Source organism: Bacillus pumilus (assembly GCF_900186955.1).
In the GTDB taxonomy this organism is placed as follows: Bacteria; Bacillota; Bacilli; order Bacillales; family Bacillaceae; genus Bacillus; species Bacillus pumilus.
On the sequence record NZ_LT906438.1, the window covers coordinates 3093739 to 3151409 of the forward strand.

Annotated in this window: 53 protein-coding genes, 1 pseudogene and 1 riboswitch (1 of these 55 running past the window's edge); of the genes and pseudogenes, 17 read left to right on the forward strand and 37 right to left on the reverse strand. The window is 42.2% G+C overall.

Translation table 11 applies throughout. From position 1 onward, the window contains the following. Positions 1–110: 110 nt before the first annotated feature. Genes CKW02_RS16305 through CKW02_RS16320 form a run of 4 tightly spaced genes read left to right on the forward strand, consistent with a single transcriptional unit; the run spans position 111 to position 4140 of the window. The gene (locus CKW02_RS16305; protein ID WP_034620118.1) at positions 111–1535 is read left to right on the forward strand and encodes a spore germination protein; all 1425 of its coding nucleotides are present in this window, start codon (positions 111–113) and stop codon (positions 1533–1535) included. Beyond that, positions 1522–2616, forward strand: coding sequence for a GerAB/ArcD/ProY family transporter (locus tag CKW02_RS16310; protein ID WP_095117877.1), 1095 nt, complete (start codon positions 1522–1524; stop codon positions 2614–2616). The genes CKW02_RS16305 and CKW02_RS16310 overlap by 14 nt, the downstream gene beginning before the upstream one ends. After that, on the forward strand, positions 2613–3734 hold the full coding sequence (locus CKW02_RS16315; protein WP_095117879.1) for a Ger(x)C family spore germination protein: 1122 nt from the start codon (positions 2613–2615) through the stop codon (positions 3732–3734). The genes CKW02_RS16310 and CKW02_RS16315 overlap by 4 nt, the downstream gene beginning before the upstream one ends. A 37-nt stretch (positions 3735–3771) precedes the next feature. Next, positions 3772–4140 carry a hypothetical protein gene (locus tag CKW02_RS16320; RefSeq protein ID WP_003212877.1) on the forward strand — a complete coding sequence of 123 codons (369 nt, stop codon included), beginning with the start codon at positions 3772–3774 and terminating at the stop codon, positions 4138–4140. A 47-nt stretch (positions 4141–4187) separates the two neighbouring features. Here CKW02_RS16320 and CKW02_RS16325 read toward each other — a convergent pair whose 3' ends face one another. The 6 genes and pseudogenes from CKW02_RS16325 to CKW02_RS16350 form a co-directional block, all read right to left on the reverse strand. Then, complete coding sequence (locus tag CKW02_RS16325; RefSeq protein ID WP_003213157.1) at positions 4188–4823, reverse strand: two-component system response regulator LiaR; 636 nt, start codon at positions 4821–4823, stop codon at positions 4188–4190. After that, positions 4820–5885, reverse strand: a pseudogene (gene liaS, locus CKW02_RS16330) (two-component system sensor histidine kinase LiaS). The gene CKW02_RS16325 and the pseudogene liaS overlap by 4 nt, the downstream one beginning before the upstream one ends. Then, positions 5882–6646 (reverse strand): cell wall-active antibiotics response protein LiaF, encoded by a 765-nt coding sequence (gene liaF / locus CKW02_RS16335; protein ID WP_034620120.1) that lies wholly within the window; start codon positions 6644–6646, stop codon positions 5882–5884. The pseudogene liaS and the gene liaF overlap by 4 nt, the downstream one beginning before the upstream one ends. A gap of 30 nt (positions 6647–6676) precedes the next feature. Continuing rightward, entirely contained in the window at positions 6677–7546 is an 870-nt protein-coding gene (gene liaG, locus CKW02_RS16340; RefSeq protein WP_003213634.1) for a LiaG family protein, read from the reverse strand. Positions 7547–7657: 111 nt separating this feature from the next. Further along, positions 7658–8323, reverse strand: a complete 666-nt coding sequence (gene liaH, locus CKW02_RS16345) for a stress responsive protein LiaH (protein ID WP_003213665.1) — start codon at positions 8321–8323, stop codon at positions 7658–7660. A gap of 15 nt (positions 8324–8338) precedes the next feature. Next, positions 8339–8731, reverse strand: coding sequence for a hypothetical protein (locus CKW02_RS16350; protein WP_003213314.1), 393 nt, complete (start codon positions 8729–8731; stop codon positions 8339–8341). Between the two features lie 220 nt (positions 8732–8951). On the opposite strand from CKW02_RS16350, the gene CKW02_RS16355 reads away from it, so the two are divergent. From CKW02_RS16355 to CKW02_RS16370, 4 genes are all read left to right on the forward strand, one after another. Continuing rightward, complete coding sequence (locus CKW02_RS16355) at positions 8952–9803, forward strand: AraC family transcriptional regulator (RefSeq protein ID WP_308218251.1); 852 nt, start codon at positions 8952–8954, stop codon at positions 9801–9803. Between the two features lie 271 nt (positions 9804–10074). Then, complete coding sequence (locus CKW02_RS16360; RefSeq protein WP_003213381.1) at positions 10075–11379, forward strand: NtaA/DmoA family FMN-dependent monooxygenase; 1305 nt, start codon at positions 10075–10077, stop codon at positions 11377–11379. A gap of 41 nt (positions 11380–11420) precedes the next feature. Beyond that, the gene (locus tag CKW02_RS16365; RefSeq protein ID WP_003213289.1) at positions 11421–12407 is read left to right on the forward strand and encodes an ABC transporter substrate-binding protein; all 987 of its coding nucleotides are present in this window, start codon (positions 11421–11423) and stop codon (positions 12405–12407) included. A 90-nt stretch (positions 12408–12497) separates the two neighbouring features. Beyond that, complete coding sequence (locus tag CKW02_RS16370; protein ID WP_003213117.1) at positions 12498–13547, forward strand: NAD(P)/FAD-dependent oxidoreductase; 1050 nt, start codon at positions 12498–12500, stop codon at positions 13545–13547. Positions 13548–13638: 91 nt separating this feature from the next. On the opposite strand, the gene CKW02_RS16375 is transcribed toward CKW02_RS16370, so the two are convergent. From CKW02_RS16375 to CKW02_RS16440, 14 genes are all read right to left on the reverse strand, one after another. Next, a complete protein-coding gene (locus CKW02_RS16375; protein WP_003212969.1) occupies positions 13639–14208 on the reverse strand; it encodes a cob(I)yrinic acid a,c-diamide adenosyltransferase in 570 nt (189 codons plus the stop codon). A gap of 122 nt (positions 14209–14330) precedes the next feature. Then, positions 14331–15611 (reverse strand): heme ABC transporter ATP-binding protein, encoded by a 1281-nt coding sequence (locus CKW02_RS16380; protein ID WP_003212661.1) that lies wholly within the window; start codon positions 15609–15611, stop codon positions 14331–14333. After that, positions 15608–16666: a FecCD family ABC transporter permease gene (locus CKW02_RS16385; RefSeq protein WP_003212738.1), complete on the reverse strand. Its 1059-nt coding sequence runs from the start codon at positions 16664–16666 to the stop codon at positions 15608–15610. Before CKW02_RS16385 ends, CKW02_RS16380 begins: the two co-directional genes overlap by 4 nt. Next, positions 16632–17582 (reverse strand): ABC transporter substrate-binding protein, encoded by a 951-nt coding sequence (locus CKW02_RS16390; protein WP_003213757.1) that lies wholly within the window; start codon positions 17580–17582, stop codon positions 16632–16634. Before CKW02_RS16390 ends, CKW02_RS16385 begins: the two co-directional genes overlap by 35 nt. A 172-nt stretch (positions 17583–17754) precedes the next feature. After that, positions 17755–19146 carry a glycoside hydrolase family 28 protein gene (locus CKW02_RS16395; protein WP_003213338.1) on the reverse strand — a complete coding sequence of 464 codons (1392 nt, stop codon included), beginning with the start codon at positions 19144–19146 and terminating at the stop codon, positions 17755–17757. A gap of 20 nt (positions 19147–19166) precedes the next feature. Then, positions 19167–20660 (reverse strand): UxaA family hydrolase, encoded by a 1494-nt coding sequence (locus CKW02_RS16400; RefSeq protein ID WP_003213206.1) that lies wholly within the window; start codon positions 20658–20660, stop codon positions 19167–19169. Then, positions 20657–22114: a tagaturonate reductase gene (locus tag CKW02_RS16405; RefSeq protein WP_003213644.1), complete on the reverse strand. Its 1458-nt coding sequence runs from the start codon at positions 22112–22114 to the stop codon at positions 20657–20659. Before CKW02_RS16405 ends, CKW02_RS16400 begins: the two co-directional genes overlap by 4 nt. A 59-nt stretch (positions 22115–22173) precedes the next feature. Beyond that, positions 22174–23184 carry a LacI family DNA-binding transcriptional regulator gene (locus CKW02_RS16410; RefSeq protein WP_003212963.1) on the reverse strand — a complete coding sequence of 337 codons (1011 nt, stop codon included), beginning with the start codon at positions 23182–23184 and terminating at the stop codon, positions 22174–22176. 68 nt (positions 23185–23252) lie between these two features. After that, the gene (gene uxaC / locus CKW02_RS16415; protein WP_034620121.1) at positions 23253–24689 is read right to left on the reverse strand and encodes a glucuronate isomerase; all 1437 of its coding nucleotides are present in this window, start codon (positions 24687–24689) and stop codon (positions 23253–23255) included. Between the two features lie 136 nt (positions 24690–24825). Next, a complete protein-coding gene (locus CKW02_RS16420) occupies positions 24826–26580 on the reverse strand; it encodes a HAMP domain-containing sensor histidine kinase (protein WP_034620122.1) in 1755 nt (584 codons plus the stop codon). 3 nt (positions 26581–26583) lie between these two features. Continuing rightward, positions 26584–27306 carry a response regulator transcription factor gene (locus CKW02_RS16425; protein WP_003212816.1) on the reverse strand — a complete coding sequence of 241 codons (723 nt, stop codon included), beginning with the start codon at positions 27304–27306 and terminating at the stop codon, positions 26584–26586. A gap of 176 nt (positions 27307–27482) precedes the next feature. Further along, positions 27483–28298, reverse strand: coding sequence for an ABC transporter ATP-binding protein (locus CKW02_RS16430; RefSeq protein ID WP_003213716.1), 816 nt, complete (start codon positions 28296–28298; stop codon positions 27483–27485). Between the two features lie 21 nt (positions 28299–28319). Further along, on the reverse strand, positions 28320–29342 hold the full coding sequence (locus CKW02_RS16435; protein WP_003213130.1) for a FecCD family ABC transporter permease: 1023 nt from the start codon (positions 29340–29342) through the stop codon (positions 28320–28322). Continuing rightward, positions 29343–30395, reverse strand: coding sequence for a FecCD family ABC transporter permease (locus CKW02_RS16440; protein WP_003212873.1), 1053 nt, complete (start codon positions 30393–30395; stop codon positions 29343–29345). Positions 30396–30654: 259 nt separating this feature from the next. Here CKW02_RS16440 and CKW02_RS16445 point away from each other — a divergent pair, with 259 nt between their 5' ends. Continuing rightward, positions 30655–31593, forward strand: a complete 939-nt coding sequence (locus CKW02_RS16445) for an iron-hydroxamate ABC transporter substrate-binding protein (RefSeq protein WP_003213125.1) — start codon at positions 30655–30657, stop codon at positions 31591–31593. 35 nt (positions 31594–31628) lie between these two features. On the opposite strand, the gene CKW02_RS16450 is transcribed toward CKW02_RS16445, so the two are convergent. From CKW02_RS16450 to CKW02_RS16465, 3 genes are all read right to left on the reverse strand, one after another. After that, a complete protein-coding gene (locus CKW02_RS16450) occupies positions 31629–33035 on the reverse strand; it encodes an amino acid permease (protein WP_003212967.1) in 1407 nt (468 codons plus the stop codon). A 192-nt stretch (positions 33036–33227) separates the two neighbouring features. Then, a riboswitch (Lysine riboswitch) is annotated at positions 33228–33406 on the reverse strand. Between the two features lie 121 nt (positions 33407–33527). Further along, complete coding sequence (gene sspJ, locus CKW02_RS16460; protein ID WP_003213383.1) at positions 33528–33671, reverse strand: small acid-soluble spore protein SspJ; 144 nt, start codon at positions 33669–33671, stop codon at positions 33528–33530. Between the two features lie 82 nt (positions 33672–33753). Continuing rightward, a complete protein-coding gene (locus CKW02_RS16465) occupies positions 33754–34182 on the reverse strand; it encodes a MarR family winged helix-turn-helix transcriptional regulator (RefSeq protein WP_003213061.1) in 429 nt (142 codons plus the stop codon). Positions 34183–34353: 171 nt separating this feature from the next. Here CKW02_RS16465 and CKW02_RS16470 point away from each other — a divergent pair, with 171 nt between their 5' ends. The 4 genes from CKW02_RS16470 (at position 34354) to modB (ending at position 38413) form a co-directional block, all read left to right on the forward strand. Next, positions 34354–34845: a metal-dependent hydrolase gene (locus CKW02_RS16470; RefSeq protein WP_003213230.1), complete on the forward strand. Its 492-nt coding sequence runs from the start codon at positions 34354–34356 to the stop codon at positions 34843–34845. A gap of 124 nt (positions 34846–34969) precedes the next feature. Next, entirely contained in the window at positions 34970–36820 is a 1851-nt protein-coding gene (locus CKW02_RS16475; protein WP_003213307.1) for an LTA synthase family protein, read from the forward strand. A 151-nt stretch (positions 36821–36971) separates the two neighbouring features. After that, positions 36972–37748, forward strand: coding sequence for a molybdate ABC transporter substrate-binding protein (gene modA, locus CKW02_RS16480; protein ID WP_034620123.1), 777 nt, complete (start codon positions 36972–36974; stop codon positions 37746–37748). After that, a complete protein-coding gene (gene modB / locus CKW02_RS16485; protein WP_095117881.1) occupies positions 37748–38413 on the forward strand; it encodes a molybdate ABC transporter permease subunit in 666 nt (221 codons plus the stop codon). Before modA ends, modB begins: the two co-directional genes overlap by 1 nt. A 40-nt stretch (positions 38414–38453) precedes the next feature. Here the strand turns inward: modB and CKW02_RS16490 are convergent, their stop codons facing one another. The 7 genes from CKW02_RS16490 to CKW02_RS16520 form a co-directional block, all read right to left on the reverse strand. After that, on the reverse strand, positions 38454–39299 hold the full coding sequence (locus CKW02_RS16490) for an aldo/keto reductase (RefSeq protein ID WP_012011253.1): 846 nt from the start codon (positions 39297–39299) through the stop codon (positions 38454–38456). A gap of 69 nt (positions 39300–39368) precedes the next feature. Next, a complete protein-coding gene (locus CKW02_RS16495; protein WP_003213732.1) occupies positions 39369–40238 on the reverse strand; it encodes an ROK family protein in 870 nt (289 codons plus the stop codon). A 63-nt stretch (positions 40239–40301) separates the two neighbouring features. Beyond that, a complete protein-coding gene (locus tag CKW02_RS16500) occupies positions 40302–42317 on the reverse strand; it encodes a Na+/H+ antiporter (protein WP_003212699.1) in 2016 nt (671 codons plus the stop codon). A 322-nt stretch (positions 42318–42639) separates the two neighbouring features. Further along, complete coding sequence (locus tag CKW02_RS16505; protein ID WP_003212961.1) at positions 42640–43251, reverse strand: trimeric intracellular cation channel family protein; 612 nt, start codon at positions 43249–43251, stop codon at positions 42640–42642. A 146-nt stretch (positions 43252–43397) separates the two neighbouring features. Continuing rightward, the gene (locus tag CKW02_RS16510) at positions 43398–43811 is read right to left on the reverse strand and encodes a disulfide oxidoreductase (protein ID WP_003212957.1); all 414 of its coding nucleotides are present in this window, start codon (positions 43809–43811) and stop codon (positions 43398–43400) included. Further along, complete coding sequence (locus tag CKW02_RS16515) at positions 43808–44494, reverse strand: DsbA family protein (RefSeq protein WP_003213514.1); 687 nt, start codon at positions 44492–44494, stop codon at positions 43808–43810. The genes CKW02_RS16510 and CKW02_RS16515 overlap by 4 nt, the downstream gene beginning before the upstream one ends. Positions 44495–44638: 144 nt before the next feature. Continuing rightward, positions 44639–46738 (reverse strand): heavy metal translocating P-type ATPase, encoded by a 2100-nt coding sequence (locus CKW02_RS16520; protein ID WP_003213268.1) that lies wholly within the window; start codon positions 46736–46738, stop codon positions 44639–44641. A 431-nt stretch (positions 46739–47169) separates the two neighbouring features. On the opposite strand from CKW02_RS16520, the gene CKW02_RS16525 reads away from it, so the two are divergent. From CKW02_RS16525 to CKW02_RS16535, 3 genes are read left to right on the forward strand one after another with little or no spacing between them, the layout of a single operon-like run. Next, positions 47170–47913: a metal ABC transporter ATP-binding protein gene (locus CKW02_RS16525; RefSeq protein WP_095117883.1), complete on the forward strand. Its 744-nt coding sequence runs from the start codon at positions 47170–47172 to the stop codon at positions 47911–47913. Continuing rightward, positions 47913–48785 carry a metal ABC transporter permease gene (locus CKW02_RS16530; RefSeq protein WP_003212785.1) on the forward strand — a complete coding sequence of 291 codons (873 nt, stop codon included), beginning with the start codon at positions 47913–47915 and terminating at the stop codon, positions 48783–48785. Before CKW02_RS16525 ends, CKW02_RS16530 begins: the two co-directional genes overlap by 1 nt. Before the next feature lie 13 nt (positions 48786–48798). Further along, on the forward strand, positions 48799–49737 hold the full coding sequence (locus CKW02_RS16535) for a metal ABC transporter substrate-binding protein (protein ID WP_003212983.1): 939 nt from the start codon (positions 48799–48801) through the stop codon (positions 49735–49737). A gap of 37 nt (positions 49738–49774) precedes the next feature. Here CKW02_RS16535 and CKW02_RS16540 read toward each other — a convergent pair whose 3' ends face one another. Continuing rightward, on the reverse strand, positions 49775–50323 hold the full coding sequence (locus CKW02_RS16540) for a hypothetical protein (protein ID WP_003213116.1): 549 nt from the start codon (positions 50321–50323) through the stop codon (positions 49775–49777). Between the two features lie 89 nt (positions 50324–50412). On the opposite strand from CKW02_RS16540, the gene CKW02_RS16545 reads away from it, so the two are divergent. Next, entirely contained in the window at positions 50413–51021 is a 609-nt protein-coding gene (locus CKW02_RS16545) for a TetR/AcrR family transcriptional regulator (protein ID WP_003212981.1), read from the forward strand. Between the two features lie 16 nt (positions 51022–51037). Here the strand turns inward: CKW02_RS16545 and CKW02_RS16550 are convergent, their stop codons facing one another. From CKW02_RS16550 to CKW02_RS16570, 6 genes are all read right to left on the reverse strand, one after another. Next, on the reverse strand, positions 51038–51970 hold the full coding sequence (locus tag CKW02_RS16550; protein ID WP_003212842.1) for a response regulator: 933 nt from the start codon (positions 51968–51970) through the stop codon (positions 51038–51040). Further along, complete coding sequence (locus CKW02_RS16555) at positions 51967–53283, reverse strand: sensor histidine kinase (RefSeq protein WP_003213283.1); 1317 nt, start codon at positions 53281–53283, stop codon at positions 51967–51969. The genes CKW02_RS16550 and CKW02_RS16555 overlap by 4 nt, the downstream gene beginning before the upstream one ends. Positions 53284–53399: 116 nt before the next feature. Next, complete coding sequence (aspA, locus tag CKW02_RS16560) at positions 53400–54845, reverse strand: aspartate ammonia-lyase (protein WP_003213704.1); 1446 nt, start codon at positions 54843–54845, stop codon at positions 53400–53402. A gap of 16 nt (positions 54846–54861) precedes the next feature. Continuing rightward, positions 54862–56139, reverse strand: a complete 1278-nt coding sequence (locus tag CKW02_RS16565; RefSeq protein ID WP_003213370.1) for a cation:dicarboxylate symporter family transporter — start codon at positions 56137–56139, stop codon at positions 54862–54864. A gap of 176 nt (positions 56140–56315) precedes the next feature. Then, positions 56316–56450 carry a hypothetical protein gene (locus tag CKW02_RS20635; protein WP_003213264.1) on the reverse strand — a complete coding sequence of 45 codons (135 nt, stop codon included), beginning with the start codon at positions 56448–56450 and terminating at the stop codon, positions 56316–56318. Then, on the reverse strand, positions 56447–57671 hold the 3' portion of the coding sequence (locus CKW02_RS16570) for a heavy metal translocating P-type ATPase (protein ID WP_003213105.1). 1211 nt of this gene lie beyond the right edge of the window; only the last 1225 of its 2436 coding nucleotides appear in the window; its start codon lies off the right edge, out of view; it ends in the stop codon at positions 56447–56449. Before CKW02_RS16570 ends, CKW02_RS20635 begins: the two co-directional genes overlap by 4 nt.

The following is a 57671-nucleotide window of genomic DNA, read 5'->3' on the forward strand; positions in this document are numbered from 1 at the left end:
TTTCCTCCAAAACCCTCATTCTTTCTTTTACCACAAAATAATGTAACACAGAATATTGTTTTTTCAAGCAGGTAATGCTAAGAAAAAGTTATTTGAGGCGGGTGATCATTTTGAATCAGACTCCATTGAAAGAGCACTTATACGATAATCTCTCCGTCATTCTCCCGCAATTAAAGGAAATGGATGATTTAGTCCATGAGAAAAAAACGCTGCCTCACGGGCAGGTTGTTTACTATTTATACATAAAAGAAATGAACGAAAAGATGGAGATTCAAACCTTTTTAAAGCTGCTTCTCCAAGATCATACGTCTCTTACAAAAGAAAAGTTGGAATCTAATTTATCCATGATGACGACACGTTCGGTGAAGACCTCTGAAGAATTGGTCGATGCGATTTTTGAAGGGCATTGCGTGGTGCTGATTAATGGATTTCAGCATGCGTATATTTTAGAAACGCATGGAACGAAGAAACGCAGTTTAGGGGATTCTACATCTGAAACAGTCGTAAGAGGGCCGAAAGTTGGCTTCATTGAAGATTTAAACACGAACTTAGCTCTCGTGCGACAGCGCTTGAAAAACCCTGACCTCAAAACAGTTAACATGAAGATCGGGGAAAAGAAATACACCCAAGTGACCATCATGTACATTGACGGTATCGTTGAAACCTCTGTTCTAAAAGAGGTAAAAAAACGGCTCAAGCAAGTCACCATTGATGATATACAAGACTCTGGTGTTCTTGAGGAGCTCATTGAAGACAATGTGTATTCTCCTTTTCCGCAAATTCAAAACACAGAACGGCCTGATAAAGTCGCCTCTGCTTTGAACAATGGGCGAGTCGCCATCTTTGTCGATCATTCGCCTTTTGTGTTAATTGTACCTGCTTCGCTCGCGACGATTATGCAATCACCGGATGATTATTATGAAAGATGGATCGCCGCCTCTCTCATTCGTATGCTGCGGTTTACCTCGATCTTTCTGACATTATTTTTATCAGCCATTTATATTGCGCTTGTGTCGTTCCATCAGGGACTTTTACCAACAACTCTGGCTATTTCGATCTCAAGTACAAGAGAAAATGTCCCCTTTCCGCCTATTGTGGAGGCACTCATCATGGAGATGACGATTGAGCTTCTACGGGAAGCCGGCTTAAGGCTGCCAAACCCGCTCGGTCAAACGATCGGACTTGTTGGCGGGGTTGTCATTGGGCAGGCAGCCGTTCAGGCTCATATTGTGAGCTCAATCATGGTGATTATCGTCAGTGTGATGGCCCTTGCGTCCTTTACTGTTCCTCAATACGGGATGGGCATGTCCTTTCGTGTGCTCCGCTTTGTGTCCATGTTTGCTGCGGCTACCTTTGGTTTATACGGGATTGTGCTGTTTATGCTCGTACTCCTTACTCATCTCACACGGCAAAAAAGTTTTGGCACACCGTATTTCTCACCAGATTTTGTGTTCAGCTATAAAAACGAGGACAATTCCATTATTCGATTGCCCTTAAAAAATCAACAGAAAGGAGAACGAGATGGTCAATCATAAAGAGTCGATATCAAGCTATCAGGCAAGTGCCATTATTGCAAATACAACACTAGGCGCAAGTATGATGATTCTGCCACGTTCAATGGCTCAGGCTGCGGCTACACCTGATGGCTGGATTGCACTCTTACTTACGAGTGTCATTTACATTGTGTTTATTTTTGCAAATGTCCTGATGATGAAAAAAGTCCCCTTCTCCTCATATTATGATTATACGAATGAGGGACTTGGAAAATGGATTGGCGCGCTTGCCAATCTTTTGATTATTATTTATTTTCTTGGCGTTGCCAGCTATGAAGTACGGGCTATGTCAGAAATGGTCAAATTCTTTCTGCTTCAAAACACGCCAGTAGCCGTGACAATGATCAGCTTTATTGTAGTTGGGTTTTATTTGGTGATTGGCGGAATTGGTGATTTAGCCCGGCTTTTCCCTTTTATACTGATTGTGACGCTCATCATCTTATTTGTCGCTTATGGGCTTAGTCTCCAAGAATTTAAGTTAGATAACCTCCGTCCCGTTTTAGGAGAGGGGTTCTCCCCTGTCTTCAATTCCTTGAATGCATCTGCCATATCGTTTGTCGGCATTGAAATGATACTGTTTATGCCTGCTTATCTGAACACACAAAAACACACCTTTGCTTATGGGACAGTCGGCTTTTTGATTCCTGCGATTATTTATATTTTCACTTATATGATGGTGATTGGTGCGCTGACTGTTAAAGAAACGGCGACTTTGACTTGGCCGACCATTGCCTTATTTCAATCATTTGATATTCAGGGGATTTTTATTGAACGAATTGACTCCTTTTTGCTTATCGTTTGGCTGATTCAGCTTTATACAAGCTTTGTCGGATATACATTTTTTGCTGCAATCGGGGTGTCTAAACTGACCAAGTTTCCTAAAAAAGTGGTCCTTGTTTTAATGGGAATTGTGATTTACTTTGCAGCGATTTTTCCAAAGGATGTCGATACAGTGCGAAATTATTTAACCTATGTGAACAACCTCTTTTTCCTGCTGTTCGGCATTCTCCCGTTTCTCTTATTTATCATCGTATTTTTCAAAAGGAGGCGGAACACAACATGAAAAAGAAAGCAGCTGTTGCTCTTTTGACGCTAGTTCTATTAAGTGGTTGCTGGGATAGCACAAATATTGAGGAGCTTAACATGGCGATTGGATTTGCAGTAGACAAAGGGGACCAAGGGAATAAATTAAAGGTATCTATGCAAGTCCTCGTTCCTCAAAAGATCTCTCAGGAATCAAACATCAAAGACCCTACGAAAATCATTGAAACAAACGGGGATTCTGTGCATCAAATATTCCGCACAACGGCGCTGAAAAGCCATCGCATTTTCGCACAGCAGCTACGGGTGTTTTTGTTTTCTGAGGAACTCATCAATGAGAATGATTTCGACCTCGTCATTAATCAATTCATTCGAGACAATGAAACGAGGAGAGGAGGCCTCGTCTTTATGACCTCTAAGAATCCTGGAGACATGCTGAAAATCAATGACGACGGACAGCCAGCCTCTACGATCTTATACGATCTTTCTGAGAATAGAAAATCGACCATTCGCATGTTTAAGACTAGCTCATTAGGAGATATTTCTTCTGCCATGCAAAACAATGTATCTTTCGCTATTCCGAAAGTCAGCGTCGATCAAGGAAAATTAATGATCGATGGAGCCTCTATTATTAAGAATAAGCGATTTCTCACCAATATCTCTCCGTTAGCAGTACAGTCATATAATCTGTTAACTGGAGACGGACTGGGTGGAGTCATTGAATTTGAATATGAACACAGCATCTACTCTTTTGAGATTTTCAAACTCAAGCACCATATTAAAACCAATAAATCAGCCAGCGGAAAATATCAATTTGATGTGTCAGTGGAACTTGATGGACGATTGTCTGAGGATTGGAATGAACGTGAAAACGCTTTTAATGAAAAGTATCTCAGAGAAATCGAAGGCGTTGTCAAGCGTCGAATAGAGACAAGCGTTAAAGATTTCATCGGTGAATTACAGCACGAGATCAAAGCAGATATTTGCGGATTCTATCAAAAGGCGAGTATTGCCTACCCGAAAGATTTTCGAAAAGAGGCAAAACATTGGGATGAAATTTTTAGTGAATCAGATATTCGTTACAAAGCAAATGTGAAAATCCGTGACTTCGGGACTAAGGGCGCAACACAATCCTTATAGAGTATGTTAAAATGGTAAGAAAAAAAGGGTGTCAATCATGAAACGAGCTTTACTTTCGGCCGGCATTCTATTTTTGATTCTAGGAATACTCCTGTTAGTCGTTGTATTCATGCAATCAAAAGAAGATTTCTTCATTGAAGCCGACAGCTTTTCGAGCACATTTTTGATCGTGATTTATTATGGACAAACCCCTGCGCTCCTTCTTGTTGGAGGCGGTATATTCGTCGGACTTTCACAGATCATTGGTTTGCAAGAGAAAAAGGCAGCATTGGCAAAGGAGAGCGTAAAGCTATTATCCGAGATGAAGAAAGCCCTAGAAGACAAATCGGCCGAGGAGCAGGAGGCTTTTCCAGTTCCTGAGCTCCATCAACTATCCGAACGTCCGATCACAGGACAGAAGGACTAAATTTACGCATGTTCTAGCAGCTTTCTTTTGAAAGCTGTTTTTTTATTTTATTGAATCAGCTTATGACGATGCGCATACACAGCCGCTTGCGTCCGGTCTTCTACATCGAGTTTGGAAAGAATGTTTGTAATATGTGTCTTCACTGTTTTAATTGTAATAAATAGTTCCTCAGCAATGACCTTATTCGATTTCCCATCGGCAATCAGCTTCAAGATTTCCATTTCCCTTGCTGTTAATGCATCATGAAGGATCGATCCATTTGAGGAATGACGAAGTTTATTCATCACCTTTCCAGCTACTTTTGATTCTAGTCTTGGTTCGCCGATACTTGCAGACCGAATGGCATCTGCAATTTCTCCTGCCTTGGATGTTTTTAATAAATAACTTAAAGCACCTGCTTCAATCACTGGATAAACTTTATCATCGTCAATAAAGCTCGTCAGAACGATAATTCGAGCATCTTCAATTTCCTGACAAATTCTTTTCGTTGCTTCGATGCCATCCATGCCTTCCATGACAAGATCCATTAAAATGACATCTGGCCTTAATTCAACTGCGAGCTCTACACCTTTTTGTCCATCTGACGCTTCACCAATGACTTCAATATCAGCCTGTGCCTCTAAAAAAGCAGCAAGCCCCATTCTCACCATTTCGTGATCGTCGATTAAAAGCACTCGAATCATCGAACGTTCTCTCCTTTTCCTTCATCAAAAATGGGAACCTTCACATCAATTTGTGTTCCTTTTCCCTCAAATGACATAATCTCTGCGACACCGCCTACTTCACTTGTTCTTTCACGAATTGATTCCAGTCCGTAGGAGGCCGTCTTCACATGATCGGTTTGAAAGCCGATCCCATTGTCGATAATCTTCAGCTGCACCTGCCGATTTCGAATGAGCAGACGAACCGTCACCTTTGTCGCCTTTGCATGCCTGAATACATTTGACAGGGCTTCCTGTACAATTCGGAAGAGGTGATCCTCTACTCCTTTTGAGAGCGGAACATCATCTTCTATTTCCCAATCAATATCAATCGGCTGTTTTGCTTGAAATTCATTTAGGAGCTCAATCAAGCCCTTTTTCAAGTCTTTTCCTTCAAGGGTGATCGGTCTGAGATGAAGCAAAAGCGCACGCATTTCATTTTGTGCATCGCCAGCCATTCGTTCGACTAGGCGCATTTGCTTTAAAATCTTTTCATCCTTTTCCTTCATGACTTCAAGAATCGCAGAGGTCATCATCGAGATCGCAAATAACTGCTGGCTAACCGCATCATGCAGTTCTCGTGCTAAACGCTGACGTTCTTCTGAGACGACCGACTTTTTCATTTGCACCTGCCATTCTGCCCGCTCATTCGAGAGCTTTTGCAAAGAGGCTACTTGACCTTCCACTCGTTTCGCCATTTCATTTAATTGATCAGCCGCTAAGCCAATTTCATCGTCGCCAAGAGACGGCAGTCTGTATGCAAAGTTCCCATTTTCAAACTTTAAAATCGACTCTACAAGCTGATCAAGACGCTTTTTATGCTGATAGCCAAATACATGTGAGGCAGAAAACCCAATGGCAAGACTAATGATCAGTAAAATACAAAAAAAACGGGATGCCAAACCAGCGGGTAGAGAGGAGAATCATCGGATCAAGCTGATAATAAAAAAACATGGGCAGCATCGTCATGATGACAACACCAAGCGAGATCCCTACTCCAAGACGAATAGATTGCCACTGGATACCTAGATGGAGTTTCCTCATAAGTATCTCACATCCACATCTCCGATCAGTAAAGAGATGGAGATTTTCACTTTTCGTTTGCTCTCATCGTAATTGTCTGTCATCACATACACTTTACTGCCGAATCCGCTTCTTTTTTCATCAATAATTTTCATATCACCAATGGCAGCTGAAGCACTCACACATACTTCAATATCCTGCGGTACGAAAATATCCACATCTCCGATGAGCCCGCTTATCACGATCGTGCTCTCTTCTTCTGCGATGATGGCCTTTGATAAGTCGATTTTGACATCCCCGATAAACCCTGAAATCGTCAAATCACTTAATTGAAACGGCTTTTTCATCAGCCTGACTTCACCGATAAAAAAGTCATGCTCCTTGCGCGGCTTTGTCTGGCTCTTTGTTTTCTTTTGCTCGCCCTCTTTTTCAAGATTGACTTTCAATGAAGGCTTATCGCTCTCCGGTGCTTCCTTTTTATCGACATCAAAAACAGGTTTGTTTTTCAATAAGCGATAGCCGGCATATATCAAAAAGGCCGCAAATAAATATCCTGTGAGACTAAATGTAATATTGAGCAGGAATTTTAAAAAGAGAAAGCCGGCAAAAATATAGGAAACTGAACCGAGCCAACGTTTGGATCTTGAGTGCAGCCAATAGCCCGCAAGCGCAAAAAACACAGGCCAAAACAAATCGGCTCCGATCCCAATAATTTTGAGAAATAGATTAATACCAAAAATCACGACAATGATGCCTAAAATTTGATTCCTTGAAAAACGCAGTTGACTCGCCTCCTTCCTTTGTTTCGTTCATTACCGCAGCTTTAAGTTTCCGCTTGTCATTTCAATATCGACTAAGTGTGTCCCTTTTCCCCGCGTGCCTGTAAAGCCTCGACCTTCACTATCTGCTTGATCAAAGTGATAGGTGTGATCGACACTTCCACTTGTTTTTTTCACTTGGACATTAAAATCTCCTTCATCCGGCAGGTTAAATTTTGCGCTGCCTGATGTCATGTGAAAAGAGACAGGTGATTCAATGGTATCAAAACTTGCCGTCAATCTACCACTTGTCATTTCTAGCTGCATTTCGCCTTTGACATCTTTAATATCGGCACGCCCTGAGGTTGCTCCAATATCGCTATTTTTCGCATCGATGTGAGACACAGAGAGTCTGCCAGATGTCGCTTTGATTTCGACATTGTTTGCTGAGAAATTCTCGGCATTGAGGTTTCCGCTTGTTGATTTGAGGATCACATCTTCAAGTGCCAGCTTCCCTTCGCCGTCCATCTCACTGACCCCGCTTCCACCCGTAATCTTCACATTTTTATGATAATCTGTTGGCATTTTGACTAAGAGTTCTCCTTTTTCAAATGAAGTGAAAAACAAGAATCCTTTATTTTCAGCACGGATTTTAAATGTACTGCCTGTTTGTTCCGCATACATTTTCCCTTTTCCACCTACGACCATCACGGAAATATCGGAACGATTTTCAGGTTTTACCTTCACGCGAAATCCAGAAAGAGAAATATCTAATTGATCAATTTCATCTTTTTTCGCTGAAGCTGTTGTGACTGCTTTTTCACGGGAGAAACTCAAATGAAAGAGATTTTCGTTTTTGAAAAGCATCCCAATCATTAAAAAGACACCTACAAGTATACAAATTAGACCGATTAACCGCTTCATTCATACCATCCCTTTATCTTCTGACCTTTTCATTATAAGGAAAAGCGAAACAGAAAGAAATCAAATATCGGAAGAAAAATCCTGCTTTTCTTCCGATCTGCCATTGATTTCTTAGTTTGCTTGCTGCTGCTCAGGCTTCTTCTCCAGCTTGAGCTTCTGCCATTCTTTTTCAACCTCATCAGCATAGTCTAGATGAGCATATGCTCCTTGATCCTCAAATTGTGTATAGCTGCCCGCTTTTGTCTCCATTTCTTCGATACGGTTCTCCATTCGAAGAAATTCTTTATATGCACTTTCACTATCTACTTTATTCATAGATTCGTTCATATGCTGCTTTGCCTGTGCGGCATTTGCTCTTGCTATGAGTGCCTGCTTCTTGTCTTTAATATCACGCAGCTTCGTTTCTAACTGTTGCAATTGCTCTTTTAGCTCTTTTAATTGTTTCACAGATTGCTGATAAGCTTCCTGATATTCCTGATGCTTTTCTTCAAAATACTTCATTTCTGTGAGCGCTTTTCGTGCTAATTCTTCTTCTCCTGCATGAAATGCCAGCTCAGCCTGCTTCTTTCTTTTATCAGCAAATGCTTCCGTCTCTTCTGCTTTGCGCAGGAAGCCTTGTTGAATCGTTTGCTGTTTGATGATCGCATGTTTCGCTTTGGCAATATCGTCCTCCATATCACGAACGTACTGATTCAGCATGACACGTGGATTCTCCATTTTATCTAAGCCCTCATTGACCGTTGCAACAAACATATCTCTCATTCTTCTAAATACCATTTGAATTTCCTCCTCTTATTTTTTCTTTAAAAAATCTTCCCATTCTTGATCAAATGACGTATGCATAGGTTCTTCCATTTTCGGTGACGTGTTTGGCTCCATATATGATCTACTTGATGATTCTTTTGCCTGTTTACCATTGATCATCGTCCAGCCGAAGTAGAGAAGCCCCCCAGATAGTGCGATTCCAAGGATAAATGGCAGAGCTTGCACAACGAACATGACACCAATGACTGCTAGAATGACGCCGAAGGTTTTACTGCCTTTTTCATATTTCTTTACACCTACATAGATGAGCCACGCCCCAATCAGAATTGGGATCAGCCCTCCTAGTGAGCCACCGAAGAAGATGGATAGACCGACAAACATTAAAATCGAACCGATGATGGTTTTACTTGTTATTTTCATCTTCATGCCTCCTTTCTTACTCCTTGCTTTTACTATAGTCAAAAAAGAAAGCTGGCAAAACGTGTCGCAGATTGATCTTTCATTGCGACCAGAGTCGTAACTTCGCTCAGACTGAGCGGTAGAATCAAACAAAAAACACTCTTCGAAAAGAAGAGTGTCCAGATTGTGGACAAAGCCGCTAACTTATTTGCTATTTTTAGCTCTTGTGGGTGCTAAACGTATGGTAGAATCACAGAATAAGTGGTATTTAGATCAAGTCAAAGGCAGGTGTCGTACATTGATAAATAGAGATCAACTAGCTGATCTATTTGCTAGTCATTCTTTTCACATACAAGAAATCTATCGTTTAGTTATCCAGCCCCATAGTACATTAAGTGAGTTTAAGACAGAAAGTGCTGGCTTTCTTTTAAGCATTCGCGGGGAAGCTAGACTGAATATCAATGGGAAGAGCTACGATTTGCAGCCAGGGTCCGTCATGCATGTAACACCAGGATGCCAGCTGGCCCTGCAGGTGATCAGTCAATCAGAATACGAGTACCATTCACTTTTCTATCATTTGAATTGTGATAAGGAATCTGACTGTGACACTGCTTTCAAGCTGGAAACGGGAGCAAATCCGAGAATCATTGAATTACTCACCATGCTCCACCAAAATGTTCATGCACCTGGCGGGATGGGAAAACTTCGAGTCAAGGAATTATTTTTGCGCATCCTATATCAAATGCTAATGGGCTGTAAGCAGAAAGAGAGCTCTCCTAATGAAAGGATCATCGAGGAAGCCGTCGCTTATATTAGAGGGCAATATATGAATCCATTAACACTCCAGGATCTCGCTGAACTGTGCGATATGAATCCTAAAAGCTTCTCATACTTTTTCCATAAATATACCGGACTTCACCCAATTGACTATGTCATCCAGTATCGTATGGAAAGAGCGCGTGAAATACTAAAAGCAGGTAATATTCCCATCCGTGATGTTTCTATGACTGTCGGCTATCCCAATCCGCTATATTTTAGCAGACTATTTAAAAAGAAATTCGGAGTGCCGCCTAGCGCATATACCGCTAAATAAATCTGTAGTATTTCTCCTCAAAACAATGGATGCTAGCCTCATTCCTTAAAGAGTTTCTTCAGCTCTCTATGAAACAATCAGCCTAACTCCTCAGAAATAGATCATCCCTCTTTTGTCAGCCCTGATTAGATAATAATGCATATGATATTCGTTATTTGTGTATTCGCATTTCACGAGGTCCTTGCTATACTAGTCGATGATAATGATTATCAATATCAATTATTGCTGAGGATATACAAAGTGACTCAGCAACGACAGGGAGGCAGATGATATGAACAAAAAAAGGCAGCTTTGTATTGGGTTGTCCTTGTCAGCGACCTGGCTGAAGGGAAAAGGATGGCGGCATCCGAGCAGCATGGTAGAACACTTATTCTCAACCAACTTCTACGTCGAGCTGGCAAAGATTGCAGAGATGGCCAAGCTTGACTTTCTTTTTAAGCCGGATGCACTCGTGCTCAACATAGAGTCATTGGATCACTCCCCTGGCTTTGGCGGTCTTGACCCAACGGTTCTGCTTGCTTCGATTGCTCATGAGACGGATCGAATCGGACTTGTTTCAACCGCCTCGACTACGTTCAACCCTCCCTATGTAGTGGCGAGACAGCTTCAGTCCTTGCATTGGATCAGCAATGGGCGTGCCGGCTGGAATATTGTCACTTCGATCGACGGAGCCGAAAATTTTAGCCATTCACCCATGCCAACCTCAGAAGAACGATATAAGAAGGCGATGGAATTTACGGATGTTGTACGCAAGCTTTGGGAGAGCTATCCAAATGAGGCGCTGCTCATCAATCGGACGACAGGACAGTTTACTGACAGGGAGAGAATTTCTTCTATTCAACATGAGGGGCATTTCTTTCATATTAAGGGTCCGCTCAATGTGCCGGCCCATCCGTCAGGAACCATTCCTTTGTTTCAGGCAGGTGCTTCGGAAATGGGGCGGGATTTTGCCGCTTCAACCGCAGATGCGATGTTTGCAGCAACCCCAGATATTGCCTCAGGCATTGAATTACGGAAAGACATGAGGAGAAGAGCATGCAAGCATGGCCGCCAGGCGGATGATATCCGTGTACTGCCTGGCTTGTACTTTTTTTTAGGAAAAACACGTGACGAGGCACATGAAATGTATCGAGAGGCGCATTCCCATCTAAGCACTGCACAAGGTTATGCAGCGATTCAATCGATTCTAGGTCTCGATATTCGTCACCTCCCCTTAGATCAACCCGTTCCTACCGATATGCTGCAAGGAATTGATGAGCAGGTACGCAGTCAAACCCATGCTGATTTGCTGCGCAGGTTGATTGTACAAACGCAGCCTACCGTAAGAGAACTACTCTCTAGGCCTGAGGTCATTGAGTCTGCACACTGGGTGATCGTGGGAACAGCTCATGATGCACAGGGAGAAATAACCAGATGGTTTGAAACGGGTGCTTTAGACGGATTCATTGCTCTTCCGGGCTCAGTACAATCACTAGAATTATTTTTTGACGAATTGGTCCCCTTACTCGTCCAACATGGCTTGTTTAGGAGTGAATATACAGGGTCCACCTTGCGTGAGCATCTGGGGATGAAATAAAGCACGACCACAATAGACAGTTTGAGAGGAGTTTTAGAAAGATGAATAAAAAATTAATGATCATCGGCTTCATTTCCTTATTGATGCTGATCATGGTGGCATGCGGAGGAGGAGACAAGCCTAAGCAATCAACTACAGTCTCCGGAAGCAAAAATGCCGGAATTGAAGATTCAGGAGATACTGCTACGAAAACAATAGAGTATCTTGGGAAAAAGTATACCCTCCCGAAAAAAACCGAAAAAATCGTCATTACTGGGGCGATGGAAGCAATGGAAGATGCCGTTGTACTTGATGTTCATCCAGCAGGGGCAATATCAGTAGGAGGGAAATTCCCGAAAATATTTGCTTCAATCACAAGCGATTCCGAATCAATCGGTGAAAAACAGCAGCCGAATTTTGAGAAAATATTAAAATTGAAACCTGACGTTATTTTAGGCTCCTCTAAATTTCAACAAGTCGTATTAAACAAGTTAGAGAAAATTGCTCCGACCATTCCAATATCCCATATCGCGACAAATTGGGAGGCTAATTTAGAGCTAATGGCCGATTTAACAGGGAAACAGAAGAAAGCAAACAAAATCCTCACTCAATACAAAACAGATGTCAAAGACGCAAAAGCATCGTTAAAGGAGAAGCTCAAGGATAAAAAAGTAGCCATCATTCGAATTCGGGGAGCACAAGCCTTCGTATATCCAGAAGATGTGTATTTTAATCCTGTCTTGTATAAAGAATTGGATCTCACAGTTCCTCAACCGGTTAGCTTAGCAAAAACGCAAGAAGCAATCTCTGTCGAGCAGCTAGGGGAAATGAATCCGGATTATTTATTTGTACAATTTTCTACGGATGAAAATCAAGAGGCACAACAAGCATTTGATGACATGAAAAAGAATCCTGTTATTCAAAACATGACGGCCTTTAAAAAGGATCAGGTTTATATCAATGTGGTTCACCCACTCCTTGAAGGAGGACCTGCTTATAGCCGCATCCAATTTTTAGAAGCCTTGCAGCAGCAATTAGAAAATAAATGAGACTGCTGAAATCATGTGGCTGTTCCAAAACGATGCCCCATCGTCATTTTAAAAAATAAATGAAGCAAAAGAAGCGAGGCGAAGTGTACGATGCAGGACATGGAAGTATATGATGTAACGATTATTGGCGGAGGACCTGCTGGATTGTTTTCCGCTTTTTATAGCGGATTGCGTGAAATGAAAACGAAGCTGATTGAATTCCAGCCATTCCTTGGAGGGAAGGTTCATGTTTATCCGGAAAAGATGATCTGGGATATAGGAGGACTAACACCTGTTCCAGGCTCGCAGCTAATTGATCAAATTGTTGCTCAAGGACTGACGTTTGAACCAAAGGTCGTACTCGGAGAAAAGGTTACCTCTCTTTCTCAAGACGAAAGAGGTCACTTTGTTCTCCACACCGCGTCAAATCAAAAACATTACTCCAAAACCGTCATTTTAGCTGTTGGAGGAGGTATCCTCAAGCCGATTAAATTGGATATTGAGGGTGCAGAACGATTCGAGGTTCAAAATTTGCATTATACGGTCAAATCCCTTGCACGCTTTAAAGATAAAACCGTGTTGATCTCAGGAGGTGGTAATTCAGCCATTGACTGGGCGAATGAGCTGGAGCCGATTGCCAAGCAAGTGTATTTGACCTATCGGAAAGAAGCCTTAAAAGGACACGAAGCCCAAATATCGCACCTTAAAAACAGCTCTGTCCAATTCCTGCTTCATACATCGATTGAAAAGCTCATCGCAGCAGACGATCATGAGCGGATTAAAACGGTTGTCCTCAAAAATAATCAGGACGATGCCTTATTTGATCTAGCCATAGATGAAGTCATTATCAATCATGGATACGAGCGAGACAAAGAATTACTTGCGAATAGTACCATTAAACTAGAGCAGAAGGATTACTGGATTGCAGGAACTCCACTGAGTGAGACGTCAGTCCGAGGCATTTACGCTGCAGGCGATATTTTGCATCATGAAGGAAAATTGCATTTGATTGCTGGCGCTTTCCAGGATGCTGCGAATGCGGTAAACCAAGCCAAGCAATATGTAATGCCTGATGCAAGCGCTCGTGGAATGGTTTCTTCGCATAATGACATATTTATTCAAAAAAACAAAGAGCTGATGAAGCATTTGTATACGAAATAAAGCGTTCATTGAACAAGCAAGACTTGTAATCCCTTCTGCGCTTACAGAAGGAAAACGTTTAGCACTCTTCTCATTCGAAGAGTGCTTTTTCTTATTTAGAACGAAATACGTTTGCACTTCGTTCATATTCAACATCCGCTTCACCGAGCCGATGATTCACGATTCGGGCGGCTGCAAATAAATAGTCAGAGAGCCGGTTTACATATGTGAGCGCAACTGCTGGAATCTCCTCCTGCTTCGCAAGCGTCACCATATGCCGCTCTGCTCTTCTGACGACTGTCCGCGCCACATGTAAGAGAGCTGCGCCTTCCTGGCCGCCCGGTAAAATAAACTTCGTGAGAGGCGCGGCTTCTTCTACATAGTCATCCATTCTTTGCTCAAGGACTGCTACAGACGCTTCAGTTAATTTACCTTCTTTCGGTGGTTTGACTACTGCCAAATCACCGCCGCAGTCAAACAGCTCGTGCTGTATCACAATCAGCTCTGACAAAATGTCTTGAAACAATTCGCCATGCTGACGTAAATGTGCATGTGCGAGTCCAATGAAGCTATTCGCCTCATCTAACATGCCGTACGCCTCTACTCTCACATCATCCTTATCGGCTCTCCCGCCGATCAAGCCTGTTTGACCTTGATCCCCTGTTTTTGTATAAAGTTTCATTGGTGTTCCTCCTTTTCTTTTGCTTTGTCCTTTTAGTATAACCTGAAGTGAAAAGGATGTATTTGTTTAACTAAAGTACTGTGATCGCATCATAAACAAAAAGCGAACCATTTGGTTCACTTTTAAATGGCATTCAATGAATAAAGAAGAAGGTGCACTTTCTGCTTTAATCTTTCATGTAAATGCTCATCACCTTCTGTTTCCTGCATACCCGCAGCAGCGATACAAAGATGATGAATGGACATCCTCGTCTCCTGTTTTATCATGTGGACAAGCTGCCCCATAAGCTGAACAGACGATCCGTCTGATATAGACTCTTTCAATACAAGCCAAATGGTCAGCTCTTCTTGATGACGCATACCGTAAAGCACCATGTCGTCGTCTGTGTCTTCAGCAGCAAATTGTTTTGGTCCACTCGTTAGGTTATAAAACAATAGTCCCTCACGATCATCCAACTCGTCACGAAGCATGTCACTTCCCGTTCCGAGAGACCTTTTCCAAAAGAAGCCGCCCTTTTTCTGATGTGAGGAAAGGATGCGGAGCGGCTGTTTGAGGGAAAACGTCATTCCTTCTCCTCCATACGTTTTCCACCCATCCGCTAACTTTGCATTTGATGCTACAGAAGCCCCCGCAGGTTCAATGATCAGCTGAGGATTTGCCCTTCGCGGGTGTTGGAGCGGTGTTACATCTGTTTCATACACACGGTTGATTCGCTCAGGCGTCAAGACGTGATGCGGCAGCCCTACTATTTCCGTCTTTCCTTCACCAAGCAGCAGCAGCCGATCACAATACAAACTGGCGATGTTCACATCATGAAACACACCGATCACCGTTAGCCTAGAGGAAGTGGTCTCTTCTTTAATTAAATCAAGCAAATCCTTTTGATAGGCCAAATCAAGAAAACTGGTTGGTTCATCCAGCAATAAATATTCAGGCTGCTGGGCTAATGCCTGTGCCAAGTACACACGCTGCTGTTCTCCCCCGCTTAGCTCATGAATAGATTGATTCTTAAACTGTGCAACATCCGTTTGTTCCATTACTTTGTTTACGATTCGCATATCCTCTTGGGTAACAGATTGTAGCCATCCTTTTTGATATGGATAACGACCGAATTGAACCGTTTCTTCCACTGTAAATGAGAAGGCTTGGTCCGTTTTCTGCGGTAGAACAGCCATTTTTTGCGCAAGCGCCTTTGGACGATAGGATTGAATCAGTTGACCGCTCAGGCGTACTTCACCACTATCAGGTTCCAGCAACCCAGAGATCATTTTAAGCAAGGTCGACTTCCCGCTTCCATTTGGACCAAGTATACCGAGAAATTCCCCTTGATTTACCTCAAAACTGATGCCACGTATGACCTCTTTCTCTCCATATCCACCTTTGATTTCCTTCACTTGAATCATAGATGCGTCCCTCCTCTGTATTTACGGATGAGGATGATGCCGAATACAGGGGCACCAATTAACGCTGTGATGATGCCGATCGGTAATTCAGTCGGCTCAATGATCGTACGTGATAACACGTCTGCTAAAACGAGAAAGGAAGCGCCATTCAGCATAGACAAAGGCAGGAGGTGCCGGTGGTCTGTGATCGCTAAGAGGCGAATAAAATGCGGAATCACAAGTCCCACAAACCCAATTGTCCCTGACACTGCTACTGCACTACCAGTCAGAATCGATCCAGCAAGCAGCACGATATATTTGCTCCTTTTCACATGTACACCTAATAGCTTTGCCTTCTCCTCGCCATACGTCATGACATTCAAATCTCGCCCCATCAGCATTAATGCAAAGGTCCCAATCAGAAAGAAAGGAAGGAAAAGCACAATATAGCGCCAGCCCCTCATGGACACACTCCCAAGAAGCCAATGAATAATCTCTTTTAAATCATCACCCGTTAAGGCAATCATCAATGATATAAGCGCTCCCAAAAAAGAACTGAAAATCACCCCTGTTAAAATTAAAGAGGAGATGCTCATCCCCCGATGGACAAGACGCGCAAAAAAGAGGACGAGACATAGGGTCACAAGCGCTGTTGTCATACTGAAAAAAGGCAGTGTGAAACTGCCGAGCAAAGGGAGCTGCAAACTGAAAAATAGGGTCGCGACGGCTCCAACTGATGCCCCTTGTGATACACCCAGTGTATATGGGTCAGCAAGAGGATTTTTTAATAAACCTTGAAATGCTGCACCAGATAACGCCAGCGCTGCTCCGACTAATGCCGCTAATATCACTCTCGGCAGCCGGATATTCATCATAATATTGCGATCAATTGAATCTATTGTGCCTATCTGCACACCGAATAGTTCATGAACAAATATACGGAGAATAGAAGGAATGGGAATCCCTAAGCTTCCAAAGGAGATTCCCATTCCAATGCTCACCACAAGAAGTAAAGCACTTAGTGTGTATGCGATGATGAATTTATTTGAACGTGTCAGGATAGATGCTTTTCGCAAGAGCCTCGACTCCTTCAACCAATCGCGGTCCCGGTCTTGATGCGAGATCCGTATTCAATTGAAAGACTTGTTTTTCCTTCACTGCTTTGATCGCATTCCAGCCGTCTCTCTTTTTCAGATCAGCTAAGCTGGAACCATCAATTGTGACGATTACGTCAGGGTTTCGTTTGATAATCGATTCTTCTGTCATTTGCACCCAGCCAGTTTGATCACCAGCAGCATTTTTCGCATGGATAACAGAAAGCATTTCATCCATAAATGTATGAGTACCTGTTGTATAAATTTCAGGCGTACCTGAAACTTCAACAAAGACTGTTTTTTGTTTGTCTTTCGAGATCGCCTCTGCTTGTTTCTTGATGTGATTCAATTTTGCTTTCATCTCGTCTACAAGCTTTGTTGATGCTTCTTTTGCACCTGTTGCTTCACCGATCGTATTGATCGATTTGTACACATCCTTAAAGGAAGTGGCATCATTTACAGTCAGTACTTGAATTCCTGCATCCTCTAGCTGTTTAAATCCCTCTTTTGATCCCATCTGCGAGGCATGAGCTAGTACAAGATCAGGCTTTAAGGAAATCACCTTCTCGACATTGAATTCAAGTCCGCCAATCTTCTCTACCTTTTCAACTTCCTTTGGATAATTGTCAAAATCAGATCGTCCAACCATTTTATCTCCAAGACCAAGCGCATAGGCAACCTCTGTATTACTTGGAATTAATGAGACAATACGTTTAGGCTGTTCTTTGATTTCGACTGTTTTACCAGCTGCATCTTTAATCGAGACAGGAAATGCCGCAGCCGCTGTTTCGTTATTTTGTGAACTCTTTGCTTTATGGTCTGTTTCAGCACCTGCACATCCTGCTAAAACACCCATCACAAGCAATAGCGATAGCCAAATGGCCGTTAACTTTTTCATGAATGAACCCCCTGATTTATGTACTGCTTGACGAAAGCTCTTCCGTCAATTCTTTTCTAATTTCGGGAATATTATACTACAGTGCAGTTAGGTTGTATATGTGATTTCTAAAAGCGTCTTTTTCGTTCTGATAAAAGAAAAACAGCCTCTAATAAGACTGTTTTACGCCCATCTATTTATTAATTTGTTCCCCATTGATGACAACTTTCTGAAAAGAAGGCGCTACTGCATTCTCCAAAGAAAGTGGATACGTCACATGGTCTATGACACAATTTTTCATGTTGAAGTTTGTCACGGGGGAATGTGAGTAGGCGGCTATTTTCACACCATATCGTCCGCCGCTGCTTTTCAGTCCTTCCACTTGAATATGACGTACAACAGGACGATGTGGACCCGCATCCCCTTCCTCATACATCATGTCGATACAGACCACTTCATGCTTTAAGCTTTTGACTGTGTTGTTTTTAAAGTAAATATGTTCAATGGTACCGCCTCTGACAGAGTTGGTTTTAATCCGCAGTGCCCGGTCAAGGTTCGGACTATCCATGACATTATTCTCTGCATAGATATACCTTACCCCGCCAGAGATTTCACTCCCAATCGTCACTCCGCCGTGTCCATCACGCATCTCATTTCTACGAATAACAATGTTTTCAGATGGAATCCCTATTCTCCGTCCGTCCTCGTTCCTTCCAGATTTGATGGCAATACAATCGTCGCCATTATCAAAATAACAATCTTCAATGAGCACATTCCGGCAAGACTCCGGATTGACACCATCTGTGTTTGGTCCATGCCCGATAATATGAACTCCACGGACAATCACAAGTTCACTTAGTACAGGGTGAATTTGCCACATCGGTGAATCCTTCACTGTCACTCCCTCAATAAGAACTTGCTGACATTGGTAGGGCTGGATAAAGCTTGATCTTAAATAATGCCCTTCTCCAAACACTCTTTCTTCTACTGGTATTCTCTTTTCAGCCATGTCAAATAGAAGCTGACGATCCCGATCTTGAGAAGGCTGGCCATTCGTGCCATATTTCCAAGGCCACCAATGATGCTCATCTCCTCTGCCATCAAGCGTTCCAGCTCCTGTAATGGCGATGTTTTCTGCATGGTGTGCATAAATGAGAGGTGAATAATTATAAAGCTCAACCCCTTCATATCTTGTCAGTACAAGCGGCAGATAATCCTTTCGGTTTTGGCTGAATGCCACATACGCTTTCTCATGCAAATGCAGCTCTACATGACTCTTCAATTCTAGCGCACCTGTCACAAACGTCCCTTCTGGAATCAGCACACGTCCCCCTTTCAAACGGTGCGCATCATCAATGGCAGACTGGATAGCATCTGTTGAAAGCTCGGTTCCTTTTGCATCTGCCCCATAATGAACCACATTAAATTCACGATCAGGGAACAGTGGTGCTTTTATCTGCTTTAACACTTGATCGATTCCGTTTGCTTCTTTGTCTTTCTTCCCTTGCCTTGCTAAACGAGTGAGTCCGATTCCTGTGAGTACCGTTCCTGCTGTGATATACATCAAATCCCGTTTTCTAGACACATTCTCATCCCCCAGTCGCCTTAAAGTGTGACACCTGTTTTGAAAATAGCCAGCTCTCTAAAATTGTTTTTTTCATGATTCAATAGCTTCCCGCTCGCCACATCAATGACAGTTGAAATAAATTTTTCTAACACAATATCTTCTGGTACATCTTCAAGCAGTTCTCCCGCATTAAAGTCAATCCAATGTTTTTTTGTTTCATATAAGGCTGTATTCGTCGAGACCTTCATTGTTGGGACAAACGTGCCGAATGGTGTCCCTCTGCCTGTTGTAAAAAGAACCAACTGACAGCCAGAAGCGGCAAGAGCAGATGAAGCAACCAAATCATTTCCTGGTGCACTTAATAAATTTAGACCCTTTCGCTTCAGCAATTCCCCATATTTCAATACATCTTGAATGTCAGAAGTTCCTGCTTTTTGTGTACAACCGAGAGATTTATCCTCTAATGTCGAAATTCCACCTGCTTTATTTCCCGGGGAAGGATTTTCATATACTGGCTGTCGATGATCCATGAAGTATTGTTTAAAGTCATTGATCATTTGCACAATATTGTCGAAAGTCGCTTCTGATTCCGCTCTCTCCATTAAAATCGTTTCTGCTCCAAACATTTCGGGCACTTCTGTTAACACTGTCGTGCCGCCTTGAGCAACAATAAAATCGGACAGCCTTCCTAAAAGCGGATTTGCGGTAATGCCGGAGAATCCATCTGATCCCCCGCACTTCAAGCCGATTTTCAGCTCAGATAACGGGATTTCTTCACGGTGATCTTCTTTCGCTGCCTCATAAATTTCCTTGAGTAAAGCGACTCCCACCTCAATCTCATCTCCTACTTCTTGGCTTCTTAAAAATTTCACTCTCTCATGGTCATATTCACCTAATGTAGACTGAAAATCTTCAATGTCGTTATTTTCACAACCAAGTCCGAGGACGAGCACTCCTCCAGCATTGGGATGCTTCACGGCATTTTGTAAAATGATTTTTGTATTCTCATGATCGTCCCCAAGCTGTGAGCATCCATAATTGTGCTTTAATACAAGAGCTGTTTCAAACGGATGGATGCTTCCGCCCATTTCAGCGGTAAAAATTTGAATGATTTGATCGGCGATGCCATTTACGCATCCAACGGTTGGGACAATCCAAAGCTCATTGCGAATCCCGCTTTCCCCATTTTTTCGTTTATATCCTTTAAATGTAAGATTCGTTTTTTCATAGGGGTTATTTGTAAATGAAGGCTCGTATTCATAATCGAGCTTGCCTGATAGATTGGTTTTGATGTTATGTGTATGCACCCATTCTCCAGCAGAAATGGCAGTCGTTGCATGCCCAATGGGGTAACCGTATTTCATGATATTCTCTCTTTGCTTGATATCAGCCAATGCAAACTTATGACCTTTGGCGATGGTCTCTTTTAAAATAACGGAATGATCTTGATGATGTAGCTCCTCCCCTTGTTCAAGCACTTTTAAAGCAATACCGACATTATCTGAAGGGTGAATCACAATAAAATCTTTCATGCCTTCTCCCCCTGACTTTCATATTGATGCTGCAGCATTCGTTGAACAGCCGCTCTCATCCCTTGCTCCTTTATGAGGGTAAGCTGATCAGCTACAGCGTGAACCAAATCATTTATATCCGTTAAATTTCTCCCCCATAATTTTTCACATGATAGAATCTTTGCTGCGATCGCTTCATTAGATTGGTTCTCTTCTTCAAAGGCTTCCTTCATGAATGCCAGTACAGTCTCATCATCCTTTATCTTTTCTGCATGTGCTCTGTAAAAATAAATGAGGCTGCTGAGTGAAAACACGAGTTTCATTGGCAGCTGTTTCTTTTGCTCAACATAATCGAGCAATGACGGAAGAATACGGGTTCGAAACTTAGATACACCATTAAGCGCAATATCCAGCAATTGATGCTTCACAAATGGATTGCAAAATCGATCCCAAACCGATTGTGTATAAAGAAGAAGCTCACCTCGAGAAAGCTCAAGCCCTGGCAGTATTTCCTCCTCCAGCATCCGCCGGATGAACGGGCCAACATCCTCATCATCCACAGCCTCTTTTACAGTTTCTACCCCGCATGAGTAAGCGATTGGCACCATCGCTGTATGGGCACCGTTTAAAATCCGTACCTTGCTCATGCGATAAGGCGCAATATCCTCTACAAAAAGGACATTTAAACCTGCTTCTTGAAAGGGAAGCTCTTTTTGTACGAAGACAGGTGCTTCAATAACAAAGAGGTGATAGTATTCTGCCGTGACAAGCAACTCGTCGATATATCCCTCTTCCTTTTGAACAATTTCAGCTGCTTCCTTAGAAAACCCAGGAACGATCCGATCCACAAGCGTATTACAAAACGTATTGGCTTCCTTGATCCATGTGATAAACGCAAGCGGCAGGTCCCACTCAGTTGCCATGTCTATCACATATTCCTTCAAGCGATCACCGTTATGTTCGACCAGTTCACATGGAAGGATGATCAGCCCTTTTTGTTCATCTCCAGCAAATGCTTTAAACCTGTGATATAGGAACGCCGTCAGCTTTCCTGGAAAACTCGCTTGCGGTCGATCCTCCAAGCGATCCGCCTTTCTGAACATAAGCCCTGCCTCTGTCGTGTTGGAGAAGACAAAGCGGAGATCGGGGTTTTCAGCTACTTGTAAAAAAACATCATAATCCGTATACGTACTGATTCCTCTGCTGATCGATTGAATGACCATCCGCTCATTCATTTCTTGCTGGTCATGATAGCCCTGTATACATAATGTGTATAAGCCATCTTGTTCATTTAAAGCTGCAACAGATCCTTTTCTCGGGGGAACAACAACAGCTCTTCCTTTAAAATCTGTGCAGTCGTTCAGCTTTTGGATGTGCCAATTAATAAAGCCTCGCATAAAATTCCCTTCACCAATCTGCAAAATCGTTTCCGGATACTCAGGCACCGGGTATAGGGCTTTTGATAAACGTTTCAAATGGATTCCCCTCTCTGTAATTTATGCACACGTGAACATTCTTCTATAAAAGATGCCGATTACTGCACCTTTTTGACTGAATCTCTGATCATCAGCTCTGTGTGGACATACATTTTTTCCATATGATCTTTTTCCTGCTCTTCACCGTTTATGACGGATAGGATGGCTTCTGCTCCAAGTGCACACATTTTTTCGATTGGCTTTTTCACCGTTGTCAGTGCAGGCGTGGTATAGGATGAAAATGCAATATCATCAAAACCAATAATAGAGATATCGCCTGGACACGTCTTGCCCTTTGCATATAAAGCATTCATCGCACCAATGGCCATGTCATCGTTAGAGCAAAAAAGCGCTGTTGGCGGATGATCAAGGGTCAGCAGAGATTCCATTGATTCATAGCCGCTTTTCATATGGTAGTCACCCGTGATCATATATTCTTTTTTCATAGGAATATGGTGATCAATTAACGCTTGGAGAAAGCCAGCTTTTCTCTCCTGAGTCGATTTAAAGCCTTCTTTTCCTTCAATGATGGCGATTTGTTGATGGCCTTGCTGAATGAAATAGTGCGCTGCCTGGTATGCTCCTTGACTATCATCTGCTAATATATTCATCACTTCATTACTTTCTACACGACGGTTCAGCACAATGATTGGAATGCCCTGTTTCTTGACATGATGGATAAACGCTTCATCGTGCTCGCTTTGGCTCATCAGCAAAATGCCATCGTAGCGCTGTTTATGAATGGTTGTGTAATCGTGAAAATCGTCAATACCCCTAACAAACAGATTGTAATGCTCTGTCATGACGCTATTGACACCTTTTAACGCATCCACAAAGAAGCTTGAGGATGTGCCTTCTGTTAAACTCGTGAAAAACAGACCGATTGTAAACGATTTTTGTGATACAAGGCCTCTGGCATGGACATTTGGTGAATAGTTCAGCTGTTTTGCAATCGACAAAATCTTTTGTTTTGTCTTCTCTTTAATAAAAGGACTGTTATTCAAAGCCCTTGATACTGTGGTATGAGAGACATTTGCCAATTTTGCTATGTCTTTAATTGTGACTGTCATGCTATTCCGCCTTTTATGATTTTTTTCCATCTTATCATAAAACCGCTTTCATTTTCTCACCTTTTTCCTCATGTGATTTTACTTTGATGATGGAGCTGCTTTGCCCGGTCAAATTGAAAATATTGCTTGGCATTTTCATAGCTGATTCCTTTCACGATCTCCCCTAACAGCTCAAGGTCATAGGGGACTTCTCCTTTTTCTACCCAATCCCCGATGATATCACAAAGCAGTCTTCGGAAATATTCATGCCTTGTATAGGACAAAAAGCTTCGTGAATCTGTCAGCATCCCGATAAAACGGCTGATCAGTCCGATACTGGAAAGAGCCATCATCTGCTCTGTCATTCCTTGCTTCGTATCATTAAACCACCAGGCTGTGCCGTGCTGCATCTTCCCCGGTGTCTTCCCGTCTTGAAAGCTTCCAGCCAATGTTGATATCACTACATTGTCCCTTGGATTCAAGGAATAAAGAATCGTGTTTGGCAATGCATCTTCTTGTTCTAAACGATCTAATATTCGGCAAAGCGGCTTTGCAATGTCTTCGTCATTCATCGCATCGTATCCCGTATCTGGTCCGAGCCTCTCAAACATTTTCGTATTGTTGTTTCTAAGTGCATTGATATGAAGCTGCATTGCCCAGCCACGCTCACAGTAAGCCTGACCTAGCATAATGAATGTCTCTGTTTTAAATTTGATCTTCTCTTTTTCCGTCAATGGATGACCAGACATTCTTTTATGAAAGATGGTCTCCACTTCTTCTTGTGTCGTTTCTTCATATGTCATTTCATTAATGGCATGATCTGAGATCAAGCAGCCGTGATCATGAAAAAAATCAATTCTCGCACGGAGGGCATGTAAGAAGTCTTGGTAGGATTGTATTGGGATAGCTGAAGCCTCTGCCAGCTCATGAACATATTTTTCAAACAGATCATTCGCTATATCGAGTGCTTTATCAGGTCGAAACCCTGGAAGCACTTGTACAGAGAATCCCTCTTCCCGCAGTTTTTGATGATATTGAAGAGAATCGACCGGATCATCTGTTGTGACAACGGTTTCAACGTTTGATTTCATGATGAAGTCTCTCGCCCCAAATCCCTCTCCTTGCAGCTTTTCATTGACTTTCTGCCAAATGATGTCTGCATTTTTTTCATTTAATAGGTCTTCGACTCCGAAATACCTTCTCAGCTCTAGATGAGTCCAGTGATAGAGCGGATTTCCTATGGTCATAGGGACGGTCTTTGCCCACGCCAAAAATTTATCATCATCAGATGCATCCCCCGTGACGTGCGTTTCAGGGATGCCGTTTGCTCTCATGGCACGCCATTTGTAATGATCTCCATAAAGCCATGCCTCGGTGATATTTCGGAAGGTTTTATTTTCATAGATGTCTTTAGGACTTAAATGACAATGGTAATCTATGATTGGAAGGTCCTTTGCAAACTCATGGTATAACTTTTCCGCCGTTGGACTGTTTAGTAAAAACTGCTCATCTAAAAAGGCTTTCATCAAATTCCCCCATCCCTCTTATCGTATGAAATTATTTTGTTCACGTTAACAATTTAATTGTAATCGTTTACAAAGTTGATTTCAATCCTAAAACAGGAAAAAACGATCTCCTTTTGAAAGGAAAATCGTTTTTTGGCTATTTTACAGGAGGTGATTTTTTTAGGATAATCGCAATAGTTGTTCCAGCACCTTGTTCACTTTCCACTTGAATATCACCGTCATGCAGCAAGACAAGCTCTTTTGCAATCGCGAGCCCGAGTCCTGTTCCATTCGTTGGATCGTTCGTATTTGTCCCTCTATAGTAGCGGTTAAATAAGTGATCGACCGTTTCTTGTGCCATTCCGCATCCGTTGTCTTTCATTTCGATCCGAACTTCCTCATTTGTTTCAGATAAGGTAGCTGTAATATGAGTTCCTTTTTGGTTATGCTTGACTGCATTCGCTAGCAGGTTCTCAATCACTCGTCTGAACCAGGCTTTGTCGATCTCAAACATGACACCATCAGTTTGATCTTCGAAGGAGGAAGGGAAATCTTCTGAAAATGAGCTCCTTGAAAACTCGTCCATAATGGATGCTAAGAATTCACCAAGCTCGACAGGCTTTCGATTAATAGGCAATGCGCCATTTTTTAGTCGATAAGTGAGGTTTAAATCTTCAATCAAGGTCGACATGTATTCTGATTTCTCACGAATCACCTGTCCCATTTCCATGACTTCTTCCTTGGACCATTGATATTGATCAGATTCAAGCATGAGCCCGTAGCCATAAATCGTACTAAGGGGTGTTTTCAAATCATGTGACAATCCTGCAATCCATTCTTCCCTTGTGGTTTGAATTTTTCTTCGGTTTGCTTCATTCTCTTTTAATGTAAGCGTGAGCTGATCCATTGTTTTTAGGATATCCTCAAATAATCGGTATTCCCGCTTAATACGACCTTTTTTATTTTTACTGATTGGAATTCCTTTTCTATTTGTTGGTTCCTGTAATTTATTTCTAGATAAGAAAATCAGCCAGCGGATAATGTGATAGATTGGCAGACCATAGCGATACGAGTACCATATTGTCATGACGATAATAATCGTAAGCGCAAGACCTGCAATTAAGATGGTTGTATATTGATTTAAAGCATCTGTTTCTTTATCGTATAATCCATCTGGGCTGTATACTTTATTTGGTACAGAAATAATGATATACAGGTTTTTATTCACTCTGATATAAGACAGGTCACTTCTAAACTCCCAAGGCTTTGATTGATACTTGAGCAGTTCAACATCTGTTACCTCATGTTTCAAATTGGTATTAGCTCGAATACCTTGTAAATATTTCCCTTCATCATTGAACAGATGCACTGATCCATTCATTCTCTTCAAGAATTCTTTCGTTTCAACCGAATATTGAGATAATGCAGCCAAGTCTTTCTCGTGCTGCTTCAGATAATTGGCGACCTTTGTGCTGTTTGTTTTGAACCCGTATAGCACGATAAAGCTTTTTTGATCAATTTCAATTGGCCAGAAGTACATCTTGTAATCTTTATATTGCCTTTTTTCAAAGATCTTGATCATTTCATCCTTTTGATAGGAAGTTGGAATGGACTTAGGGCGGTGATAGCTATAGACGTTATCCTTTTTTGAATCAATGACTTGCAGCCAGCCGTCTCGTTTTCTCACTGCTTGTTTCAGCTGATCATCGGCTTCCATTTTTCCATCCTCATTAAAATAAAGCCAGCTCATGAGTGTATCTCCATCAGCTTTTGTTAAACCGGTTTCAGCCATGTTCTCATAGTATTTTTTTAAATATAAATTATCAGAGAACGTATTTCCGATGATCAAAATGGCAATCACAATAAACATTTGTCCGACAAAGTGAAAGAAGAGTTTTGCTCGTAGATTCATAAATTATTTAAAAACCTTTGCTGGGTGCGGTATAAATTTATAGCCCATACCACGGATCGTCACAATATATTCTGGCTGACTCGGATCTAACTCAATCTTTTCTCTCAGCTTTCGGATATGAACCATCACGGTGTTGTTATCACCATATGATGGGACGCCCCATACTTTCTCATAGATTTGATCTTTTGAAAGAACCACATTCGGATGATCACAAAAGTACTTCAGCAAGGAGAGAAGCTGAGCTGAGCATGCAGTCACCTCTCCTCTTACTTTCAATTCGGCTGAATGAGGATGATAGGAGAAATGGGCATATTCGTATTGACTTTGAGCCTCATCGTGGTCTTCCTTTAAAGAGATATATGTTCGGTTTAAGTGAGCCTTAATTCTAGCCACTAGCTCTAGCGGGTTAAATGGCTTTGTGATGTAATCATCTGCTCCTTGAGCAAAGCCGGTCAGTTTATCTACATCAGACGTTCTTGCGGTTAAATAGAAAATGGGCGCTTTCGTATATTTTCTCATTTCAGGAAGAACATCAAAACCAGACTTACCGGGCATCATCACGTCTAGAAGTAAGAGGTGGATGTCCTCGTTTTTGACAATATCTAATGCTTCATCTGCATGGTAGGCTTTATATATATGCTTGAATCCTTCTTTTTTTAATACGCGTTCAACCATTTTGACAATTGCTTTTTCGTCATCTGCAATCAATATTTTTGCTGTTTCCACGCATCTCTTTCCTTTCTAGCTATGATCTCTAACCGTATATTACCATTGTCTAAAGTAAAAAAGTACCTCTTTTCTGCATAAAAGCGAAAAAATATCAACTGGAGAAAATGGCAGCACTAGGAAGTTTCAGAGACGCAAAAAAACTCGGCTATTCCACCGAGTTCCTTTTACTTCTATTATCCGTTCACAGCTTCTAGCTTTCTTTCATGATTCATTAAGTCATATGTTAAACAGATCGGCTTATTCGTTCTAGGGTCAAGTACGATTTCTGCATCAATGTGGAATACCTGACCAAGCACCTCTTTGGTCATGACCTCATGAGGCGACCCATCTTTGATAACTTTTCCTTGATTGAGGGCAATCATGTAATGAGAAAAACGTGCCGCATGATTCAAATCATGAATGACCATCAACACAGTTCGTCCCTGCTCTCTGTTTAACCGTTCTAACAGCTGAAGAATTTCGAGCTGATGTGCAAGGTCCAAATACGTCGTCGGCTCATCCAATAGAAGCAGTTCTGTTTCCTGGGCAAGTGCCATCGCAATCCATACACGCTGACGCTGTCCACCAGAAAGTGCTTCAATTGGCCGGTCATGAAAAGCAATCATACCCGTTTCTTCAAGTGCCCATCTGATGATTCGTTTATCTTCATTTGATAAGCGTCCAAATCCATTTTGATGCGGGAATCGTCCATATGACACAAGCTCATAGACTGTCAGCCCGCTTGGTGCTTCGGGAGTCTGCGGTAAGATCGCCATTTGTTTTGAAATTTCTTTTGTTGGCGTTTGATGGATGGCCTGGCCATTTAAGTAAACAGCTCCTTGACTGGACTTCATGATACGGGACATTGTTTTTAAAATCGTTGATTTCCCGCACCCATTCGGTCCAATCAATGTCGTCACCTTGCCTTTTGGGATACTGATATTTAAATCGTCTACAATCAAACGGTCATTATAGCCAATACAAAGCTTTTCTGTTTCGAGCGATTTCATATGTTGTACTCTCCTTCCTTCTTAGTTCGTTTTCATCAATAAGTAAATGAAGTAAGGTGCGCCTAAAGCCGAAACGACAAGACCAACTGGCACCTCTGATGGTGCAAGTATGACGCGGCCAAGTGTATCTGCCAGTAATAATAACAATGCGCCAATCAACGCGGAGGCTGGTATCATTCCTTGATGCTTTGGTCCAACAAGCTTTCTCGCCAAGTGCGGTGCGGCTAACCCTAAGAACGAGATACTACCTGCAACAGCGACACTAGCACCTGCTAATGCAACAGCAATCAGCATAAAAAAGCTTCTTTCTTTATGAACTGAAATCCCTAATGCATAGGACAGCTGGTCACCTAAATTCATGATATTTAAGTAACGTGCTCTCACAAACGCTAACACAAGGAAAATAAGCATCCATGGCAGAACTGATAGGACATACGTCCAGCTCGATCCCCAAATGCTTCCTGATAACCACACGATGGCTTGGTTAAAATCATTTGGGCTCATTTTTAATTGAATCACCACAATCGCTGCTGAAAATGCAGCATTGACGCCAATACCAGTTAAGATCAAACGAACAGGTGTGATGCCCTTTTTCCACGCTAACACATAGATGAGAAATGCAGCAAAGCCTGCACCTACAAAAGCGAAGAGCGGCAGTACAAAAATCGTAAAATCACCTAGGTTTGACATCGTACCTTGGAAAGCAAAAATAAACAAAACCACTGCAAAACCTGCGCCCGCATTGACACCAAGAATGCCTGGATCGGCTAAACCGTTTTGAGAAACACCTTGCCAAATCGCTCCTGATACAGCGATAGAAGCGCCAACAAGTAAAGCGATGACCATTCTTGGAAGTCTGAACTCGAATAATACAAGCTCATCCATTTCACTTCCGAATCCAAAAAATGTTTTCAATGTATCCATCGGAGAAATGCGAATTTCTCCGGTATTTAAACTAATAAGGAACACAGCCACAATCGCCAAAAAGATCATGAGCATCGTTCGTTTGTATTTCTTTTTCTTTGCCTGCTGCACCATTTCCATCTAAATCCCGCTCCTTTCACGTCTAGCTAAATATAAGAAGAAAGGAACGCCTATAATTGCAGTAATGGCACCGACTGGCGTTTCAAATGGGGCATTGACCAGCCTTGCAGCAATGTCTGCATAAATTAACAGAACCGCCCCTAAAATAGCTGAGCATGGGATAATCCATCGATAGTCAACTCCGACCAAGAAACGAGTGACATGAGGAATCACAAGCCCGATAAAGCCAATAGAACCGGCCACTGAGACAGCAGCACCTGTTAGAAGAATGACGACCAATATTCCAAGTACCTTGACAGTTTTCGTGTACTGTCCAAGCCCTTTTGCCAATTCATCACCTAAGCTGAGAACAGTGATCGAGCGGGCAAGAATCATTGCGATGATCAGCCCCGCAACCGCAACTGGAATGATGACCTTAATATTGCTCCAATTCACACCAGCCACGCCGCCAGCATACCAAAAGCTCATGTCTTGAGCGACGTCAAACCGGATGGCAATTGCTGAGGAGATGGAGCTTAAAAGTGCCCCAACTGCCGTACCAGCTAGTGCGAGCTTCACTGGGGTCAATCCACCTTTTGAAAGAGTACCGACACCAAACACAATAGAGGCAGCGAGTGCCGCACCAACAAATGACCAAAGAATTAATGTAAAAGAAGATTGCCCTGGGAAAAAAGCAAACGCAATAGCAATCGCAAATGCAGAGCCATTTGTCACACCCATAATTTCAGGAGACGCAAGCGCATTTCTTGTCATGCCTTGCATAATAGCCCCCGATACAGCTAAAAAGGCACCAACGAGTGCAGCCCCAACTGTACGCGGCAACCTCAATTCCCGGATGATTTGATGTGATGTTTGTTGTGGATCAAAATGAAAAATGGCTTCCCACACAGTGTGCAAATGAATGTTTGCCGCTCCTAATGATACCGATAAAAAAAGACCAAATGCTAAAGCGATGATTCCTATGATGACAACAGCTGCTGTTCCAAAGGGCTTTGTGACAATATCCATTGCATCGTCTTTGGTCGGCAGCTGTTTATTCGATTGTGAGCCCAAAACCAGTCTCTTCCTTTCCGTTCAAATCTATTCCTCATTAGTGATAATGATTATCAATCTCGAAGTCTAGTATATCACTTTCTTTTCTTTTTGAAATCATTGTTCTGAACATTTTCTTTATTTTCATCAAAAAACCGTGAGAAATGTACCATTTTTCTTTAGGCCCTAAAATAGCCGATGCATTTTTCAGCCCTTCATGTTACGATACAATTGAAATTGAGAATCATTATCACAATAAAGTGAATAGGAGAGAATTTTTGTGAAAAAACGATCTGGATTTCTTTTGATTTCCTTAGCCATTCTTATGCTGTTTACAGCTGCTTGCGGCAGCACTTCAAATAAAAAACCTGGCGCCAACCAGAATGACACAATCACTTATCAAGATGTCAAAGGTGAAGTCAAACTCCCTAAAGATCCAAAACGAATTGTGCTTCTGGCAGAAAGCTACTATGGAGACCTCGTGACACTTGACAAGACGCCAATTGCTGCAACGGCACCCATCTTTAAAAACCCTTTCTATAAAGGCAAAACGGATGGTGTCAAAAACCTTGGAACATCCCCTTCTGTCGAAAAGGTCGCCGCTTTGAAGCCAGATATGATTATTGCTTGGGGAGAAGACGAGAAATTTGATCAATACAAAAAAATTGCGCCAACCGTTGCCATTAAATACAATCAATATTCCTTTAAAGATCAGCTGAAAGAATTCGGTAAAATGACAGGTACACCGAAAAAAGCAGCAGAATGGATCACAAAATGGGATACAAAAATAGCTGAGGTAAAGCCTAAAGTAACAAAAGCGGTCGGCAGCAAAACCGTTGCAATCGTGTCACCTTTTGATAAAGGGATCTATATCTTTGGAAACACCTTTGCACGCGGAGGCGAAATTATTTATGATGAGCTGAAATTACGTGCGCCAAAGGCAGTTAAAAAAGATGCCATCGACAGCGGCGTGGGCTATGCAAACATTTCCCTTGAAAAGCTGCCAGAATACGCAGGCGACTATATTTTCACTAGTCCATGGAGCGGTTCAAAAAGCAAAGGAGACCAGGTGTATGAAAGCAGCATTTGGGCATCACTTCCTGCTGTACAAAATAAACACGTGTTTGAAATCGATCCTGTCGGTTACTTCTTTAATGACCCAGTGTCACTAGAAGGACAGCTTGAGTTTATTGTGGACCGTTTAACATCTGCATCATAAAAAAACGTTTCTCCATATACGGAGAAACGTTTCCCTTATTCCGTTCCTTTGGCAAATCCTTTTGACATAAATGGATAAAGCAAAATACCTACTAAGAACAGACCGATGCCAAGTCCAAATGTTTTCAAATCAGCTGTTCCTGAAATAATGACCCAAGCGGAATACCCCATCGCAACAAGCGCAATGATTCCGTCTCTTGTTCGCTTCCCTTTTTGAAGATCATACGTGTCACCTTGCATGATGACTTTAAAGCTATAGATCGAAGACACAATATACGGAATGAGATACGCAAGTGTCGCTGATGTCGTTAAAAAGGTAAAAGCTTCATTAATCGTACGAGACATCACTGAGAAAATAAACAGCTGTGACATGATATTTGTAACCGTTAAAGCAACAACAGGACTGCCTTTTTTGTTTGTTTTTGCAAATACTGCCGGGAAATCGCCAGCCTTTGCTGCTTGGTATGGTACTTCTGAACCAAGTAAGATCCAGCCAAGCATCGAGCCAAATAAACAAATAATCGCAAGCAATGCCATCACAATTCCACCAGCCGGTCCTATAATGAGCTGAAGCACGTCAACGAATGGTTTATCTGAGCCTTGCAACTGATCGTGCGGTAGGACGCCCATTGTAATCAAAGTAATAATCATGTAGATAGAAAGAGCAATTAAAAGACCTGTAATCGTTGCACGTTTCACATCGCGCTGCGAGGACGCTCTTCCTGATAAAATGACAGCAGATTCGATGCCAATAAATGCCCATAGAGTGGAAATGGCCGCATGATGAATTTGGCCTCCAAGTCCGAGCATTCCTTCGCCTTCTGCTGCAACTGGGAAGTAATAATGTTCAAATAATGCCGTTTGGAATGCAAATAATCCCGCAACAATAAAAAGGACGAATCCAAGTACCTTTGAAAAGGTCGTAATAAAGTTTAATTTACTTGCAGCACTTAAGCTTGTAATTAAGATCGTATGTGTTCCCCAAAGAAGAATGGTACATACAATAAACGTTGTCAGCTGACCAAGTGTGATCGCTTCTTTACCAAAGGTGAAAATCTCCGTCTTCACTGTGAGAATTGGGAAAAATGTCGTTAAATAACCGGCAAGACTCGTAATAATTGCGACATTACTAATCCAGCTTGCTACCCAATATCCCCAAACCATTGTAAAACCGGCCGCTTTCCCCTTTTTCGGATCGTTAAAAAGTGCTCTTGCATAACTTTGTGGTCCTGCCGTTAGCTGCGGCTTATGAATGGACAAATGCCCAAAAACAAGTGCAATCATCAGCACACCGCCACCTGTGACAAGCCATGCCATCGTCACACCTAAAGGACTCGCATGCTGGGCAAGCGTACTTGGCAGCATAAAGATGCCTGAACCTACCATATTTCCGACGACAAAAGCCGTCAATAACCAAAAACCCCATTTTTTTGTCTGTTCCATTTCCGTACCTCCGTTATATTCACTTCGGACCAGACCCGGCAGTATCTTCATTGATATATTTGTGAAGCAATGACTTGTATTCTTTATGTTCATTATGGGTCACTTTCTTAACAGCATACCCTTATCTTCGGTACTCAGAACATAAAAAAAAGCCTGAACAACAGTCCATGCTTTTCAAAACATACACCTTGATCTCCGGATAGCCCTCCACGCTTCAAAGACGTGGCAGTCCTGCATTTATTCAATGCAGACCCAGCATAAAGAAAGTTGGAGCTCTCTCTACACTTCGGCGCTGATGCCTTTTTTCTCATGATCTTCGATTCCATCTCTCCCATGAGTGACTCATCATCCGCGCAACCTCTACCTCACTGAGACATAGCGTGAGGATTTCTATTCATTTTTACTACACGAAGGTTATCAAACATTCTCACTTCTGTCAAAGGGAAAAACATAGAAAAAGGGCAGAGATCCTTTTCTCTGCCCTATACCTGTTTATTGATCGTTGTTTTTCTTCTTTTGTACAGCTTCCTGAAGCGGATCGCCTGCTAGCTCTTTGCTTGCTTCTTCTAACAGCTGATCTACTTGCTTGTGGTCTTTCTCGCTTTTCGCCTTTTTATCCTTTTGGAAAAATGACATCGCTGTTTCCTCCCTTTTCATAAAATGCGGTTGCCTGTTTAATTTGTGCTACAGTGCGCCGCATTATACAAAATGGAAAGGTTCAATCATCATGAAAGGTCTGTCTCATTTTTTGCAGATACGTCAAATAGGTCTTTAAGTCTTCCTTTGTGAAGTCTGACATCATATGCTGAATCACCTTTCCGAAAAGACGTGTGTGCTTTTCATAAATCACTTGCCCTTTTTCGGTGGCTTCTAATCGGACGAGCGAGGGGTCGTCTTTGTCCCGTTCTCTCTGAATATAGCCCTGCTCACATAATTTATTGAGTGCAATGGAGGCTGCACCTGGGTTTAAAGAGAGTCTTTGTTTCAGCTCTTCGGCATGTGATACTTTGCCTTGTATCAAAATAGAAAGAGCATATATCTGCGGAGGCGTGATGTCTTTTTCTAACTCAAGTAACTTGCGGTTTAATTTACGGCTGACTTCATAATGTACAAGAACAATTTCTTTTAAAATGTCTGCATTACCCATCCGAATCGCATCCTTATCGTTAGTATCAACATGACTTCCCCCTTATTATAGAATGTTTTTCCAATCAGCCAACCCTTTTGCCCTCTTTTTCTTTAGAAATAAGTCTTGCTGAATGAATTCACCCTTGATATAGTGAGGACTTGAACAAAAAACAGAACAGGAGTACGCATCATGACAGGAAAAACACACATTATGGGCGGAATCGCCGCCTCAACAGCCGTCGCCTACTACTACGGATTCGACCCAGTCATCATGGCTGCAGCTGGATCAGCAGGTGCTTTGATCCCCGATCTTTGCCATACAAAAAGTAAAATCGGTAGAAAATTTCCGCTGCTCTCGGCACTGATCAGCAGCGTATTCGGTCATCGCACGTTCACTCACAGTTTATTATTTCTGCTGATCATTTATTTTCTTGCGACAACATACATTCCAAATGACAGCCTAAGTATCGGTTTACTAGTTGGAATGGCGAGCCACCTTATCCTTGATACTGGAACAGTGAACGGCATTAAATTTTTATTTCCAGCTTCCATTAAAGTCCGTCTCCCCTTCTATGTCAAAACAGGCAGCACAGGAGAACAAGTCGTACTAGCTGCTCTCACTGTCGTCACCTGCTATTACATCGCCGTCATCTGCGGCATATCTATCCCCATCCAGTTCTAACAGAATAAAAAAGAGTTTTGCGAAAAAGATAAGATATGAATTGATCATTCCTCATTTTTTTAGTAGGTTTAAGATAAGTGTTTTTGCCTTGCAGCTGAATACAGAATGATGAGGAGATACATAAATGAAAGCGTTTTTCAAAAATCACTGGTTTTTAGTGTATTCCATCCTCTTCATGTGGATGAAAACATACATCATTTATCAACTAGGTTTTCACATACGAACGGCCAATCTGTTTCATGAATGGCTGCTTTTGATCAATCCCCTTAGCTTTCTACTCCCTTTGTTTGGGATAGCTCTTTTTTTAAATGAAACCAAACAAAAGGTTTTTTTATTGACTGCAAATTTTATTCTTACGGCGATTCTTATATCGAATACGATCTTTTATGGTTTTTACATTGATTTCATTACCATTCCCGTGCTATTCCAAGCGAAGAACATGGGAGATATGGGCAGCAGTATGACGGAATTATTCCACCCGCTCTTTGTGCTGATGCTCGTTGATTTTGTCGTACTTGCTTGGCTGCTCAAGCGCAAACCATTAGCCCCAAAAGCGTCATACAAGACGATCAAAACATATTATGCGATCTGTTGCAGCTTCCTATTGTTTCATGTCAGCTCAGCTATGATGGATCACCCTCGATTTCTGACAAGCTCTTATGATCGTGAAGTCATTGTCAGAAACCTCGGGCTATTCCAATTCCATCTTTACGACGGTGCTGCCCAAACGGCACGCATTGGACAAAAGGCTTTTGCAGATGAAGATACGCTTTCTACTGTAGCAAACTACACAAAGGCTGATTACAGCGCACCAAACGAAGAGTACTTCGGACTTGCTAAAGGCAAGAACGTTGTGTTCATTTCACTTGAATCCACGCAGCAATTTGTCATGAATCAAAAGGTAAATGGACAATATATCACTCCCTTTTTAAATCAATTGGCTAAAAAGAGTTTTTATTTTGATGAATTTTATCAGCAGACAGAGCAGGGGAAGACGTCGGATTCAGAGTTTATTGTCGCGAATTCCCTCTATCCTTCTAGCAGCGGTGCTGTCTTTTTCACAGCGAGTGATAATGAATATGATACGTTATACAAGCAGTTGAAAAAGGAAAACTATCAATCCGTCCAATTTCATGCGAATAATAAAACGTTTTGGAATCGTGATGTGATGTATGAATCTCTAGGAATTGATCGTTTTTATGATGTCGATTCATATCATGTCAATGAACGGAATTCCACTGGCTGGGGCTTAAAGGATATCGACTTCTTTGATCAATCCATTGATTATTTAAAAAAGTTGAAGCAGCCTTATTACAGTACGTTTATTACTTTGACCAATCATTTTCCATTTGAAATTGACCCGAAGGATCAGTTTATTGATGAATATGATTCGTCCAGTACCATCTTAAACCGCTATGTGACGACCGTCCGCTATCAAGATGAAGCGATTAAGATGTTTTTTGACCGTATGAAAGAAGAAGGATTGTATAACAATACGATGTTTGTCCTCATGGGTGACCATTATGGCATCTCTGAGGCACATCATGAGGCAATGGCACAGCTACTCAATCAAGAGGAAATCACACCGTTTGATGCGGTCAAACTGCAGCGTGTTCCGTTTTTGATTTACATTCCTGGTGTCACGGACCAAGCACCGCAGACGATTTCTGAAACAGCTGGTCAAATGGACGTCAAGCCGACACTTCTTCACTTACTAGGGATTGAAACGAAGGATTCCATTCAATTCGGCAATGATTTATTTTCAAATGAACGGACGCCTTTCGCTGTTCTGAGAAACGGTAACTTTATTACAGATGATTATCTCTATACAAAAAACACCTGCTATGATCAAAAAACAAAAGAACCCGTGAAGCAGGATGAGGTATGTCAGCCTTATATCGAAAAAGCCAATAAAGAGCTCTCCTTATCAGACAAGGTGATCAATGGGAATTTGCTGCGTTTTTATCAGCAGTAAACAGGATAAAACGATCTCCTTAGTCGTCACGCTGAAAGTCGCCCTTTGGCGGCTTTTTCTTTTCTCTTTTTATTGAAAGCCTATGAATGCTCAAATAAGTTTGCTTATAATAAAGGGAACTACATGATATTGAATGATAAGAGGTGTGAACATGAAGTATATATTCTTAGCCTTCATCTCCATATGTTTGCTTCTGAGTGGATGCCAAACAGAGATGAAGCCATCTAATTCGAATAAAAAAACAGAGCTTGTGATTTCAGCAGCGGCAAGTCTTCAGGATGCACTAAAGGAAATTGAAGCCTCCTTTCACAAACAGCATCCACATGTGACATTAACGAATAACTTCGGATCATCCGGCGCATTGAAGCAACAAATCGCTCAAGGAGCAAAAGCGGATCTCTTTTTCTCAGCAGCTGAAGAGCCCTTCGATGAACTTGTTCAATCCGGAGACATTGACCGAGAATATATCAAGGACGCCATACAAAATGAGCTAGTCCTTATTGTGCCAAAAGATGGCTCTTCCTCTATTAAAAGCTTTCAAGACGTCCAGCACGTAAAAGGAAAGATCGCTCTTGGCACACCTGAATCGGTTCCTGCTGGTACATATGGCAAAGAGATTTTCACAAAACTGAATATATGGGATCAAGTGAAAAAGAATGCTGTCTATGCCAAAGATGTACGGCAAGTTTTAAGCTACGTTGAAACTGGAAATGTCGAAGCAGGTGTTGTGTATAAAACAGACGCCCTCGTTTCTAAAAAAGTAAAGATTGCAGCTGAAGCAAATTCGGACATGCACTCCCCGGTTATATATCCAGTAGGGATTGTCAAAGGGACAAATCATCTTACGGAAGCCAAAGCCTTTTTTCAATTTCTTCAATCTGATAAAGCCACATCCATTTTTAAGAAATACGGCTTTCAAGTGTCGTAATGCCTATGCTGACTGAAGACTTTCTATCACCCATTTGGCTGTCCGTGCAAGTGGCTATCGTCAGCGGGCTGTTGGCCACAGTTTTTGGCACAACAATTGGCTTCTGGATGGCGCGAACAACTTTTAAAGGGAAAATGATTGTGGAAACGCTCCTGATGATGCCGCTCGTTCTCCCGCCAACAGTCGTTGGCTTTTTATTGCTCGTCGTATTCGGAAAGCATAGTGTAATAGGGGGCGCGATTGAATGGATCTTCCATCAGCCGGTCATTTTCACATGGTGGGCGGCGGTTATTGCTTCGACAGTCGTGGCATTTCCGCTCATGTATCAAACAGCAAAGGCGGGCTTTTCTACAATTGAGTCAGATATTGAAGGGGCTGCAAAAGTAGATGGTGCTCATTCATTCCAAGTCTTTGCCTATATCACCGTACCACTTGCCCTGCCTTCCCTCTTGTCAGGCAGCATCCTTAGCTTTGCAAGAGCCCTTGGAGAATTCGGGGCGACCTTAATGTTTGCCGGCAACATCCCAGGAAAAACCCAAACACTCCCAACCGCTATTTATGTGGCGATTGATTCTGGGCGCATGGAGCTTGCTTGGGCGTGGACGATCTGTATTGTGATCTTATCTTTTATTATGCTTTTGGCTGCGCGTAGAAGTAGTACGTAAAAAAATCCCCTTTCTCACATGAGAAAGAGGATTTTTTCATTTATTCAAACCCAACCGTCATCGTCTCTGGATTCGAGCCGACACGCTCGTTATTGTTTAATGCATCGATTTTTTCCATGTCTTCCTTTGATAATTCGAAATCAAAAATATCTGCATTTTGTTTAATGCGTTCTTCGTTGATTGATTTTGGAATCGTCACGACGCCGCTTTGCAGATCCCAGCGCAAGATGACCTGCGCAACAGATTTGTTGTAGCGTGCAGCCATGTCCTTTAATACGTCATGATCTAATAGCTTTCCTTGCATAAGCGGAGACCATGCTTCAATTTGAATGCCTTTTTCTTTTGCGTATTGACGTAGTTCGACAAGTGTCAGTTTCGGATGAAATTCAACTTGGTTCACGGCTGGAACAACTTCAGCATCTTTTAATAGCTCTTCTAAATGCTGAATGTAGAAGTTGCTGACGCCAATGGCTCTCACTTTCCCATCCTTGTAAAGCTTCTCAAGCGCACGCCATGTGTCTTTAAATGTTTCTGCATTTGGGCCAGGCCAATGAATCAAATAGAGGTCTAAGTAATCAAGACCTAATCGATTCAAGCTTGCGTCAAATGCAGCCAGCGCTTTATCATAGCCTTGATCCGTATTCCATACTTTAGACGTAATGAACAAATCTTCTCGTTTCACGCCAGATTCTTTAATTGCTTTGCCTACGCCTGTCTCATTTTTATAAACGGCAGCCGTATCAATACTGCGGTATCCGTTGCGTATGGCTGCTTTTACGGCATCTACCACTTGATTGCCGTCCTCCACTTTGAATACACCTAAACCAAACCAAGGCATTTCCACTCCGTTATTCAGTGTTACGGTATCATTCAAGCTTTTAACCATTTTAACAACCACCTTTTTCATAGATTCCATCTTTTTCATTATCTCACGTTGTCCATTAAAACTCTATTATCAGGCGTTTTTCTTCGCTTCGATGGCTAACAGCAAAGCACCTGTCATGCCGGCCTTGTCCTCAAGTCCAGGAGAGACAATGTATGTATCAAGCGGCGGCAGGTCTACATAATCATTGAGATACGCAACAAGCTTCTCTCGAATTAATGGAAAAAGCTGTTTTTGCTTCATGACGCCCCCGCCCATAATGATGCGCTCTGGGCTTAAAATGAGGGAGTACTGCATCAGCGCCTGCGCCAAATAATCGGCTTCAAGTGCCCAAACTGATTTTTCCTCCGTAAGCTCTTTAGCAGATTTCCCCCATCTTTTCTCAATCGCTGGTCCAGCTGCCAGTCCTTCTAAACACGTCCCATGCGCTGGGCAGACTCCTTCAAATACGTCTGATTCATGCTGCCTGACAAGGATATGCCCCATTTCTGGATGCGAATGACCGTGAAGAAGCTCGTTTTTTACAACAGCGCCAGCACCGATCCCCGTACCGACCGTGATATACAAACAACTATTCAGCCCTTTGGCTGCTCCTTTAGTTAATTCACCTAAGGCTGCCGCATTTACATCTGTTGTAAAAGATACTGGGACTTCTAATTGCTTCTCTAGCTCTGGGATGAACGGGTAATGCTTCCACTCTACTTTCGGCGTGTTCATGATATAACCGTAAGAAGGGTCGTCCTTTTGGACACAAATCGGTCCAAAGGAGCCGACCCCTAATGCTTCAATGTCATGCTGCTCGAAAAATGGGATGAGCTTTTGTAATGTTTTTTCTGGGTGCTCTGTAGGAATTGTCATTTCTTCGAGAATATCCCCGTGCTCATTGCCAATTGCACAACAAAACTTTGTACCGCCAGCTTCAATTGCTCCATAATACGCCATCATTGATCTCCCCCAGCTTGTTCTCTTTTTTCATCATAAAACATAGGGAAAAAGATAACAACATTACGTGTTGGTCAGGAGAACAGCTTCCATATCATTGATATACTCCCTTAGATGATGGGCAATATCACGATTGATTTCACCATTTTCATACAAAGTTTGAATTTCATTTCGAATCGTCTGTACAGCTTGGAAGTTAAGCTCTTTTTTCTTCCGGTCAAACGAACGGTCTTTTTGCTGAAAGAAGCTTGGACCGTGTTCACATCGATAAATGACTTGGTTGTAAAAGCCAATCACTTGGTGACACGTTTGTTTATTTTCATCGGTCATATGCTGTTTGATCGAGTCCACAGCAGCCTCTGCCGTTTTCTTACGGATTTGCTTGTACGAGTCTTCGTTTTCTAAAATACCGCTGGAAACGAGCTGATTCGGTCGCCATAATTGAAGCCACTGAAGCAAGCGCAGGAACTTCACTTTTGAAAAACGAATTTTGAAGGAGTTTGAATACAGCATTTCCAGCTCATGAAATCTCTCTTGCAACTCATAGGCTTCTTCTTTATCTAATTTCTCTTCATCAATTAATTGCTGAAGCTTCATTTGTTCTGCTTTAATTCCATGCAATCTGATTTTTCGTTCCTGTCTTCTCATCCCGAATTGGTAAGGCTCACGCTGGATATTACGCAGCTTCATTCGGTAATCATTAATGAGTGCTAGAGACACTTCCCTGTTGTCTTCATTCATTCCTTCTCTTAAGGTTTTAATGGCACTTCTCAGCAGCTTACGTTTCGCATGCTGAACCTTTGTATCCAAATCCACGGCGATTTGCTTGTCTTTTTTCTCAGATAAAAGAGGCAATAATACACTAGCTAAAATGAGTGTACATAAAATGACGCCTGCTGCGAGGAAAATAATCAAATGCCGCTCGGGGAATGGTGATCCGTCCGCAAGCGTAAATGGGATTGAGAAGGCACCAGCTAAAGTGACAGCACCACGAACACCAGAGAATGTCATCAGCATCGAAGCACGCAGCTTCGGTTTTTTCACATTCTGCTTTTTCGTTACACTCCAGTTACCTGCCCAGAAGAGCCATACCCATAAGAATCTCAGGATCATGAGACATAGCGTGATGATTAAGATGTAACTGATGACCTGCATATTATTAAACGCTTCATCCTGGAAAATCACTGTCGATACATCAGGAATCTGCAATCCAAGAATAACGAAAACAAGTCCGTTTAAAATAAATAAAATAATATTCCATGTGTTTGATGAAGCAATTTGCAGTTTGGCTAAATTTGCTTCCATTCGATCCTGCTCAATAGCGTGTGTCACACCGCCAGCAACAACGGCTAAAATACCGGATACACCAATTTCTTCAGCTGCTAAATAGATGACAAATGGTGTAAGGATTTGCAGAATGATATGCATCGTGACATCGTCCATTCCTAAACGGCGGAGAAAATAGCGAAAACGAATGATAAAAAAGGATAGAATAAATCCAGTCAATAGACCACCTGCGGCAATCAGGACAAAGCTAAAGGATGCCTCAGCAATTGAAAAAGCGCCAGTTACTGTTGCTGCAATGGCAAATTTAAAGGCGACAAGTCCTGATGCATCGTTCATCAATCCCTCGCCTTCCAGCAGTCTCATGATGCCCTTTGGCATATTCACACGGCTGGAAAGTGCACTGACTGCTACCACATCTGTCGGTGATAAAATCGCTGCAAGCGCAAATGCGGCTGGAAGTGGTATGCTTGGGATCATCCAATGGATGGTATATCCCGCGACAATGACTGTCGCAAAGACTAACCCTAGGGCTAACAGAAGAATCGGCGCTCTTAATTTCCACAGCTCGTCCCTTGGGGTACGCTTCCCGTCATTAAATAACAGCGGTGCAATGAATAAAACAAAGAATAGTTCAGGATTTAAAGAAATATGTAAACCTGAAGGAAAAGCTGCCACCAGTATTCCTAAGCCCACTTGAATTAACGGGACTGGAATAAAGGGGACAAAACGATTGATAATATTAGATGATGCAATGAGTGCAAGTAGTACGAGCACTGCCAAAAAAATCTCCACTAGTACGTGTCCCTCCTATTTTCATTTTTTCGTCAAGTTTTGCTTACATGCAAAGATGTGTTCATTTCGAGTTGATTCATCCGTCCGATCATAGAAGCTTCTTTAGTATTCCGCAAAATGTGAAACCAACACATAACAATCCATCTAGGCAAAAAAAGGCTGAATCCAGATATTCAGCCAGCTGACAAAATTTTCATCATATGTATTGTTCCAATGATGAACAAAAAGACCCTGCTTTTATTTTACACGAAAACTCCATTACCTGCTGACATCCAGCTCGTTTCAAACACAAAAAAAAGAGCGAAATCGCTCTTTTCTCGTTTTACCCTTTATTTAAAAAATAAGACCTAGCGGGAAGCCGCCATTTGAATAGGTAGGAACAAACCCTGCATACGACGAGGATGAGAAACAGCAAATACAAAGCAATCTCTCCTTGTGCTAAACCGAGTCCTACGAGTAAGCCGCCAAGTGCTGCCCAGACTGCGTAAATCTCCGCTTTTAGCACAAGCGGCTTTCGCCCTGCCAATAAATCACGCACAATTCCGCCACCGCTTCCAGTCAGAATGGCTGCCACAATGACCGCACTGAGCGGAAGCTCTCTTTGCACGGCAAATAATGCACCTTGAATCGCAAACGCTGCTAAGCCAATCGCATCCGAGAAATTCCCCCATGTGCTCCAGTGCTTGAGCAAAAGCTTTGGAAAAAGAAACACAATCGTAATGGATACAAGAGCAATGGTAAACATCTTGCCCTGTGACCATAAAGCAGACACCGGAAGACCGATTAATAGATTCCGAATCGCTCCACCGCCAAATGCTGTCACAATCCCTAAAATGTACACACCAAGAATATCGTACTCTTCCTCCATTGCCACTATCGCACCACTAATGGCGAACGCGATAATACCAATGATACTTAAGACTTCCCATGCCATTTTCCGCTTATCTCCTTACATGATCTGATCATCTAACACTACTCCCTTAATGTATATCTGACATAAGCGAAAAGCAATACAAATTTTCTTTAAATTTTATCTTTTTGCAAAAATAAAAAATAGCCCGCTAAAAAGCAGGCTATCTCTCAATCTTCTTTTGCATTTAACAGCAGCATACTGATGATAATCAGAATAAATGCAATAAGTGCTAATAGCGGAATGGTGATAAAACCAAACCAGTTCAAATAATCAACAGAACAAGGGATACCGCTGAGGCAAGGGCGAATCGACGCAAAGCCTGGGATCTTTTGTTCCATATAATGATAGATGGAAAAGCCAGCACCGATTACAGCTAAAGGCAGTACGTAATACTTCACTTTGACATCACCCCGGAACGTAGCAATTCCAAGTAAAAGCACGAGCGGGTACATGAAAATACGCTGGAACCAGCACATATCGCATGGAATAAACTTTTTGATTTCACTTAAATACAGGCTGCTCATCGTCGCAACGATCGAGACAATCCAAGCACTGTACAAGTAAATAAGCTTATTCTTCATGATTTCTTCCCTTTAAGCTCTTGATCAATTAATTCTTTGATTTCATCATAGTCATAGAAGTTTTGAACTTGTTTATTGTTAATGAAAATCGTTGGTGTTGAATTCACTTTGTATTTGTTCACAAGCTGATCGTCTGTGTTCAGCTGCGGCTGATACGTTTTCTTTGATAGGTTATCTTTGAGTTTGTCCGTATCAATTTTTGTTGTCTTTTTCGCTAATTCAGTCAGCTTAGCAGGCGTAACCCATTCTGCTTCACTATCTGGCTGTGCTTGATAGACAGCTTCATGATATGCCCAGAAGTTTTTTGGATCTTCTTTCCATACTTCTTCAGAAGCTAGTGCTGCTAACACTGCGCCATCTCCATGAACAGGCAGTGGCAAGTTAATAAATGAAAATGATACATCGCCTTTATCTATGTAGTCTGCTTTCAGTTTTGGGAAAATGTCTGTTTCGAATGATTTACATGACGGACATTTGTAGTCCCCAAACTCGACAATTTGCACCGCTGCATCTTTGTCTCCTATGACAGGCTGTCCTTTAATCGAAGGCTTACTGTCAACTGTTTGTGCTTCTTGGCTGTTCTTGTTTCCAATCACAACAAATATACCGATGAGAAGAGCTGCGATGATGGTTAAAATGACAGCAAATTTAATGGATGAAGATTGATTATTTTTCTTACTCACATAAGCACCTACCTTATCTTTTTCATTCCTTTTAAAAAAGAAAAAGGATAATAGCTTAGAAAAATGCCATTATCCAACTTCTTCTATTTTAACAAGAGGGGGTCCATTATGAAAGATGGTATTCATGAAATTTTCCTTACAATTTTATTTCATGACCCTCATCGCATTTAAAACAGCGAGTACGGTGACACCGACATCCGAGAAGACGGCTTCCCACATCGTCGCAATTCCGAATGCTCCGAGTAATAGGAAAACGCCTTTGACACCAAGGGCAAATGCGATATTCTGCCAGACAATCCTTCTTGTTCGTTTTGCGACAGCGATGGCTTCTGCTACCTTTGATGGCTGGTCCGTCATGATGACGATATCAGCCGCTTCGACAGCTGCATCTGAACCAAGCCCGCCCATTGCAATTCCTATGTCCGCTCTTGCTAATACCGGTGTATCATTAATGCCGTCCCCAACAAATAATAGCTTTTCTTGAGGCGCTTTTTTCTGATCAATTTCTTCTAATTTCGTTACTTTGTCCTGCGGTAATAATTCTGCATGTACTTCATCAATGCCAATTTGCTTAGCGACCGCAGTTCCGACTTGCTTAGCATCACCAGTGAGCATGACGGTTTGAATACCAGACGCTTTTAGAGCAGAAACGGCTTCGATTGCATCGTCCTTTAATTCATCTGCGATCAAGATTGATCCGGCAAACTCACCGTTAATTGCCATGTACACAACGGTTCCGCTTCTTTTTTCTTTTTCATACGCAATGTCTTCTCGCTCCATCAGGCGGTGATTTCCCGCTAAGACGTGAGATCCGCTGATGGTCGCTTTAATTCCATGTCCCGCGATATCCTCATATGCTTCGATCTGGCTTTCATCAAGCGGTGAGCTATATGCCGCTTTAATCGATTCTGCAATAGGGTGAGAGGAATGGGCTTCTGCTAGTGCTGCAAAAGAAAGCAGCTCTTCTTCTGACCACTTGTCACTGACTGTGGCAATATTGGTCACTGTAAAGTTTCCTTTTGTAAGCGTGCCCGTCTTATCAAATACCGCATATTTCACAGAATTCAATGCTTCTAAATAGTTACTGCCTTTGACAAGGATGCCTCGTTTAGACGCTGCCCCAATCCCCCCGAAAAATCCTAATGGAATGGATACAACAAGAGCACAAGGACAAGAGATCACGAGAAAGACAAGTGCCCGGTACACCCAATCAGACAATTGTGCTGATGGAATAAGAAGCGGCGGCACAAAGGCAAGCAATAAGGCGAGTACGACGACAGCCGGTGTATAATATTTCGCAAATTTTGTAATGAAATTTTCTGTCTGTGCTTTTCGGCTGCTTGCATTCTCAACCAAATCTAAAATTTTCGTCACAGCCGATTCGCTTAACTCTTTTTGAACTTCAATTTCAAGTATACCGTTTTGATTCACAAATCCTGCAAGAACTTCTTTTCCCGCTTCTACATCCCGCGGCACCGACTCCCCTGTTAATGCGGATGTATCAACAAGCGAGAAGCCCTCAATAACGAGCCCATCCAGCGGAATTTTTTCACCAGGCTTCACGACAATACGGTCACCGGCTTTTACTTCTTCTGGATTCACTTTTTTCGTTTCATTTCCGACTTTTAGATTCGCGTATTCTGGACGTATATTCATTAATTCACTAATTGAACGTCTTGAACGGTTCACTGCCGCCCCTTGGAAGAGCTCTCCAATTTGGTAAAAGAGCATCACTGCCAGTGCCTCTGGATATTGCTGAATCACAAAAGCGCCAACTGTTGCAATGGTCATTAAAAAGTTCTCATCAAATACTTGGCCTCGCACGATATTTTTCAGCGCTTTAAAAACCACATCACCGCCGACTAGTAAATATGCTGCGAAGAACATAAGGAACTTTAATACACCATCTTCAGGTATAAAGAAAGCGGCTGTTCCAATGACTGCACCGCCAATTAATTTCAGCACAATCGTTTTTAAATTTTTTGTCCCATGATCATGATCGTGATGATGTCCTTCTTCTTTCGGTGATACACTCACATGAGGTTCAATGGACTGAACAGTTTTTTCAATACGCTTTGTCATCGTTTCTTGCTTATCTGCATGCGTCACAGTCAAGGTGCCTGTCGCAAAGTTAACAGAGCAAGCTTCCACTCCATCCATTTTGCTGACTCCTGTTTCTATTTTCCGTGCACAGTTGCCGCAATCAAGACCGCTTAATACGTATTCATCCTTCATCTTTTTCATGTTCTCACCTTTTTCTATATGATAAGTAACGTTCCCTGGATCGATTCAACCTATTAAAAATTAAAAACTTTATATATGAGCATATATTCATATATTGGATTACCCTTATTATATGAGGATTTCTTATCTTCTGTCAATCATTTATGAAGAAATAATTGGTTTTTTGTGTCCCATTCTGTCACACGGATTTTCAATAAACCAAGCTCATGTCCCCCGCTCACCACATAACATAAAAACGATCGTTTGATCTCTGACAGAATAAGTGCAGTTTTTTCTCTTTACAAAAGAAGGACAGACGCTTAGAATGAAATAAAAGTTTCCTCAAGGAAACAAATTAGCGTTAGAGAATCATTTCATCCTTTAGTCAAAATTATTTAATGTATGCATATATCTTTAGGAAGTGCAATGATGATCGAAAGGGGCCGCAAGAGATGCCAAATGCTTTAACAATCGACCGTCTTCATGTCTCATATCACGGGCAGGATGCTTTAGAGAACATCTCTCTTTCCATACAGGAAGGAACGATGACAGGAATCATAGGTCCAAATGGTGCCGGTAAATCGACTTTACTCAAGGCATGCTTGGATTTAATTGAAAAAGATCAAGGGGATATTCGCTTTTTTGAACAGCCTTTTAAACAAGTTAGAAAACAGATCGCCTATGTACCTCAGAGAAATGATCTAGACTGGACGTTTCCTATTCATGTGCTGGATACCGTCCTACTTGGAACATATCCGAAGCTTGGCCTGATCAAACGTCCGAAAAAAGAAGACCGGGCATATGCGTACCACTGTTTAGAAAAAGTCGGCATGCAGGATTTTGCCAAAAGACAAATTGGTGAGTTATCCGGCGGTCAGCAGCAGCGTGTCTTCCTTGCAAGAGCACTTGCGCAAAATGCACAGCTCTTCTGTTTGGATGAACCATTTGTTGGGATTGATATGGCAAGTGAAGAAACGATGGTTCGCATTTTGAAGGAATTACGTGATGAAGGAAAAACCATTTTGGTGGTCCATCATGATTTAAGTAAAGCCGGTGATTACTTCAGCCATCTCGTTCTGTTAAATAAAAAACTCATCAAAGCTGGACCTGTACACGACATCCTTCGCCCAGAGGTCATGCTGGAGGCATATGAAACGCAGCTACCATTCTTAAAATCAGCAGGGGGAGACGTGTAATGGAATTTTTAACCGGACTCTTTGAATATGCATTTTTACAAAAAGCGTTATTTACATCCGTGATGGTAGGCATTATTTGCGGGGTCATTGGCTGCTTTATCATTTTACGGGGCATGGCCTTGATGGGAGACGCCATATCGCATGCTGTGCTGCCAGGTGTCGCCATCTCTTATATGCTGGGAATTAACTTTTTCTTCGGAGCCGTCTTAACTGGCGTATTAACAGCGATTGGGATCGGATACGTGAGTCAAAACAGCCGCATTAAAAATGACTCTGCGATTGGCATTGTCTTCACCGCTTTTTTCTCAATCGGGATCATCTTGATCACATTTTTGAAAAGTTCCAGTGATTTATATCATATCTTGTTTGGAAACGTTCTAGCTGTTCGATCATCTGATATGTGGATTACGCTTGGCATCGGCATTTTTATCCTGCTGGCCGTCATCATTTTCTACAAAGAATTGCTCATTAGTTCATTTGATCCGGTGATTTCTTCGGTTTACGGTTTACCGAATCGAATGATCCATTATTTTCTCATGACCTTGTTGACCCTTGTGACCGTTGCTTCACTACAAACTGTTGGGATTATTCTTGTCGTTGCCATGCTTATTACGCCGGCAGCCACTGCGTATCTCTTAACAGACCGGCTATGGATTATGATTTATTTATCTGCATTTTTCGGGGCAGTTTCTGCCGTTGCCGGTCTTGGGCTTAGTTTTACGTATAACTTGTCGTCTGGCGCTTCTATCGTGCTAGTTGCGACCATTTTATTCGGGAGTGCCTTTATCCTTTCACCAAAGCAAGGAATTCTATGGAGATCATTAAGATCTAAACGAAAACGAACGCAGCTAAAAAAGGAAGCGTCTATGTAAAAGGAGGACATATATGAAGAAGGTATTTGCAATCCGTTTGACCGCAGTATTCATTGCCCTTATGGTCATCACAGGCTGTTCTACAAAACAAAATAATTCCGGCAAAGATGACGGCACATTAAAAGTCGTCACGACCTACTCCATTCTTTATGACATTGTGAAGGAAGTAGGCGGAGAGCATGTCTCTATTCACAGCATTGTTCCCATTGGTACAGACCCACATGAATTTGACCCACTGCCAAAGGATGTTCAGCATACAACGGATGCAGACCTTGTTCTATATAATGGCTTAAACCTTGAAACAGGGAATGGCTGGTTTCAAAAGCTGCTCGAATCGAGTGGCAAGGACGGGGATGATGCACCTGTAGCCGAAATGAGTAAAGGCGTCAAAGTAAAACATTTATCTTCAAAAGGCCTCGAAAGCCAGCAGGACCCACATGCTTGGCTAAATGTCGAAAATGGGATTCTGTATGCTAAAAATGCCAGAGATGCACTTATTAAAGCGGACCCTGAGCATCAAGAGGATTACGAAAAAAATGCAGAAGACTATATCAAAAAGCTTCAAGCGCTTCATGATGAAGCAAAAGACAAGTTCGACCAGCTGCCAAAAGACAAAAAGCGTCTTGTGACAAGTGAGGGAGCCTTCAAGTATTTTGCAGATGCCTATAGACTAAAGGCAGGCTACATTTGGGAGATCAACACAGAGAATGAAGGAACACCTGGACAAATGAAGCGCATCATTCATTTCGTCAAAGATCATCAAGTGCCTGCGCTCTTTCTTGAAACAAGTGTCGATCCACGCAGCCTTGAAAGCCTATCTGAAGAAACTGGGGTTCCGATTAAAGGAAAAGTATTTACTGACTCCATTGGAAAGAAAGGTGAAGATGGGGACAGTTACTATAAGATGATGAAATGGAATATTGACACCATTTACAAAGGGCTTTCATCATAAGAAAAGACAGGCGGAGTGAGTTCGCCTGTCTTTTTTATTAGCTGGCTATATTTTGCGGGTGTTTTTTCGGCCAGATCACATAGCTGATGCTAATGACGAAATCAATGGCTAAGACCATTCCCCATACTCTCGCTAGCTGCATCAGTGCTTCCGTTCGTTCTGGTGCTTGGATGAGATAAGATAACCCAAATAGTAGACCGGCTCCGATGACATAAGAGACGAGATGCCGCGTCCAGCCGACTATTTCATATACAGACCGTTCCTTCCCGTACTTTGGTCTTCCCTTCGGCTTAGGGCCTCCTGCAAATCGATAAGCAAACCGGACATCTGCCCATTTCACCATTTGATGTCCAAAAGCGAGACTCACCCCAATATAAACAGCTGCGAGCCCGTGAATGACACTTGCCACAGCCCCCTCTCTTAAATCCATATACGTCGCTGCAAGAAGTATGAGATCCAAAATCGGTGTACAAATGAGGAAGAAGGCGCCCCACTTTTTCTGTCTAAACACATAACGAAGTGTTAACCCCACCAGAATAAACAGCCAAAAGCCAATTTCACATGCCACAATCAATAACCCGATCAATATTCACCACATCCTTTTTAATACGATTGTATTAAATAAAAAATAACACAACTGTGTTAAAAAAACAATAGCTGTGCTAAAATCAATGTATGCCAAAAATCGTCGATCACTATAAACAAAAACAAAAAGTCGCTCAAGCTGCCATGAGAGTGATTAAACAGGATGGATTGGAAAACGCTTCTGTACGAAAAGTAGCGGTAGAAGCTGGCATTTCAGCGGGCTCTATGCGTCATTATTTCTCCACACAGCAGGAGCTATTTCTTTTCTCTATGACATTGATTCAGGAAAGAGTCAAAGAGCGGATGACAGGACTTCAGCTGAACGGTTCAACGGAAGAAAATGTCTTCGCGTTATTGGAGCAGGTTCTCCCACTTGATGAAGAACGAAGATTTGAAATGGAGGTGTGGCAGGCTTTTACAGTCAAGTCGATGACTGAACCTGATTTACAGCCGCTCAATGCAAAGATGTATGACGAGCTTTTCCAAATGACCCAATATTGTTTAATGAAATTAAAAGAGGATGGGCTCTTGCTTGATCATATCGATCTTTTAGTCGAAACTGAGCGGCTTTATGCGGTCATCAATGGGCTTGCATTGAATGGAATCTTGCAGCCTCATCGCTTACCGCCTCAGCTCATACGCTCCGTACTGCAGATGCACCTGCAATCCATCACCAAAAAAGACATGTCTCCCTCATGAGGGAGCATGTCTTTTTTTAATCTTCCATAAAAATACGTTTTGCTTCGTAGTAGAGTACCTGCACAAATTTCTTCACATTGATACGGGTATGTTCTTCTCTACCGCTCGTCTCTTTTGTTAATTCACTCATTTTCTTTCGCACGATGGTGAAATCAAAGAATTTAGAAGCGTAATTTTCAAAGGTCGGATGAGAAAAATCAGTTAACCCAAGTGAAGCGATGTGTTTCAAGGATTGATTGATCGCACGCCTCACCCGCTGTTCCGCTGCTTTCGCTTCTCTTGCAATGTCTGCCGATGTGTAAGGCTCATTTAATTTATCCTCGGTGACACCCGTGAAAATGACCTTTAAAGAAGGAAATGAATCATGATGTTCGGTATGTAGCGCTAAATACTGATCTGTGAAGAGGATCATATCTAATAAATCTTTAGATCCCTTTTCGCCCACAATTCCAAGCTCTGCAAGCAAGAACTGGCCTGCCTCTGCAAGACTTTTCCCACGCTGCTTCGTTTTCGTCTGACCGCGCTGCTGAAACTGCATGACGGATTTGAGTGAGTGCTGAATATTTTCAATTGAATGCTCTAAATGAAGCCGCTCAATCATGAGGTGGAGCACACTTAAGACCTCTACACGATTGATTGGCTTTGTCACATAATACTCGACACCAAGCGTATACGCCTGGCCGATTAATTCCTTTGTTTCTACCTGTGACAGCATTAAGTATTTGCCATGAAACTCATCCTTAATGGCTCGAATCGTTTCAAGTCCGTCTCGTTCCGGCATCAATAGATCAATACATAAGATATCAATGTGCAAATCATTTAAGTAGCTTGCCGTTAACTCTGCGCCATCCTCTGCTTCTCCCGCGACGAAGCCAAGCTCTTCATCTTCAATGAGCTGAGCGAGTGAAGAACGCACGGCTTCATCATCATCCACAATAAAAAATCTCATCTCCCAATCCCCTCTTTTCTACTAACTTGATCCATTGGTATCGTTAACGTGAAAGTCGTTTGTTTATTTGGGATACTCTTCATCTCAACACTTCCGCCAAGCTTCTCCGCTGTATCCTTTACATAGGAAAGACCGATACCACTTGATGGATTCCCAGCCTGATCGTATTTTAAAGTAAAACCGGGTTTAAAAATCACATGATGATTACGCTCTTTAATGCCAGGCCCGTTGTCACTAATTTGAAAGATCACATGGCTCTCTTTCTGGGAAATAGAGAGTGACACCTCTCCATCCACCGGAATGGCTTCGACAGCATTGGAAACGATATTATTTAACAAAGATAGAATGGTATACACGTGATAGACGGGATGCTGCCCATCTTCATCATAATGAAAGACAATGTTTTTTTTAAGAGATTCTGCGTAATTTTCATGAATACGAATCACGAGCCCAGCAATATGCGCAGGACTTGCATACGCCTGAAAATTTTCTTCATGAATCAGCTTTGATAATGCAGAAAAAATCCGCTGGTTATCCTTTTTGATCTCATGCACCTCTCCTGCGATTTGCAGGGCTGTTTTTCCGAGCTTTTTCAAATCCAATGACTCTGCATCCTTTGCGTGATGCAGGGATTGATACAATTGATAGGATGTCGCTGTAATGTGCTCAGCATGTGCAAGTGTTTTATGAAAGTATGTAGATTCCGTGTAAAGATTAGACAGGAGCATGAGCAGATGTTCCTTTTCCTTTTTCATCTGACGCTCTCTCGCCTGCTCTTCATATAATCGAATCATTGTATAACAAGCCAACACGAAAAAGCTTCTGAAAATCGCCAACACGAAAAGTTGAAACAGCGTCCGCATCGTTAAAATTTCATCGATGGTGCCACGAAGTGCAATCATTTCAACAACGCTCGCGCATAGCTCCATGATGATACCTGTCGCTCCAATCAGCCAAGGCTGATCGCGGAAACGTCTGACCTTTAATAAATAAAAGAGCGTGCCGTAGACGACGTAATAAAGCAGGGAAGGAAATCTTAAAGAAATCGCCTCTTCCAGCGGAAGATGACCTGTGACGGCTGTATCAAGAAGCACGCGAAACGCAAAAACAGAAACCCCTGCAATGATACCGCTTGCCCATGCCGGGAATTTTTTCATTTGAAGTAGGATAAAGAAAAAGACAACGGTTCCAAAGCTGACCCGAAAGCTGTCCTCAAATGGATAAAATTTAAATTCTCCGCCAATCGGTGTCAGTACAATGAGCATCACAATTAAATAAGGCTCTGTATTTAGCCATTTTTTCAGTAGATTCAAACGCAGTCACATCCCTAATAATTGACGATAGTATACTATGTGGGCTTGAGAAAAACAAACATCCATGAAAAAGCGCACACCGGAACTTTGTCGGTGTGCGCTTCTCATGATGCCGCTTAATCTTCTAAACGATCCTTTTCTAAAAGTGATGCGCCAGCAATACCTGGTTTAGTCATTTCAAAAGGATTCAAGATGACATCAAGCTCTTCCTCTGATAAAACATCATTTTGCAGACAAAGCTCACGTACAGATACGCCTGTAAGAATCGCTTCTCTGGCAATTCGTGCAGCAGCTTCATAACCAATATGCGGATTCACCGCTGTCATGACACCAGCACTTTTTTCTACATATTCTTTTAATCTAGATTCATCTGCTTTTAGGTCACGCAAGCAGTTGTCTACGAAGGATTCAAATACATTTTTCATGATGCTGAGAGATTGAAGCAAGTTGAACACAAGAACTGGTTCCATCACGTTCAGCTCAAGCTGACCAGCCTCTGATGCAAGACAGATCGTGTGGTCATTTCCGATAACTTGGAATGCCACTTGGTTCATGACCTCAGGCATCACTGGGTTGACTTTCCCTGGCATGATAGATGAACCTGGCTGTCTTGGCGGCAAGTGAAGCTCACCAAAGCCTGCTCTTGGACCTGATGCCATCAAGCGAATATCGTTCGCCATTTTAGACATATTCATCATACATACTTTCAGTGCAGCTGATACTTCTGTATAAGCATCCGTATTTTGCGTGGCATCGACTAAATCTTCAGCTCCAACTAACGGTAATCCGCTAATGTCAGATAGATAGCCAACCACTTGGCGAATATATTTAGGATCAGCATTCAAGCCAGTTCCGACTGCTGTTGCACCCATATTGACTTCATATAAATGCTGTTTAGACTGCTTGATACGTTTAATATCACGACCAAGAACCTTTGCATAAGCACTAAACTCTTGACCAAGTCTGATTGGAACAGCGTCCTGAAGATGCGTACGTCCCATTTTGATGACATGATCGAATTCTTGCGCTTTTTCTGTCATGACTTGATGCATGTTTTCCATCGTATAAAGTAGTTTTTCAATCATATTCAATGTTGAAATATGAATCGCTGTTGGGAAAACGTCGTTTGTTGACTGCGACATGTTCACATGCGTGTTTGGACTTAGCTCAGTATAAGCGCCTTTTTCCTTTCCTAGTAGTTCAAGCGCTCTGTTTGCAATGACTTCATTGGCATTCATATTCATTGAAGTGCCAGCCCCGCCTTGAATTGGATCGACAATAAATTGATTGTTCCATTTTCCTTCAATAACCTCATCTGCGGCTTGAACAATTTTTTCTCCAAGACCAGAATATAGTCGCTGTGTATCCATATTTGCAAGTGCGGCTGCCTTTTTGACAATCCCTAATGCTTTGATGAGTTCCTCATGAACATGGTAGCCAGTAATTGGAAAGTTCTCTACTGCACGTAATGTTTGAATTCCATAATACGCTTGAGTGTCTACTTCCTTTTCACCTAGAAAGTCTCGTTCGATTCGAACTTGCTTGTCCTGTAGCTTCGTCATTTGAAAAGATCTCCTTTTACGCTGCTTTTGTTTGTTGTTTTAATTCCTCAATATACTTCTTCGATTTCTCTTGATCAAAAACTTTTTCCCACTTAGACATGACAATGGCTGCAAGTGAGTTACCAAATACGTTAACAGTTGTACGAACCATGTCAAGAATACGGTCGATCCCAACGATGAAGGCAAGTCCTTCAAGCGGCAGTCCCATTGCACCAAGTGTTGTGATGACAACAACGATTGATGCACCTGGTACACCAGCCATTCCTTTAGATGTCAGCATCAAGATTAATAGTAACGTAATTTGCTCATAGATGGAAAGTGGCATGCCGTACATTTGTGCAACAAATATGGCGGCAATGGATTGATAGATGGCACTTCCATCTAAGTTAAAGGTGTAGCCTGTTGGGATAACGAACGACGTGATCGCTTTCGGGCAGCCGAACTTCTCCATTTTATCCATTAGTCTAGGCAGTACAGCTTCTGAACTTGCTGTTGAGAATGCAAGAATGATTTCTTCTTTTAGCACTCTAAATAGTGTAAAGACGCTTGTTCCAGCTAATTTTGCGATAATGCCAAGTACGACAATCACGAAGAATGCCATTGTGCCGTAAACGACAAGTACCAGCTTACCTAGCGGGAGAAGCGCTCCGACCCCGAATTTGATCACCGTCACACTGATGAGCGCGAATACACCAAATGGTGCAAATTTCATCACTTTATTGGTCACCCAGAACATGGCTTCGAGTATACCCTCAAAGAATCCTAACACTGGTTTCCCTTTGTCTCCTACTGCGGCAATTCCTAATCCGAATAAGACGGTAAAGAAGATCGTTGGTAATAGATCACCTTCTGCAATGGATTGGAAAACGTTTGTTGGCACTAGATGCACAATCGTTTCAGAGAAACTTGCTTTTTCGGAAGAAGCTTTCGATGTTTCTTCATATTTAGAGATATCGCCTTTTTCCATGTTGCTCATGTCAATTCCTGTACCAGGATGGAAGACGTTTGCTGCAAGCAGTCCTACTGCTAATGCAATCGTTGTCACAATTTCGAAGTAAAGAATCGTTTTCCCACCGAGTCTTCCTATGGTTTTCATATCCCCTACACCAGCTACTGCTACAATCAACGCAGCAATAACAATTGGAAGAACGATCATTTTAATTAAATGGATGAATATATCGCCAATCGGCGTTAACACATTAATAACGGTTTCATTTTGATAAAACAGCGCTCCCACGATAACACCCAGAACAAGTGCAATGAGTATTTGTGAAGCTAACCCTAACTTTTTCATACGTGAACCCCCTTTTTTTGATAACGCTTTCTTTGTTGCTTAATCGCATCTTAACGATGAACCTACAAAAAACGACAAAAAGGAACAAAAAGAAGTGAATTTTTTATGAAAAATCTTTTAAAAGGTGGGTTTTTCCACAAAATTGTTAAAAAAAGACTTCGCTTTTGGGCGAAGTCCTAATGATTTTGCATTTGTTCACTTGGTGTATCTTTTTGTAAATAAGCTCCATTGTATATCGCATATCCAATAAGGACCAGAGCAACGTAGAACAATGCACTAATCGTCCAAATCCATTTGACATTCAGCTTCATTGTGCCACTCCCTCTCTAACTGGTTTCAGTCGCTGCAATCTGAGCGCATTCAATACAACCGACACGGAGCTAAAGGCCATTGCTGCTCCTGCAAGCCATGGCGCAAGAAGTCCTAAAGCAGCTATCGGTATCCCAATACAATTATAAGCAAGCGCCCAAAATAGATTTTGCTTGATGTTTCTCATCGTTTTTTGACTAAATTCAAGCGCATCAGCAATGGCATGGAGGTCTCCTGTCATGAGTGTGATATCTGCTGCTTCCATGGCGACATCTGTCCCTGTTCCAACTGCCATCCCAATATTTGCTGTCGCAAGGGCCGGTGCATCATTGATGCCATCTCCGACCATGGCGACTTTCTTTCCTTGTTCCTGAAGCGCCGCAATGTGAGCAGCCTTTTCCTCAGGCAGAACTTCAGCAATGACATGATCAATGCCCGCCTGTTTCGCAATCGCCTCTGCTGTCATCTTGTTATCACCTGTCATCATCACGACGTGAATTCCTTGCTTTTTCAGGCGCTTGATCGCTTGAGGTGAGGATGATTTGATCGTATCTGCGACCGCGACAATGCCGGCGACTTCTCCATCAATGGCAACAAGCATAGCCGTTTTCCCTTGCTGCTCCAGCGTTGTGACGGATGCTTCGACTTGATCATATGGGATATGATGTTTCTGTAATAGCTTACGCGTTCCAATCAAAAGCTTGCGCCCTGCCGCCTTTGCTTCAATTCCATGACCTGGGTCAGCTTGGAAGGCTTCAATCTCGACCGCTTCTAGACCTTGTTCCTTCATTCCATCTGTGATCGCTCTGGCAAGCGGGTGTTCCGACTGTTGTTCAGCTGATCCTGCTAACTGTAGGAGCGTATTTTCTGTCCAATTGGCAGACGCTATTACATCTGTCAGACTCGGCTCCCCTTTTGTCACAGTCCCTGTTTTATCTAAAAACACCGTGTCGAGAGATTGGGTCACTTCTAAATGCTCTCCGCCTTTAAACAGAATGCCTGATTCAGCCGCACGGCCGCTACCCGCCATAATAGAGGTTGGTGTAGCAAGACCGAGTGCACACGGACATGCGATGACGATGACTGCGATAAACGTTTCAAGTGCTGACGTCACATTCCCTGGATCAACAAAGAAAAACCAGATCATGAAGGTGAGCACTGCAATTCCTACAACGATGGGAACGAATATCCCTGATATTTGATCGGCCATCCTTTGAATCGGT

What these genes read in the sequence shown, in the direction of transcription:
- CKW02_RS16310 (WP_095117877.1), top strand. Translation starts at nt 1,522, where the DNA reads ATGGTCAATCATAAAGAGTCGATATCAAGCTATCAGGCAAGTGCCATT.
- CKW02_RS16315 (WP_095117879.1), top strand. Translation starts at nt 2,613, where the DNA reads ATGAAAAAGAAAGCAGCTGTTGCTCTTTTGACGCTAGTTCTATTAAGT.
- CKW02_RS16320 (WP_003212877.1), top strand. Translation starts at nt 3,772, where the DNA reads ATGAAACGAGCTTTACTTTCGGCCGGCATTCTATTTTTGATTCTAGGA.
- CKW02_RS16325 (WP_003213157.1), bottom strand. Translation starts at nt 4,823, where the DNA reads ATGATTCGAGTGCTTTTAATCGACGATCACGAAATGGTGAGAATGGGG.
- liaG (WP_003213634.1), bottom strand. Translation starts at nt 7,546, where the DNA reads ATGAAGCGGTTAATCGGTCTAATTTGTATACTTGTAGGTGTCTTTTTA.
- liaH (WP_003213665.1), bottom strand. Translation starts at nt 8,323, where the DNA reads ATGGTATTTAGAAGAATGAGAGATATGTTTGTTGCAACGGTCAATGAG.
- CKW02_RS16350 (WP_003213314.1), bottom strand. Translation starts at nt 8,731, where the DNA reads ATGAAAATAACAAGTAAAACCATCATCGGTTCGATTTTAATGTTTGTC.
- CKW02_RS16355 (WP_308218251.1), top strand. Translation starts at nt 8,952, where the DNA reads ATGGTAGAATCACAGAATAAGTGGTATTTAGATCAAGTCAAAGGCAGG.
- CKW02_RS16360 (WP_003213381.1), top strand. Translation starts at nt 10,075, where the DNA reads ATGAACAAAAAAAGGCAGCTTTGTATTGGGTTGTCCTTGTCAGCGACC.
- CKW02_RS16365 (WP_003213289.1), top strand. Translation starts at nt 11,421, where the DNA reads ATGAATAAAAAATTAATGATCATCGGCTTCATTTCCTTATTGATGCTG.
- CKW02_RS16370 (WP_003213117.1), top strand. Translation starts at nt 12,498, where the DNA reads ATGCAGGACATGGAAGTATATGATGTAACGATTATTGGCGGAGGACCT.
- CKW02_RS16375 (WP_003212969.1), bottom strand. Translation starts at nt 14,208, where the DNA reads ATGAAACTTTATACAAAAACAGGGGATCAAGGTCAAACAGGCTTGATC.
- CKW02_RS16380 (WP_003212661.1), bottom strand. Translation starts at nt 15,611, where the DNA reads ATGATTCAAGTGAAGGAAATCAAAGGTGGATATGGAGAGAAAGAGGTC.
- CKW02_RS16390 (WP_003213757.1), bottom strand. Translation starts at nt 17,582, where the DNA reads ATGAAAAAGTTAACGGCCATTTGGCTATCGCTATTGCTTGTGATGGGT.
- CKW02_RS16400 (WP_003213206.1), bottom strand. Translation starts at nt 20,660, where the DNA reads ATGAAAGATTTTATTGTGATTCACCCTTCAGATAATGTCGGTATTGCT.
- CKW02_RS16410 (WP_003212963.1), bottom strand. Translation starts at nt 23,184, where the DNA reads ATGACAGTCACAATTAAAGACATAGCAAAATTGGCAAATGTCTCTCAT.
- uxaC (WP_034620121.1), bottom strand. Translation starts at nt 24,689, where the DNA reads ATGAAAGCCTTTTTAGATGAGCAGTTTTTACTAAACAGTCCAACGGCG.
- CKW02_RS16420 (WP_034620122.1), bottom strand. Translation starts at nt 26,580, where the DNA reads ATGAATCTACGAGCAAAACTCTTCTTTCACTTTGTCGGACAAATGTTT.
- CKW02_RS16430 (WP_003213716.1), bottom strand. Translation starts at nt 28,298, where the DNA reads ATGAAATCGCTCGAAACAGAAAAGCTTTGTATTGGCTATAATGACCGT.
- CKW02_RS16435 (WP_003213130.1), bottom strand. Translation starts at nt 29,342, where the DNA reads ATGGAAATGGTGCAGCAGGCAAAGAAAAAGAAATACAAACGAACGATG.
- CKW02_RS16450 (WP_003212967.1), bottom strand. Translation starts at nt 33,035, where the DNA reads ATGGAACAGACAAAAAAATGGGGTTTTTGGTTATTGACGGCTTTTGTC.
- sspJ (WP_003213383.1), bottom strand. Translation starts at nt 33,671, where the DNA reads ATGTCATTTTTCCAAAAGGATAAAAAGGCGAAAAGCGAGAAAGACCAC.
- CKW02_RS16465 (WP_003213061.1), bottom strand. Translation starts at nt 34,182, where the DNA reads ATGGGTAATGCAGACATTTTAAAAGAAATTGTTCTTGTACATTATGAA.
- CKW02_RS16470 (WP_003213230.1), top strand. Translation starts at nt 34,354, where the DNA reads ATGACAGGAAAAACACACATTATGGGCGGAATCGCCGCCTCAACAGCC.
- CKW02_RS16475 (WP_003213307.1), top strand. Translation starts at nt 34,970, where the DNA reads ATGAAAGCGTTTTTCAAAAATCACTGGTTTTTAGTGTATTCCATCCTC.
- modA (WP_034620123.1), top strand. Translation starts at nt 36,972, where the DNA reads ATGAAGTATATATTCTTAGCCTTCATCTCCATATGTTTGCTTCTGAGT.
- modB (WP_095117881.1), top strand. Translation starts at nt 37,748, where the DNA reads ATGCCTATGCTGACTGAAGACTTTCTATCACCCATTTGGCTGTCCGTG.
- CKW02_RS16490 (WP_012011253.1), bottom strand. Translation starts at nt 39,299, where the DNA reads ATGGTTAAAAGCTTGAATGATACCGTAACACTGAATAACGGAGTGGAA.
- CKW02_RS16495 (WP_003213732.1), bottom strand. Translation starts at nt 40,238, where the DNA reads ATGGCGTATTATGGAGCAATTGAAGCTGGCGGTACAAAGTTTTGTTGT.
- CKW02_RS16505 (WP_003212961.1), bottom strand. Translation starts at nt 43,251, where the DNA reads ATGGCATGGGAAGTCTTAAGTATCATTGGTATTATCGCGTTCGCCATT.
- CKW02_RS16510 (WP_003212957.1), bottom strand. Translation starts at nt 43,811, where the DNA reads ATGAAGAATAAGCTTATTTACTTGTACAGTGCTTGGATTGTCTCGATC.
- CKW02_RS16520 (WP_003213268.1), bottom strand. Translation starts at nt 46,738, where the DNA reads ATGAAAAAGATGAAGGATGAATACGTATTAAGCGGTCTTGATTGCGGC.
- CKW02_RS16525 (WP_095117883.1), top strand. Translation starts at nt 47,170, where the DNA reads ATGCCAAATGCTTTAACAATCGACCGTCTTCATGTCTCATATCACGGG.
- CKW02_RS16530 (WP_003212785.1), top strand. Translation starts at nt 47,913, where the DNA reads ATGGAATTTTTAACCGGACTCTTTGAATATGCATTTTTACAAAAAGCG.
- CKW02_RS16535 (WP_003212983.1), top strand. Translation starts at nt 48,799, where the DNA reads ATGAAGAAGGTATTTGCAATCCGTTTGACCGCAGTATTCATTGCCCTT.
- CKW02_RS16545 (WP_003212981.1), top strand. Translation starts at nt 50,413, where the DNA reads ATGCCAAAAATCGTCGATCACTATAAACAAAAACAAAAAGTCGCTCAA.
- CKW02_RS16550 (WP_003212842.1), bottom strand. Translation starts at nt 51,970, where the DNA reads ATGAGATTTTTTATTGTGGATGATGATGAAGCCGTGCGTTCTTCACTC.
- aspA (WP_003213704.1), bottom strand. Translation starts at nt 54,845, where the DNA reads ATGACGAAGCTACAGGACAAGCAAGTTCGAATCGAACGAGACTTTCTA.
- CKW02_RS16565 (WP_003213370.1), bottom strand. Translation starts at nt 56,139, where the DNA reads ATGAAAAAGTTAGGGTTAGCTTCACAAATACTCATTGCACTTGTTCTG.
- CKW02_RS20635 (WP_003213264.1), bottom strand. Translation starts at nt 56,450, where the DNA reads ATGAAGCTGAATGTCAAATGGATTTGGACGATTAGTGCATTGTTCTAC.